The sequence below is a fragment of the Gordonia sp. PvP123 genome (assembly GCF_040547295.1).
Classification (GTDB): domain Bacteria; phylum Actinomycetota; class Actinomycetes; order Mycobacteriales; family Mycobacteriaceae; genus Gordonia; species Gordonia terrae.
Window position 1 is genome coordinate 1 of record NZ_JBEPPN010000019.1, and the last position, 43,644, is coordinate 43,644.

The 43,644-nt window shown below is 69.2% G+C and carries 27 protein-coding genes and 1 rRNA gene; 22 read left to right on the forward strand and 6 right to left on the reverse strand.

Features of this window, described 5'->3' with window-relative positions; genetic code table 11:
- Nucleotides 1–20 precede the first annotated feature (20 nt).
- Nucleotides 21–10,004 carry a non-ribosomal peptide synthetase gene (locus ABIC25_RS24160; RefSeq protein WP_354563503.1) on the forward strand — a complete coding sequence of 3,328 codons (9,984 nt, stop codon included), beginning with the start codon at nucleotides 21–23 and terminating at the stop codon, nucleotides 10,002–10,004.
- A 34-nt stretch (nucleotides 10,005–10,038) separates the two neighbouring features.
- Here the strand turns inward: ABIC25_RS24160 and ABIC25_RS24165 are convergent, their stop codons facing one another.
- From ABIC25_RS24165 to ABIC25_RS24180, 4 genes are all read right to left on the reverse strand, one after another.
- Nucleotides 10,039–12,387 (reverse strand): HelD family protein, encoded by a 2,349-nt coding sequence (locus ABIC25_RS24165; protein ID WP_354563504.1) that lies wholly within the window; start codon nucleotides 12,385–12,387, stop codon nucleotides 10,039–10,041.
- Nucleotides 12,384–13,079, reverse strand: a complete 696-nt coding sequence (locus tag ABIC25_RS24170) for a hypothetical protein (RefSeq protein WP_033206411.1) — start codon at nucleotides 13,077–13,079, stop codon at nucleotides 12,384–12,386. Before ABIC25_RS24170 ends, ABIC25_RS24165 begins: the two co-directional genes overlap by 4 nt.
- A gap of 106 nt (nucleotides 13,080–13,185) precedes the next feature.
- Nucleotides 13,186–14,280: a DoxX family protein gene (locus ABIC25_RS24175; protein ID WP_101821517.1), complete on the reverse strand. Its 1,095-nt coding sequence runs from the start codon at nucleotides 14,278–14,280 to the stop codon at nucleotides 13,186–13,188.
- Nucleotides 14,281–14,492: 212 nt separating this feature from the next.
- Nucleotides 14,493–15,191, reverse strand: coding sequence for an MBL fold metallo-hydrolase (locus tag ABIC25_RS24180; protein WP_354563505.1), 699 nt, complete (start codon nucleotides 15,189–15,191; stop codon nucleotides 14,493–14,495).
- Nucleotides 15,192–15,434: 243 nt separating this feature from the next.
- Here ABIC25_RS24180 and uvrA point away from each other — a divergent pair, with 243 nt between their 5' ends.
- Nucleotides 15,435–18,317 carry an excinuclease ABC subunit UvrA gene (uvrA, locus tag ABIC25_RS24185; RefSeq protein WP_064572033.1) on the forward strand — a complete coding sequence of 961 codons (2,883 nt, stop codon included), beginning with the start codon at nucleotides 15,435–15,437 and terminating at the stop codon, nucleotides 18,315–18,317.
- Nucleotides 18,318–18,362: 45 nt separating this feature from the next.
- Here uvrA and ABIC25_RS24190 read toward each other — a convergent pair whose 3' ends face one another.
- Complete coding sequence (locus ABIC25_RS24190) at nucleotides 18,363–18,650, reverse strand: hypothetical protein (protein ID WP_004018749.1); 288 nt, start codon at nucleotides 18,648–18,650, stop codon at nucleotides 18,363–18,365.
- A 134-nt stretch (nucleotides 18,651–18,784) separates the two neighbouring features.
- Nucleotides 18,785–19,210 carry a DUF1844 domain-containing protein gene (locus tag ABIC25_RS24195; RefSeq protein ID WP_064572034.1) on the reverse strand — a complete coding sequence of 142 codons (426 nt, stop codon included), beginning with the start codon at nucleotides 19,208–19,210 and terminating at the stop codon, nucleotides 18,785–18,787.
- Nucleotides 19,211–19,476: 266 nt separating this feature from the next.
- Here ABIC25_RS24195 and infC point away from each other — a divergent pair, with 266 nt between their 5' ends.
- The 20 genes from infC to ABIC25_RS24295 all read left to right on the forward strand — a co-directional run.
- Entirely contained in the window at nucleotides 19,477–20,118 is a 642-nt protein-coding gene (gene infC / locus ABIC25_RS24200) for a translation initiation factor IF-3 (RefSeq protein ID WP_081486955.1), read from the forward strand.
- A 131-nt stretch (nucleotides 20,119–20,249) separates the two neighbouring features.
- Nucleotides 20,250–20,444, forward strand: a complete 195-nt coding sequence (gene rpmI, locus ABIC25_RS24205) for a 50S ribosomal protein L35 (protein WP_004018754.1) — start codon at nucleotides 20,250–20,252, stop codon at nucleotides 20,442–20,444.
- 43 nt (nucleotides 20,445–20,487) lie between these two features.
- Nucleotides 20,488–20,868: a 50S ribosomal protein L20 gene (gene rplT / locus ABIC25_RS24210; RefSeq protein WP_004018755.1), complete on the forward strand. Its 381-nt coding sequence runs from the start codon at nucleotides 20,488–20,490 to the stop codon at nucleotides 20,866–20,868.
- Between the two features lie 47 nt (nucleotides 20,869–20,915).
- Nucleotides 20,916–21,725 (forward strand): TrmH family RNA methyltransferase, encoded by an 810-nt coding sequence (locus ABIC25_RS24215; RefSeq protein WP_354563506.1) that lies wholly within the window; start codon nucleotides 20,916–20,918, stop codon nucleotides 21,723–21,725.
- Nucleotides 21,726–21,771: 46 nt separating this feature from the next.
- Nucleotides 21,772–24,243 carry a Tex family protein gene (locus ABIC25_RS24220; protein ID WP_354563518.1) on the forward strand — a complete coding sequence of 824 codons (2,472 nt, stop codon included), beginning with the start codon at nucleotides 21,772–21,774 and terminating at the stop codon, nucleotides 24,241–24,243.
- A gap of 159 nt (nucleotides 24,244–24,402) precedes the next feature.
- Entirely contained in the window at nucleotides 24,403–25,812 is a 1,410-nt protein-coding gene (locus tag ABIC25_RS24225; RefSeq protein ID WP_354563507.1) for an acyltransferase family protein, read from the forward strand.
- Between the two features lie 125 nt (nucleotides 25,813–25,937).
- A complete protein-coding gene (pheS, locus tag ABIC25_RS24230) occupies nucleotides 25,938–26,990 on the forward strand; it encodes a phenylalanine--tRNA ligase subunit alpha (protein WP_354563508.1) in 1,053 nt (350 codons plus the stop codon).
- A gap of 63 nt (nucleotides 26,991–27,053) precedes the next feature.
- A complete protein-coding gene (gene pheT / locus ABIC25_RS24235; RefSeq protein WP_354563510.1) occupies nucleotides 27,054–29,531 on the forward strand; it encodes a phenylalanine--tRNA ligase subunit beta in 2,478 nt (825 codons plus the stop codon).
- A 161-nt stretch (nucleotides 29,532–29,692) separates the two neighbouring features.
- The gene (argC, locus tag ABIC25_RS24240) at nucleotides 29,693–30,718 is read left to right on the forward strand and encodes an N-acetyl-gamma-glutamyl-phosphate reductase (RefSeq protein ID WP_354563519.1); all 1,026 of its coding nucleotides are present in this window, start codon (nucleotides 29,693–29,695) and stop codon (nucleotides 30,716–30,718) included.
- Complete coding sequence (gene argJ / locus ABIC25_RS24245) at nucleotides 30,715–31,983, forward strand: bifunctional glutamate N-acetyltransferase/amino-acid acetyltransferase ArgJ (RefSeq protein ID WP_354563511.1); 1,269 nt, start codon at nucleotides 30,715–30,717, stop codon at nucleotides 31,981–31,983. The genes argC and argJ overlap by 4 nt, the downstream gene beginning before the upstream one ends.
- On the forward strand, nucleotides 31,980–32,897 hold the full coding sequence (gene argB, locus ABIC25_RS24250) for an acetylglutamate kinase (protein WP_354563513.1): 918 nt from the start codon (nucleotides 31,980–31,982) through the stop codon (nucleotides 32,895–32,897). The genes argJ and argB overlap by 4 nt, the downstream gene beginning before the upstream one ends.
- On the forward strand, nucleotides 32,894–34,087 hold the full coding sequence (locus tag ABIC25_RS24255; RefSeq protein WP_004018764.1) for an acetylornithine transaminase: 1,194 nt from the start codon (nucleotides 32,894–32,896) through the stop codon (nucleotides 34,085–34,087). Before argB ends, ABIC25_RS24255 begins: the two co-directional genes overlap by 4 nt.
- On the forward strand, nucleotides 34,084–35,007 hold the full coding sequence (argF, locus tag ABIC25_RS24260; protein ID WP_004018765.1) for an ornithine carbamoyltransferase: 924 nt from the start codon (nucleotides 34,084–34,086) through the stop codon (nucleotides 35,005–35,007). Before ABIC25_RS24255 ends, argF begins: the two co-directional genes overlap by 4 nt.
- Before the next feature lie 47 nt (nucleotides 35,008–35,054).
- The gene (locus tag ABIC25_RS24265) at nucleotides 35,055–35,561 is read left to right on the forward strand and encodes an arginine repressor (RefSeq protein ID WP_004018766.1); all 507 of its coding nucleotides are present in this window, start codon (nucleotides 35,055–35,057) and stop codon (nucleotides 35,559–35,561) included.
- 159 nt (nucleotides 35,562–35,720) lie between these two features.
- Nucleotides 35,721–36,920 (forward strand): argininosuccinate synthase, encoded by a 1,200-nt coding sequence (locus ABIC25_RS24270; protein ID WP_004018767.1) that lies wholly within the window; start codon nucleotides 35,721–35,723, stop codon nucleotides 36,918–36,920.
- Entirely contained in the window at nucleotides 36,917–38,389 is a 1,473-nt protein-coding gene (gene argH, locus ABIC25_RS24275; protein WP_354563515.1) for an argininosuccinate lyase, read from the forward strand. Before ABIC25_RS24270 ends, argH begins: the two co-directional genes overlap by 4 nt.
- Nucleotides 38,390–38,483: 94 nt before the next feature.
- Nucleotides 38,484–41,480, forward strand: coding sequence for an AMP-binding protein (locus tag ABIC25_RS24280; RefSeq protein ID WP_354563516.1), 2,997 nt, complete (start codon nucleotides 38,484–38,486; stop codon nucleotides 41,478–41,480).
- Between the two features lie 5 nt (nucleotides 41,481–41,485).
- Nucleotides 41,486–41,701, forward strand: coding sequence for a Trm112 family protein (locus ABIC25_RS24285; protein ID WP_033206417.1), 216 nt, complete (start codon nucleotides 41,486–41,488; stop codon nucleotides 41,699–41,701).
- Between the two features lie 87 nt (nucleotides 41,702–41,788).
- Nucleotides 41,789–43,105: a tyrosine--tRNA ligase gene (gene tyrS, locus ABIC25_RS24290; RefSeq protein ID WP_354563517.1), complete on the forward strand. Its 1,317-nt coding sequence runs from the start codon at nucleotides 41,789–41,791 to the stop codon at nucleotides 43,103–43,105.
- A gap of 448 nt (nucleotides 43,106–43,553) precedes the next feature.
- Nucleotides 43,554–43,644, forward strand: a 16S ribosomal RNA gene (locus tag ABIC25_RS24295); the annotation flags it as partial.

Here is a 43,644-nt window from a genome sequence, read left to right on the forward strand (position 1 = left end):
GTGTGGGTGAGTTGGAGTATGTGGGGCGTGTTGATTTTCAGGTGAAGTTGCGGGGGCAGCGGGTTGAGTTGGGGGAGATCGAAACCGTCCTCGCCACCACCCCGGGTGTCGCCCAGGTGGTCGTCTCGGTCATGGAACTCCCTGCGGGACAGCAACTCGTCGCTCACGTCACCGGAACGGGCGTCGAGGTCGAGGCGCTGCGCGCGACGGCCGAGCAACTACCTGCGTACATGCGTCCCACGTCGTGGGTCGTGCTGGATGCGTTGCCGCTGAACACGGCGGGCAAGGTCGACCGTAAGGCGCTGCCCGCACCGGACTTCGTCTCCGCAGCGCGGGTGGAACCCGACACCGACACCGAGGTCGCCATCGCCGGTGTCTTCGCCGACGTACTCGGATTGCCGGCCCCGGACTCGGTGTCGGTGACCGACACCTTCTTCGACCTCGGCGGCAACTCGCTGGCCGCCACCCGGCTCGCGGCCCGCGTCTCCCGGATGCTCGGCATGACGGTACGGGTCCGGGACGTCTTCGACGCGCCGACGGTCCGCGACCTGGCGCGCCTCGTCGACACTTCCCTCGCCGACACCGTCACACCGGCGGTCGGCCGTCCCGCCGTGGTGCCCCGACCTTCCGTGGTGCCCCGCCCTTCCGTAGTACCTCTGTCCAGTGCGCAGCAGCGTATGTGGTTCATCAACCAGTACGAGCCCGACGTCGCGTCGTACATCATCCCGTTCGCCTTCCGCATTCGCGGCGAGGTCGACGTCGAGCACGTTCGTCGCGCGATCGCCGACGTGGTCGCCCGCCACGAGATCCTGCGGACCACCTACCCGATCGGCCGCGACGGGCGACCGGAACAGCTGATCCGCGACGTCGACCCGGGGGATTCCGGCATCGACGGTTCCACGTTCGACTGGGCGACCGTGGAGTCTGATTCCGAGGCGCTGGCCGTGACCACGGAACCCTATGACCTGACCCGCGACCTGCCGCTCCGCGCTCGCGCCCATGTCGAACCCGGCGCGGGTGCGCTGCTGGTGATCAGCATTCACCACGTCGCGGCCGACGGTGAGTCGGGTCGAGCGCTGTCACGTGATCTGCTCACCGCGTATGCGGCGCGACGTGACGGTCGGAGGCCGGATTGGATGCCCCTGCCGATCCAGTACGCAGACCATGTCGTGCGGTCGGCCGGGCGTGCGGGCGAGCAGGACGAACGCCGTCGGTGGTGGGTGCGGCAACTCGACGGCGCGCCGGTTCTGCTCGATCTACCGACTGTGCATCCGCGTCCGGGCACACCGACCATGCGCGGCGCGACAGTCGATTTCGTCATCCCGGGGCGGGTCGCGCAGGGGGTGGGCGCAGTCGCACGGAACGGCGACGCGACCGCCTTCATGGTGTTGCACGCGGCGTTGGCCGCCGTGCTGGGCCGGTTGTCGGGGACGCGGGATGTCGTCATCGGTACCGCCGCGGCGGGCCGGGACGGCGACACCGACGACCTGATCGGCATGTTCGTCAACACGATTGCGCTGCGTACCCCGATCGTTCCCGGACGGTCATTCGCCGACCTCCTGCGGGTTGTGCGCGAGGTGGACCTCGATGCGCTCGATCACGCTGACGTGCCGTTCGACGACGTGGTCGACGAACTCGGTGTGACCCGCGCCGCATCCCACGCACCTCTGGTCCAGGTGCTGCTGACCACCTCCGAAGTCGCCGATCCCGTCGCAACCGACGGCGGCGTCGCCGATCTCGACATCGAACCCGTTGCCGTCGCGGAGAACTCGGCGAAGCTGGACCTCACCCTCGGTGTGCTCACCGACCCGGCTCCGGGGTCACCGTGGCGCGGTTCCCTCACCTTCGCGACGGACCTCTTCGACGAACCCGCCGCCCGCCGGCTCACCGAGCGATTCGTCCGCGTGCTGGCCGCCGCGGTCGAGGACAGCACGCGCCCGGTCGGTGACCTCGAGTTGCTGACCGGCGACGAGGAGATGGTGCCGGTCGTGTCGGGCGACCCCGATCCCGATCCGACCCTCCTCCCGGACCTGCTCGTCGGTGCGGCGCGGATGCGGCCGGGCCACCCGGCTGTCGTCGACCCGGCCGCCACCACCGGCGGGGAGACCTGGACCTACGCCGAACTCGATTCGGCGAGTTCGCATCTCGCGGTCGCGCTGATCGAGCGCGGCATCGGTGCGGAGGATGTGGTCGTGTGCGCCTTCCCGAGGTCGGCGACCGCGCAACTGGCGTTGTGGGCGGTGGCCAAGACCGGTGCCGTGTACTGCCCGATCGATCCCCGGTACCCGGCCGAGCGCATCGCCCGCGTCCTCGCGACCGCGGATGCCGCACTCATCCTCACCGATGGGACTGTCGACGGACTGGGCGCCGGCCCGGTCGCGTCCACGGCGCGACTGCTGCTCGATCCGGCGCGCGTCAGTGACCTGCGGTCGCGTCCCGCTATCGCCCTGCCTCGTCGCCGTCGTCCGGTGACGCCCGATTCCGGCGCCTACATGATCTTCACCTCGGGGTCGACCGGAACCCCCAAGGGAGTGCTGGTGACGCACCGCGGGCTGGCGGGCGTCACCGCGGTCCTGCGCGACCGGCACCGCTCCGGGCCGGAGTCGCGCTGGCTGGGGATCAGCTCGCCGGCCTTCGACGCCGCCATGCTCGAGGTGCTCGGCGCCCACGGCAGCGCCGGGACGCTCGTCGTCGCCCCCGCCGACGTCTACGGCGGCCGAGAGCTCGCGGACTTCATCACGACGAACACGACCACGCACGCCTTCCTGGTGACCTCGGTGGCGGCGTCGCTGCCGGACCCCGGGCGTCTGCCGATGACCGACGTACTCGTGGGCGGTGAGTCCGTCCCCGACACCGAGAAGAACCGGTGGGCCCCGCATGTGCGATTCCACAACGGCTACGGACCGACCGAGACCACCATCATCAGCGTCACCTCGGCCCCGATCGGCGTAGACGAGCCGGTCCATCTCGGCAGCCCGGTTCCCGGTGCGAGCGCCGTCGTCCTGGACGAGCGGTTGCATCCGGTACCTCCGGGTGTCGTCGGGGAGCTGTACCTCGCCGGACCCGAACTCGCGCGCGGATATCAGGGGCGGCCGGCCCTGACCGCCGAGCGCTTCGTCGCCGCCCCGGCCGGTGAGCCGGGGGCACGGATGTACCGGACCGGAGACCTCGTACGACGATCCCGCAGTGGCGAACTGACCTACGTGGGCCGGTCGGACTTCCAGGTCAAGCTGCGCGGCCAGCGCCTCGAACTCGGTGAGATCGAGGCCGTCCTGACCGCACACCCCGAGGTGCGGACGGCCGCGGTCATCGGCGTCGGGAACCCCGTGAGCTCGCTGGCCGGTTACGTGGAACCCGTCGATCCCGGTGCCGGCCGGGTCCAGGTGCGACAGTTGACATCCGCGCTGCGGGAGCATCTCGCCGTCCACCTGCCGCCGCACATGGTGCCGGGCGCCCTCACCGTCCTCGAGTCCATGCCGCGCAGCCCGATCGGCAAGATCGACCGCACTCGGCTCCCCGCGATCGAACCGTCGGCCACCGACGCCGAACGGGTGCCGCCGTCGACCCACACCGAGCGGGTACTCGCCACCGTCGTCGGCGACGTCCTCGGCCTCGACGGCATCTCGGTGACCGCCGACTTCTTCGCCATCGGCGGCAACTCGCTCTCGGCCACGCGCGTCAGTGCCCGCGCCGGGGACGCCTTAGGGGTGCGCGTGGGTGTCCGCGACGTCTTCGAGGCGCCCACGGTGCGCCGGCTGGCGCGTCGCATCGACGCCGCCCATGACGACGCGTCCCGACCGCCGCCGTTGCGTCGCGCCGATCCGCGGCCGGCGCACATCCCACTGTCGTATGCGCAGCAACGGATCTGGTTCCTCAACCGGCTCGACCCGGAGTCGGGTGCCTACACCATCCCGCTGGCCGTCCGCCTGCGCGGACAGTTGGATCGACGTGCCCTGCACGACGCCGTCGTCGACGTTCTCGCCCGCCATGAGGTCTTGCGGACCGTGTTCCCGGCGCAGGGCGGTGAACCCCGTCAGGACATCCTGTCGATCGACGAGGCACGGGCCCGACTGCGCTGGGAGACCGTCGCGGCGACCTCGGGGCCCATCGATCCGGCCGGGCTCGTGGGCGATGCGACGTTCGACGTCACCACCGAGCTCCCGCTGCGGGTCCGACTCGTCGAGGTCGAGAACACCGAGCACATCCTGGTCGTGGTCTTGCATCACATCGCCGCCGACGGCGAGTCGATGCGACCGCTCGTCGCCGACCTGTGGGGTGCGTATCTGGCACGTGCCGAGGGGCGGTCCACCGAGGTGGAGGCACCACTGATCCAGTTCGCCGATCACGCTCTGTGGCAGCGGGAGGCGCTCGGGGACATCGACTCGGCGGAGTCCGTCCTCGGTCGGCAGGTGGGCTACTGGACGAACCGGTTGTCGGGGATCCCCGACCTGCTCCCGTTGCCGACGGACCGCCCGCGACCGGCGGTGGCGTCGCAGCGTGGTGGTCGGGTGACGGCGAACCTCCCGGCCGATCTGCCGGCGCGGATCGCGGCCACCGCCCGCGCACACGGCGCCACCGAGTTCATGGTCGTCCACGCGGCTCTGTCGATCATGTTGGCGCGACTGTCGGCCACCCGCGACATCGTGATCACGACACCGGTCGCCGGACGCGGGCACGCAGACCTCGATGACCTCGTCGGCATGTTCGTCAACACCGTGGTCCTGCGCACGGACGTGGACCCGCGGACGCCGGTCGGCGAGTTCCTCGACCGAGTGCGCGTCGACGACGTCAACGCTCTCGCGCGGACCGACGTCCCCTTCGAATACCTGGTGGATCGCCTCGCCCCGGTCCGGTCGGAGGCGTTCGCCCCGATCAGCCAGGTGATGCTGTCGGTGCTGCACGATCGCGACGGTGACGACGCGACCGGAACCGTCGCATCGCCATCGCGGGCGCTGGCCCTCGAACCGGTGGAGGTGTCCACCGACACCACCCAGCTCGACCTGACCGTCGCGGTGACGATCCGGCCCGACCGTCCGTGGGCCGTCGAGATCGTCTATGCCACCGACCTGTTCGACGAGCACACCGCGTGGACGGCGATCATCCGGCTGACCCGGGTTCTGGAGGCGGTCGTCGCCGCTGACGACCTGGCGGTCGGTGCCATCGATCTGACCGACGACGACGAGCGCGCGCGGATCGCCGCACTCGTGTCCGGACCTGATCTGCCGGTGCCGTGGACGACCGTCACCGATGCGATCGTGGCCGCCGCGCGACGCTCGCCGGAGTCGATCGCCCTCGTGGCAGGCGATCGGACGCTGACCTATTGCGAGTTCCTCGACCGGACCACCCGGCTCGCGGAGACCCTGAGCGCCCACGGCGTGGGTCCGGATGTCGCAGTGGGCGTGTGCATCCCGCGTTCCGTCGAACTCGTACTCGCGATCCATGCCGTGGTCATGGCCGGCGGCGGCTACGTCAGCATCGACCCGACGACGCCGACCGATCGGGTCGCGGCCATGGTCGACTCGGCATCGATCGCGATGGTGCTGACGGCGGACGTCCGCCCGCCGGCGCTGTCCGGTCTGGCCACGCCGACACTCGTCGTCGACGGAAGTGGACCGCTCGACGGCATCTCGCGTCCGGGTACGGACCTGCGCCGTCCGTATCCGGGCAACGCCCTCTACACCTTGTTCACCTCCGGATCGACCGGAACGCCCAAGGGCGTCACCGTCAGTCACGGTGCTGTGCTCAACCGCCTGGCATGGATGTCGGTTCGTTCCCCGCTGCGTCCTGATGACGCGGTCATGCTCAAGACACCGGTCACCTTCGACGTGTCCGTCCCCGAACTGTTCGAACCGCTGATGGCCGGCGCGCGCCTGGTCATCGTCGAGGACGGCCGGCACGTGGACCCGGCCCACGTCCTCGCCGAGATCGAGCGGCATCGGGTCACCTCCGTCCACTTCGTGCCGTCGATGATGGCGGCGTTCGTCGAGTACATCGGTGGCCGCCCGCAACGGCGGGAGGCGCTGTCGTCGCTGCGGCGGATCAACGCCTCCGGTGAGGCCCTGCCCGCGGCGACCGCCGAGGCGATGGCCGCGTTGGCCCCGCAGGCCGACATCGACAATCTCTACGGCCCGACCGAGGCCGCCGTCGAGGTGACGGCGTATCGCTTCACTCCCGGTGACGCGGTCGTTCCGATCGGACGGCCCAACGCGAACACCACGACGTGGGTGCTCGACGACAGGATGCGCCCGGCGCCGGCCGGGGTGGTCGGCGAGCTCTACGTCGGCGGGGATCAGCTGGCGCGCGGCTACGCGGGCCGGCCCGATCTCACCGCCGAACGGTTCGTGGCCGATCCCACCGGGCCGACGGGCGGACGGCTCTACCGGACCGGCGACCTCGTGCGCTGGGATGCCGACGGCGCTCTCGAGTATCTCGGCCGAGCCGACTTCCAGGTGAAACTGCGCGGGCAGCGCATCGAACTCGGGGAGATCGAGACCGTTCTGGCCCGCGTCGACGGCGTCACCCATGCCGCCGTCACCGTCCGGAGCGGTCCGGCGGGCGATGCCCTGGTCGGGTATGTGGCCGGCAACGTCGACCTCGAAGTGATCCGCGAACACCTCCGACAATCGTTGCCGCAGTACATGCATCCCACTCGATGGGTGATCCTCGATGCGGTCCCGATCACCGCGACCGGCAAACTGGACCGCCGGGCCCTCCCCGCGCCGAGCGACGACGCGACCGAGATGGTGCCACCGGCCGACGCCGCCGAACGCGCGGTCGCGGTGGTCTTCGCCGAGGTTCTGGGACTCGCCGAGATCTCGGTGACAGCGCCGTTCTTCGACCTGGGTGGCAACTCGCTGGCCGCGATGCGCGTCGTCGCCCGGATCGGCGAGCAACTCGGCATCGACCTCGATGTCCGCGACCTCTTCCGCGCCCCGACGGTCCGCGACCTCGCGCGGACCCTGGCACGACGCCGAGTCGCCGAGCATCCCCTCGTCGCGCGTCCCCGACCCGCCCGTATCCCATTGTCGTATGCGCAGCAACGACTCTGGTTCATCAACCAGTTCGACGTGACATCCCCGATGTACAACATGCCCGTCGCCTTCGACATCCGCGGGTTCCTCGATGTCGAAGCGCTGCGTGCCGCGGTGGTCGCCGTGATGACCCGTCATGAGCCCCTGCGAACCGTCTACCCGCTCGGCGAGGACGGCGTGCCCGCGCAGCACATCCTCGATCCGGCGACGGCCGCGGACGAACTGCGCTGGGAGTCGGTCGGCACGCCCGCGGACGCGATGGCGTGGTGCACGGAGGGATTCGACGTGTCGACGCAACTGCCGCTGCGGGTGGTGATCTCGGCGGTATCGGCGGAGGGTACGACGCCGCCGGTGCATCGGGTCGTGCTGGGCCTGCACCACATCGCCGGCGATGCGGCGTCCCTGTCGATCCTGGCGGCGGAGGTTCTCGGCGGATACCGCAGTGGCGGAGGCCCTTCGGCCGGGTCGATCGACGTCCCGGACATCGCATACGCCGATCACGCGCTCTGGCAGCGCGACGTGCTCGGGGACGTCGACGACCCGATGTCGCCGATGGCCGCGCAGTACTCGTTCTGGGCCGAGACACTGGCCGGTGTTCCCGCCGCGCTGGAGCTGCCCGGCGACCGTCCGCGCCCGCCGGTCGCCGACCCGACCGGTGGCCGCCTACCCCTCGAACTGGGCGAGCCGCGCAGCGCGGCGGTCATGGCGACCGCACGCGCACACGGGATGACCCCGTTCATGGTCTGTCACGCCGCGTTCGTCCTCACCCTGGCGCGGGTGGCCGACGTGGACGACGTCAGCGTCGGCGCCGCCGTGTCGGGACGCGGTCACGCGGCCACGGCGGGACTCATCGGCATGTTCGTCAACACCGTCGTGCTCCGGACCCCGCTGCGGGCCGAGGACACGGTCGGGGATCTGCTCCGTCGGGTCCGCGACGTCGATCTCGCGGCGTTCGCACACGCCGACATCCCGTTCGAGATGCTCGTCGAGCACCTCACGCCGGTTCGTTCCACCGCCCACGCGCCGCTCGTCCAGGTCATGATCAACTACCTCGCCGAGTCCTCGGGTGACAGCCCGCTTCCGGGGCCGGGTTCCGGCATCGAGGCAGCGGGTTTCACCGTGGACGGTCTCGAGGTGGTGCCCGTCGAACCGGGGTCGCCGCCCGCCAAGGTCGATCTGACACTCGGTCTCGCGGAACGGCCGGTCGGCACCGGCGTCGAGCTGGTCGGCGAGATCGATTATGCCGCAGCACTGTTCGATGTCGAGACGGTTGCGACGATACGCGACGTCTTCCTCCGCATGCTCGACGCGGTCACCGGCGATCTCGACACCGTCGTGGATCGAGTCCCGCTGGTCGCGGCCGACGCGACCGTTGCCGAGGATGGAGGGCCGGTGATCCTCGACAGCGCGGGCCGGGCGGTGCCGCCACGGGTGCCGGGCGAGCTGTACGAGCGCGGCGACGACGGTGCGCCGGCGCCGACCGGCCTACGAGCACGGTGGGTCGACGCGTCCACGACACGGCCCGAGATCCTGGGGCCGGTCGCGCGGCATCCCCGAATCGACGGTCGGCGAATCGATCTCGATGCGGTGGAGCGAGCGTTGGCCGAGGTGACGGGCGTGGCCGCGGCCGCCGTCGTGAGTGCGCCGACAGCCGACGGCGTCGAGGTGGGTGCCTGGGTCGTTGCCGACGGCGACCTGGGCGTGCCCGAGCTCCGGCGTGCGCTGTCGCAGGTGCTGCCCGCGCATTGGGTTCCCACTGCGATCGGCGTCGTCGACGCGATCCCGGCCGGGGCGGACGGCCGACCGGGGCGCCGCGAGATCGCAGCACTTCTGGAAGGGGGCGGAACCGGGCATGACGATGCCGGATCCGCGGCGCCGACCGGACGATGGGAGGTGGCGGTCGCCGAGGCGATGGCGGAGATCACCGGGAACCCGGTGGTGGACGCGGACCAGGGCTTCTTCGATCTGGGCGGAACGTCGCTGTCCGCGGTGCGGCTGGTGTCGCTGTTGCGCAGGCGAACCGGTGTGCCCGTCGAGGTCGCATGGGTCTTCGCCGGACCGACGCCGCGCGATCTCGGCGCCCGGCTCGCCGCCCACGAGGACCCGGCCGCCACGGGCGCCCCGGGGGACCAGGTGGTCGTGCCGCTGCGAGCAGAAGGCGGTCGCGCCCCGGTCTTCTGTGTCCACCCGGCCGATGGTCTGGCGTGGCTGTTCGCCGGTCTCACACCGTATCTCGACGACCGGCCGGTCTTCGGTCTACAGGACCCCTTCGTCGTGGTCGGTGACACGGCCGACGCGTCGATCCGTGACCTCGCCAAGCGGTACGTGGCCGAGATCCGAAAGATCGTTCCGCAGGGCCCCTACCACCTCGTCGGCTGGTCCATCGGTGGCTTGATCGCCCAGGAGATGGCCGCCGAACTCCGTGCGCGGGGTGCGGAGGTCGGTTTCCTCGGGCTCCTCGACAGCTATCCCGCCGTCGGCGACGAACTCGAGATCGACGACGCGGCAGGGGTTTCGGAGGTGTCACCGGACGACACGCGGTCGACGGTCGCGGACCTGCTCGGTGGGTGGCAGGCCGTCATCGACGTCGACGCGGTGGCGACGTCGGACGATCCGGCTGCCGTGGCCGCCGCGATCCGCGAGCGGGTCACCGGACTCGGCCTGCTCGACGGCGATGCGTTCGACCGCATGCTGCAGCGGATGGCGACGTCGGCCCGGCGCACCGTCGACCACCGGCCCCGACCCTACGACGGTGACGCGATGCTCGTCGTCGCCGCGGCCGGAGACGCGGATCCGGACAGAACGTCCGGACGTTGGGCGCCATTCCTCGGTGGACGGATCACCCGGGTCGATGTCGACGCCGATCACCTCGGGATCGTCGGCAGTGACGCACTGGTCGAGATCGGACCGCGGATCGACGCCGCGATCACCGCGGCCGAGGCGCGAGCCGGCGACGGTCCCTCGGCTCCCTGATCCGAACAATCACGGACCCACCGGACCCCGCCGGTCAGCCGGCCGGCAGATCAGCGAGTGCGTCGGGGAGATCGTCGCGATGGACGACGACGAGTCGCTGCGTCGCCCGGGTGAGGGCCACGTACAGGTCGCTGAGTCCCCGTGGTGACTGACCGATGACGGCGGCGGGCTCGACGACGATCGTGGTGTCGAACTCCAGGCCCTTGCAGCTCCGTACGGTGTAGACCCGGGGCGGCTCGCGGTCCTCCAGGGCGAATCGGTCCGGGGACAATGCCGCATCGACGACCTCGCGCAGGTGGTCGGGGACCACAACGGCGGTGAGGCCGTCGGGTTCGGCGAGCTCGACGGCCCGGCGGACGGCGTCGACGATGTCCGCCGGTGCGTCACTGTCCGCCCGAATGGCTACCGGCTCGATCCCGTTGCTGCGCAACGAGGTCGGTGCTTTCTCGCCGTTGCCGATCTCATCGAGGACGCGGGCGGCGTACTCCATGATCTCGCTGGGGGTCCGGTAGTTGACCGAGAGTTCCTTGAACTGCCAGCGTTTGGCGACATAGGGTTCCAGGACCTCGCCCCATGAGCGGGTGCCCGCCTCATCGGATGTCTGTGCGGTGTCGCCGATGATCGTCATCCACCGATTCGGGATGCGCCGCATCACCATTCGCCATGCCATCGCGGAAAGCTCCTGGGCCTCGTCGACGATGACGTGGCCGAAGGTCCAGGTGCGGTCGCCGTAGGCACGTTCGGCTGTCGTGGCGCGCCGGGTCTCGGTCTGGCGGGAGGCGAGTTGTTCGGCGTCGATCAGGTCGTAGGCCATCAGGATCTCGGGGTCGAGTTCGTCCTCGAGGTCTTGCGGTGCCGAGCCGGTCAGGATGTCCAGGGCATCCTGGGCCTCGGCGAGCTGGCGGCGCCACCGTGCGCGCTCGGCCCGCTCGGCGTCCTCGGTGCCGTACCCGATCAGCTCGGCCAACTCATCCAGCAGTGGCACGTCCGCAGGGGAGAAGTCCTCACCTGATGTCGTCGCCGGCCGCGACGGCCGGTGCAGCGCTGCGCGGTCGGCGTCCGACCAGCCCGGGGTGGCCTTGCGGATCGCGCGTTCGTCGCCGAGGAGGTCGCGCAGCAGTGTCTGCGGGGTGAGGGTCGGCCAGTAGCGCAGCAGCGCGGCACGGATGTCGGGATCGCGACTCATGTCGTCGCGGATGTCGGCGATGTCCGCGGGGCTGAGCAACTGCGAACCGTCGAGCAGGCTCGATCCGATCGTCGCCGCATGCCGGGCGGCGAGTTCGGCGAGTCCGGCCTTGAGGAAGGCGTTCTGCGACAGGTTGTGTGCGCGTCGCGTCGCGCGGGCTTTGGCGCGCGCGGCCTTGATCAGCGCCGAGTCGATCTCGACCCGGTAGCTGTCGAAGTCCACTGCTTCGGGTCGGGACGGCAGTGACTGCTGGGCGCGCACCGCTCGCTTGAGGACGTCGACCATCCGTAGGCCGCCCTTGACCGCCGCGGTCGTCCGCGGATCGTCGGTGCCCGCCCGCACACCGGGGAACAAGTCGCCGATGGTCGAGAGAAGCACGCCGGACTCGCCCAGCGAGGGGAGCACCTGACCGATGTAGTTCAGGAAGTCGTCATTGGGCCCGATGATGAGAATGCCGCTGCGGGAGAGGTTCTCACGATGGGTGTAGAGCAGGTAGGCCGCGCGGTGGAGCGCGACCGCGGTCTTGCCGGTACCGGGCCCGCCCTGGATGACGGTGACCCCGCGGTGCGTCGAGCGAATGATCAGGTCCTGCTCGCGCTGGATGGTCTCGACGATGTCGGTCATCTCACCGGTCCGCGCCGCGTTGAGGGCGGCCACCAACGCCGATTCGTTGACGACGTCGCCGTGTCCGAAGTCGTCGAGCAGGGCGTCGCCGGCGGTCAGGGACTCGTCGCTGACGCCGCGGACCTTGCGGCTACGGGTACGGATGTGGCGTCGGCGTGCGACGTCCTCGGGGGCCGCAGGCGTCGCCAGGTAGAACGGCCGGGCCAGGGGAGCACGCCAATCGAGCAGGAGGGTGGCGTCGGTGGCGGTGGCGTCGAGCTCGCCGTCGTCGGCGAAACCGTCGTCGAGCACACCGATACGCCCGATGCGCCGGATCTCGCCGTCGTCGAGATCGAGGCGGCCGAAGTACAGATTGTGTTCGGCGGCATCGAATTTGGCGAGGTCTTCGTTGTACATCCGCTCGTACGACTCGCGTTCGGACAGTGCCTGTGGCGTGCCGCCGCGTTCGGACAGGGTCGACGACAACCGGCGCTGGGTGGTCCGCCGCATCCGATCGAGGCGGCCGTACACGCGGTCGAGGTGCCGCTGTTCCTCATCCACCCGGGGATCGGTGTCCGGCGAGAGGGCGGTCATCGATCGTGTCCGATCGACCGGGGTGAGCGGAGATCGTCGGACCGGGACAGGCCGGCGGCCCGCAATCGGGCGGTCACCGCCGGGGGATCGCCCGCCAGACGGGTACAGACGTCCGGCACCGGATCGGCGAGGGTCGCATCGTCGAGGCGTCGGGACAACCACGACAGAACGTCGGCCTGTGGGCCGAAGGGGATCGGGTCGCCGGTGACCGGGTCGGCGAGGACGCCGTGACGGGACACGTAGAGGTCGAACTCCGTGGGCAGGGGCGGCCGATCCTCGGGGAGGAAGGGGGTGGGCCGGCCATGGATCAGGGGGTGGTCGCGCGTATTCACTGTCTGTCGATGATAGTTCGGTTCGGTGGCGTCGAGCGCCTCGATGTGGTCGGGACCCAGCCATGCCGCGATGGTCGTGATCGACCGCTGACCTGCGAAGATCGGGGCGGCAGGTAGATAGCCGCGGGCCGCGACGTGTGCGGAGTGGCCGACTGTGATGTTCGTGACGTGGACCGGTTGCAGACAGACGATGTCCGACGACCGCACATGTGCCAGCTTGCGGCGCAGGACGTGGGGGGCGGCGTTCGACCCGACCGCGACCACCAACCGGGAATCGGGAGAGGGAACGGACCCGAAGGCCGGATCACCCAGGATCACGTCCCGTAGTGCGACGTCTCTCAGCGCCACGGACGCGGGCACCCAGGGATAGTCGCCTGGCGGGTGCACCGCGTCCGTGGTCGTGAGATCGGTTGTGTTCAGGGTCGTGCTCGTATCTTCTGCTCGTGCGCGAGAGGATCCCGAGGGATCAGCGACGTGCCTTGCGCAGACGCTTGCGGCTCTGTTCTGCCGAGTCCTCGGCGGACGCGGCGAGCTGCCGTGCGGTCTCGGCGAGTTCGGCCGATCGAGCGCGGGCGACGTCGGCCAGCTCGGCGGACCGATCGCGCGCGACGTCGGCGAACTCCGGGGCGCGCTTGCGTGCGGTGTCGGCGAGTTCGGACGCGCGGTCGCGTGCCGAGTCGGCGACCTTCGGAGCCTTCTTCTTCGCCTGCTTCTGTGCCTTCGCGGCCTGCTTCTGGGCTTTCTCGGCGCGCTTCTGCGCTTCCTTCACCAGCTTCGGGCCACGCTTGCGCGCGGTGTCGGCGAGATCGGACGAGCGCGCGAGAGCCGTGTCGGCGAGTTCCGACGAGCGGGTGAGAGCCGCATCGGCCAGAACCGGGGCCCGGTCACGGATGCGGTCGGCGACGTCGGAGGCGGTGTCGGCGGCCTTCTCGGCGAACTCCAGCGAGCGCTTCTGGGCGGCTTCGGCGATCTCCGGAGCGTGCTCGCGGAACTTCGCCGCGGCATCGGCCGACCGCTCGGAGACGATCTCGGCGCCGTCGTGGGTGCGCTCGACGAGGTGCTCCCACGTCGACGACCCGGCGGCCGCGCCGATCGGCAGGGCCGCCGCGACCGCGGAGGCCTTCTGGCGTCCACGCCACGCGAGCGAGGGCTTGCCCTCGGTGTCGACAGCCGCCAGCAGAACTCCGCCGAGGAGGCCGACGTTCTTGATGAAGGCGTTGCGCTGGGCCTCCTTCTTGACCGGGTCCGCCTCGTTCCAGAAGTCGGTGCCGGCGGCCGTCGTGGGGATCAGCGTCCCGGCCAGGACGACCGACGCGAAGCGCGGGAACTTGCCGGTCGCGAGGAGGATGCCGCCGCCGATCTGGGCGGCCGCGTTGATCTGTACGAGCGTCTCGGTGTTCTCCGGGATCCGGCCGGCCACCTCCGGTGGGAGCGACGACCGGGCCTTGTCCACGACCGGTTCCGCGGATTGCGCAATCGGCTTGGGGCTCCGGATGGCGTCCACGCCGCTGGCGACGAACGCCGAGGCGAGGAGCGGACGGGCTATACGGCGGAGAATCATCGGTCACAACCTTCTTCAGTCGGGTTTGGCTATCGAGATCCGTCGGGTGGAGCGCGTTTCTGGCCCGTTCAACGCTACCCTCTCGCGACGAATCTGCAGGTCGCTCGGCGTGCCGTGATCAGATTGCGCGTGTGCGGGCGTCTCGGGTCACGACTCGCCGAACGATCCGAGGAACAGGTAACCGTCTGCGGCGAAGACCAAACACGCCGTGCTCACCAGCGGCGCTCACGCCACTCGGGCAGCGAGTCGCGCTCAGCACCCAGGGTGGTGTCGGTGCCGTGGCCCGGGTAGACCACGGTCGAGTCGTCGAACCGGTCGAACAGCTTCGTCGAGACGTCCTCGAGAAGGGTGTCGAAATCTTCCGGCTTCCAGGTCTTCCCGATCCCGCCCGGGAAGAGACAGTCGCCGGTGAACAGGTGCACGGTGCGCTCGCCGTCGTCGCCCACGTCGGTGAGGGCCAGGGCGATCGAACCGGGGGTGTGACCGACCAGGTGGATGGCCTCGAACGAGAGGTCGCCGACCTCGATGACGTCACCGTCGTCGACGAGGCGGTCGGGGGTGACGGGCAGTTCGCCGGCGTCCAGGCGCCCGGCCGCGGTGGGCACCCCGGTGTGCTCGGCGACGGCGGCGAGGGCCTGCCAGTGGTCGAAGTGCTGATGGGTGGTGAAGATCAGCTTCGGCGTTCCCTCGACGGCCGACAGGACTCCGGTGATCGTGTCCGCGTCGTTGGCCGCGTCGATGATCAACTGATCGCCGGTGGCGCGCGAGGTCACCACGTAGACGTTGTTGTCCATCGGACCGACGGACAGCTTGACGATGGTGGCCGACGCCAGCGTGCGGCGCTGCGGGGTCTTCGACTCGGAGAGGTCGCCGGTGTAGGTGTCGCTGATCGGTGTCGCTGGGGAGGTCATGTCGACAGGCTATGACAGCAGGCCGTCGGAATGTGACGGTCGTGACCATGGGAGTTCGCGTGGCGCGCGTATCCTGGATCATCGGTTCGGGGAATGACACGCGGGCGGCGAGACCGATCGCCCGGTCACCGAACCCGCGAATCTTTCCGGGGCGAGCTCGTGATGACAATCTTGTCGGTGGCCGTCGGTACTGTGCCCGTGCGCCGGCCGTGCGCCCCGTGACTCGAGAATGTAAGGACTGCAGTGGTTGATCGCTTGATCGTCCGAGGTGCCCGCGAACACAACCTTCGCGGCATCGATGTCGACCTGCCCCGGGACAGCCTCATCGTGTTCACCGGGCTGTCCGGATCGGGCAAGTCGTCCCTCGCCTTCGACACGATCTTCGCGGAGGGACAGCGACGCTACGTCGAATCGCTGTCGGCCTACGCGAGGCAGTTCCTCGGGCAGATGGACAAGCCGGACGTGGACTTCATCGAGGGACTCTCGCCCGCGGTGTCCATCGATCAGAAGTCGACGAACCGCAACCCCCGGTCGACCGTCGGCACGATCACCGAGGTCTACGACTACCTCCGACTCCTGTACGCCCGCGCGGGCAAGGCGCACTGCCCGATCTGTGGCGAGCCCATCGCCAAGCAGACACCGCAGCAGATCGTCGATCAGGTCCTCGCGATGGAGGAGGGCACCCGCTTCCAGGTGCTCGCACCGGTCGTCCGCACTCGGAAGGGCGAGTTCGTCGACCTCTTCGCCGAACTCCAGACCCAGGGTTTTTCGCGCGCCCGCATCGACGGAGTCGTCCACCCGCTGACCGATCCGCCGAAGCTGAAGAAGCAGGAGAAGCACGACATCGAGGTGGTCGTCGACCGCCTGGTCGTCAAGACCAGCGCCAAGCAGCGTCTGACGGATTCGGTCGAGACCGGTCTGCGTCTGGCCGACGGCATCATCGTGCTCGATTTCGTCGACCTCGAGGAAGACGATCCGGAACGTGAGCGTCGGTTCTCGGAGCGGATGGCCTGCCCGAACGCACACCCGATCGCGATCGACGACCTCGAACCGCGCTCGTTCTCGTTCAACTCGCCCTACGGCGCGTGCCCCGAATGCGACGGCCTCGGCGTCCGCAAGGAGGTCGACGAGGAACTCGTCGTGCCCGACCCGGAGATGTCGCTCGCCGAGGGGGCCATCGCACCATGGTCCACCGGGCACAACGCCGACTACTTCCTTCGCCTGATGTCGGGGCTGGCCGACCAGATGAAGTTCGACATCAACACGCCATGGAAGAAGCTGCCCATCAAGGCTCGGCGGGCACTGCTCAACGGCAGCGATCACCAGGTGCACGTCAAGTTCCGCAACCGGTACGGCCGCACCCGCTCGTACTACACCGAGTTCGAGGGTGTGCTCTCGTTCCTGGCGCGCCGCATGGACCAGACCGAGTCCGAGCAGATGAAGGAGCGCTACGAGGGCTACATGCGCGATGTGCCGTGTCCTGCCTGCCAGGGTGCGCGGTTGCGTCCGGAGATCCTCGCGGTGACCCTCGACCACCCGGAGTACGGACCCAAGTCGATCGCCGAGGTGTGTGCACTGTCGGTCGCCGACTGCGCCGACTTCCTCGACCAGCTGCGGCTCGACTCACGGCAGGCAGCTATCGCGGGCCGGGTCCTCAAAGAGGTCCAGGCCCGCATCCGCTTCCTGCTCGACGTCGGGCTCGAGTACCTGTCCCTGGAGCGCGCAGCGGGATCGTTGTCGGGCGGTGAGGCGCAGCGCATCCGTCTGGCCACCCAGATCGGGTCGGGTCTCGCGGGCGTCCTCTACGTCCTCGACGAGCCGTCGATCGGTCTGCATCAACGCGACAACCGCCGGCTCATCGACACGCTGACCCGCCTTCGGGACCTGGGCAACACGCTCATCGTCGTCGAACACGACGAGGACACCATCCGCGCCGCCGACTGGATCGTCGACATCGGTCCCCGCGCGGGTGAGCACGGTGGTCACGTCGTGCACAGCGGTAGCTACAAGGACCTGCTGAAGAACCGCAAGTCGTTGACCGGTGCGTACCTCGCCGGACGCGACACCCTGCCGGTGCCGGAGATCCGCCGGCCGATCGACCGCAAGCGGCAGCTGACCGTCGTCGGCGCACGGGAGCACAACCTGCGCGGCATCGACGTGTCGTTCCCGCTCGGTGTGATGACCGCGGTCACCGGCGTCTCGGGATCGGGCAAGTCGACGCTGGTCAACGACATCCTCGCGACGGTGCTCGCCAACAAGCTCAACGGCGCGCGCCAGGTGCCCGGACGCCACACGCGCATCAAGGGCCTGGACAACCTGGACAAGCTCGTCCAGGTCGACCAGTCGCCGATCGGCCGCACCCCGCGGTCCAACCCGGCCACCTACACCGGCGTCTTCGACAAGATCCGCACCCTGTTTGCGGCGACCACCGAGGCCAAGGTGCGCGGCTACCAGCCGGGTCGCTTCTCGTTCAACGTCAAGGGCGGCCGCTGCGAGGCATGTACCGGCGAGGGCACGATCAAGATCGAGATGAACTTCCTGCCGGACGTCTACGTGCCGTGCGAGGTCTGCCACGGTGCGCGCTACAACCGGGAGACCCTCGAGGTCCACTACAAGGGCAAGACCATCTCCGAGGTCCTCGACATGCCGATCGAGGAGGCGGCCGATTTCTTCGAGCCCGTCAGCTCGATCCACCGCTACCTCAAGACCCTCGTCGACGTCGGCCTCGGTTACGTCCGGCTCGGGCAGCCGGCCCCGACCCTGTCCGGTGGTGAGGCGCAGCGCGTGAAGCTGGCGGCCGAGTTGCAGAAGCGGTCGATGGGCCGGACGGTCTACATCCTCGACGAGCCCACCACCGGCTTGCACTTCGAGGACATCAAGAAGCTGCTCACGGTGATCAACGGCCTGGTCGACAAGGGCAACACGGTCATCGTGATCGAGCACAACCTCGACGTCATCAAGACCGCCGACTGGGTCATCGACATGGGACCCGAGGGCGGCGCAGGCGGCGGGACCGTCGTCGGCGAGGGCACCCCGGAAGACATCGCCGCGACCCCGGGCAGCCACACCGGCAAGTTCCTGGCCGAGATCGTCGACATCGACCAGGCGGTGGCGTCGGTCGGCTGACCGCAGACCGGTGGTGCGGAACGCGATTCGGGGGAGTGAGGTCGGTCAGGACCCCATCGACTTGCGGATCTCCTCGAGTCGTTTCTTCGCGGCTTCGTCGCGCTTGCGCATCATCTCGTCGACGCTCTGTCCCTCAGGGCCGGCCTCCGCGAGCTCCTGGGAGCCGATCGCGGTCGTGATGCGGTTCTCGATCTTGTCGCGGACGAAGTCGAAGGTCGGGACCCCGCTGTCGGAGTAATTCGGATCTGGGAACGCTCCCGGCACCGGGCCGGTCGGCACGATCTCCGCATCGACGATCTCGTCGGACCGCCCGGGCTCATCGGCATTCGTCATGGGTCCAGGGTAGTGGTTTCGACACGGCTCGTCGCTGCGCTCCTCGCCTGCTCAACCAGCGGGGGTGCGGGCTCTGTCGCTACGCTCCTCGCCTGCTCAACCAGCGGGGCTCGGTCGCCGCGTGTCGAGGCCACCTACTTCCGGGGCGCTCGAACCGGACCGGTGTACTTCTCGCCCGGGCCCTCGCCGGGCTCGTCCGGATAGGCACTGGCCTCGCGGAACGCCAGCTGCAGACTCTTCAGGCCGTCACGGATCGGTGCCGCATGGATGCCGAGATCCGCTTTCGACGCGTCGACGATGCCGGCCAGGGCGGTGATCAGGGTGCGCGCCTCGGGCAGGTCGATGCGTTCCGCGGGGGTGCCCTCGGCAAGCCCGAGCTTCTCGGCCGCCGCACTCATCAGCATGACGATGGACCGGGTGATGACCTCGATCGCCGGAATATCGCCCAGGTCACGGACGTTGTCGAGATCGGTGTCCGCCGGAGCTCCCGTTCCGGCGCCGCCGTCCGTCGCACCCTCCGGGGGTAACGGTGCAGGTGACGAATAGGAGTTCTCGGCCATGGCTGTTAGACTCCCATAGCACGACCGCCCTGGTATGCGCCGGGGTCGTAAGTGGAGTTCCGCTCCCACCGTTCGACGCGAGGTTCTCGCAGTTGCACGGTCCGGTTCACGCCGATCGTCGCAGATCGCATCCTACGATGCTGAGCTGCATGTCGACGGCGACGTGTGCCAGCTCTGGCATGCGGAGAACGAACCGGTCGGTATCGGAGCCCCGCGGACATCAGTCCCGGGGCTTCCTTGCTGAGGTGTCCCGCAGGTTCTCTTGCATACGTCCCTCGCCACGACGCGACGGTTACCACTGCAGGATTGAACAAGGAGGCCCCATCAGCACTGAGACCCGCATCAACGAGCGCATCCGCGTCCCTGAGGTCCGACTCGTCGGACCCAACTCGGAGCAGGTGGGCATCGTGCGTGTTGAAGATGCGCTTCGCTTGGCCTACGAGGCCGACCTCGACCTGGTCGAGGTGGCTCCGGACGCCCGTCCGCCGGTCTGCAAGATCATGGACTACGGCAAGTTCAAGTACGAGGCAGCCCAGAAGCAGCGCGAATCGCGTCGTAATCAGCAGATGACCGTCATCAAGGAGCAGAAGCTCCGGCCCAAGATCGACGACCACGATTACGAGACCAAGAAGGGTCACGTCATCCGGTTCCTCGAGGCGGGTTCCAAGGTGAAGGTCACCATCATGTTCCGCGGCCGCGAACAGTCCCGTCCCGAGCTCGGCTACCGCCTGTTGCAGCGGCTGGGCAACGACGTCGCCGACTACGGCTTCGTCGAGACGTCGGCCAAGCAGGACGGTCGCAACATGACCATGGTCCTCGCCCCGCACAAGGGTGCGAAGACCCGCCAGAAGGCGCAAGAGAGCCGCGAACGTTCCGGTGGCCCGAAGGCCGCCCCAGAAGAGAACTGAGCGGACGAGAACTGAGTCGATCGGCCGGACGAGAGTCCGATCCGTTCCGGCCGAGATCAGACACGCGAACCCGGACACACACCGGACCTCGCCAGGTCCGGTGCCCGAGTTCGCCCGAGAGAAGGAAGAACATGCCGAAGAGCAAGACCCACAAGGGCACCGCGAAGCGCTTCAAGGTGACCGGCAGCGGGAAGATCGTGCGCCAGAAGGCCAACCGTCGCCACCTGCTCGAGCACAAGTCGTCCAAGCGCACTCGCCGTCTCGACGGCACCACCGTCGTCAGCGAGAACGACGCCCCGCGCATCAAGCGACTGCTCAACCGCTGACGCCAGCGACCCCAGACATCTGACAAGCAAAAGGATCTAACACATGGCACGCGTGAAAAGGGCCGTCAACGCCCAGAAGAAGCGTCGGTCCACCCTCGAGGCCTCCAAGGGCTACCGCGGACAGCGGTCGCGCCTGTACCGCAAGGCGAAGGAGCAGCAGCTCCACTCGCTGACCTACGCCTACCGCGACCGTCGCGCGCGCAAGGGTGAATTCCGCAAGCTGTGGATCTCGCGTATCAACGCCGCGGCCCGCGCCAACGACATCACCTACAACCGACTCATCCAGGGCCTCAAGGCCGCTGGTGTCGAGGTCGACCGCAAGGTGCTCGCCGACATCGCCGTCACCGATCCCGAGGCCTTCACCGGTCTCGTCGAGGTCGCCCGCAAGGCTCTGCCGGCCGACGTCAACGCCCCGGCTGCCTGATTGCATCCCAGCACCCACGACCCGCGAGTCGCGCGGACGAGTCTCCGATGACGGAGATACTGTCCGAGCGATCCTCGCGGGTCGTGTCGTATGCAAAGCTGCATCGCGCCGCCGAGCGGCGCGATCAGGGCCGATTCCTCGCCGAAGGGGCGAATGCCGTCGCGTCGGCGCTCGCCGTCGGACGGATCGAGGTGCTCCTGGTCGCCGAAGACGAGCAGCCACGCCACCGCGAACTGGTCGACGCCGCGACGGCGGCGGGCGTCCCGGTGTCGGTGATCACGGCCCGCGCCGCGTCGAAGCTCGGTGAGACCTCCACGCCCGCAGGAATCTTCGCGATCTGCCCGCTCCTCGACGTGTCTCTCGAGGCAGTCCTCACCGAGGCGCCGCGGCTTCTCGCCATCGCCGTCGAGGCGCGTGAACCCGGGAACGCGGGCACGCTGATCCGGTGTGCGGATGCGATGGGCGCGGACGCCGTCGTCCTGCTCGGCGACGCCGTCGACCCGCACAACGGCAAGTGTGTCCGGGCGAGCGCGGGGAGCGTGTTCACGGTGCCCGTGGTGCGCGAGCGTTCCGTCGACGACGCGCTCGACGCCATCCAGGCCACCGGCATCACGCTGCTGGCGACGGCGGCCGACGGCGAGGTCGACCTGGACTCCGCGGCCGATGTGCTCTCCGGCCGGGTCGCCTGGCTGTTCGGCAACGAGGCACATGGGTTGCCGGCCGACGTGCAGCGTTCGGCCGACCACCGTGTGTCCATTCCGATCCGCGGACGCGCGGAGAGCCTGAATGTCGCTGCCGCGGCAGCCATCTGTCTGTACGAGAGCGCGCGTGTCCACGGCGCGGCGGGTCGAGTCTGACCGCTGTCCGAGTCGGCCGGTAGGGTCGGCGATCGTGTCAGAAACTGTGTCACCCGACTCCGCGCCCGAACCCGCACCCGCGACTCCCGGCTCGCCGGCCGCGGCACCGCAGACGGTGCCCGCGCCCGATCCCGCGGTCGTGAACTCCCGCATCGCCTCGGCGATCGCCGCCGAACTCGGGGTGGGGGTCGGTCAGGTGCGTTCGGCCATCGAACTGCTCGACGGCGGGTCGACGGTCCCGTTCGTCGCCCGGTACCGCAAAGAGGCCACCGGCGGCCTCGACGACGCGCAACTCCGCACGCTCGACGAGCGTCTCGGCTACCTCCGCGACCTCGAGGCCCGTCGCCAGGCGGTCCGCGAATCGATCGCCGCGCAGGGCAAGCTCGACACCGCCCTCGACGCACGCATCCTCGAAGCCGACACCAAGGCCCGCCTCGAGGACATCTACCTCCCGTACAAGCCCAAGCGCCGCACCAAGGCCCAGATCGCGCGCGAGGCGGGGCACGAGCCCGTGGCCGATGCGCTGCTCTCGGACCCGACGACGGATCCGTCGACGTTCACCGCCGAACAACTCGACGGTGCCCGCGCGATCGCCGTGGAGCGGTTCGCCGAAGACGCCGACCTGGTCGGCGAACTCCGCGAGCTGATGTGGCAGACGGGCGTGCTGCGCACTGCGGTTCGCGAGGGCAAGGAGTCGGCCGGCGCCAAGTTCGCCGACTACTTCGAGTTCTCCGAGCCGTTCACCTCGTTGCCGTCGCACCGGGTCCTGGCCGTGCTGCGCGGTGAGCGCGAGGAGATCCTCTCGGTCACCCTCGACGCCGACCCGGAAGCGGCTGAGCGACCTGCCGGCCCCGGCCCGTACGAACAGCGGATCGCCGCCCGGTTCGGCATCGCCGATCAGGGCCGCCCCGCCGACCGCTGGCTCACCGACACGGTGCGCTGGGCGTGGCGCACCAAGCTCTTCGTCGGGCTGTCGCTCGACGTCCGGATGCGGCTGCGTCAGGCCGCGGAGGCCGATGCGGTCGCGGTGTTCGCCACGAACCTCAAGGACCTCCTGCTGGCGGCGCCCGCCGGCTCCCGAACGACGATGGGCCTCGATCCCGGTCTGCGCACCGGCGTGAAGGTCGCAGTGGTGAACGCGACCGGCAGGGTCGTCGACCACGCGACGATCTATCCGCACGAGCCGCGACGCGACAAGTCCGGCGCGTTGGCCGTGCTGGGCGCACTCGTCGAGAAGCACGGTGTCGAACTCATCGCGATCGGCAACGGCACCGCCTCGCGGGAGACCGACGCGCTCGCCGGTGAACTCCTGTCCGCGATCAAGGAAGCCGGCAAGAAGCCGCCGACGAGCGTCGTCGTGTCCGAGGCGGGTGCCTCGGTGTACTCCGCATCGGCCTACGCGTCGAAGGAGCTGCCCGACCTCGACGTCTCCATCCGCGGCGCGGTCTCGATCGCCCGCCGTCTGCAGGACCCGCTCGCGGAACTCGTGAAGATCGACCCGAAGTCCATCGGGGTCGGCCAGTACCAGCACGACATCTCCGAGACCCTGCTCGCGCGGTCGCTCGGCGCAGTCGTCGAAGACGCGGTGAACGCGGTCGGTGTGGACGTGAACACGGCCTCGGTGCCCCTGCTGTCCCGGGTGTCCGGCATCACCGCGGGACTCGCGGAATCGATTGTCGCGCATCGTGACACCAATGGTGCGTTCCGGGACCGCAAGCAGATCACCGCGGTGCCCCGGCTCGGACCCAAGGCGTTCGAACAGTGCGCAGGCTTCCTGCGCATCGCCGACGGCGACAACCCGCTGGATGCGTCGAGCGTGCACCCCGAGGCGTATCCGGTCGTCACCCGCATCATCGAGAAGGTGGGCACGGATGTCCGGTCGCTGATCGGTGACACCCCGACCCTCACCAAGCTGCGTCCCGAGGAGTTCGTCGACGAGACCTTCGGTCGTCCGACCGTCGTCGACATCATCGCCGAACTCGACAAGCCAGGACGTGACCCGCGTCCTGAGTTCAAGACCGCGACGTTCGCCACCGGCATCGAGAAGGTCTCCGACCTGACGCCGGGCATGGTCCTCGAGGGTCAGGTCACCAATGTGGCCGCCTTCGGTGCGTTCGTCGACGTGGGTGTGCACCAGGACGGGCTCGTCCATGTCTCGGCGATGGCGCATCGGTTCGTCTCCGATCCCCACGAGGTCGTCAAGTCCGGTGACATCGTGAAGGTGAAGGTCATGGACGTGGATGTGGAGCGCAAGCGCATCGGGCTCTCGTTGCGGCTCGACGATGAGCCGGGCTCCGACGGCAAGCCTGCTCGCGCACCCCGTGGGCAGGGACGTGACGACAGTCCGCGTGGTGGTCAGCCGCGCCGGAACGACCAGCGCGGCGGTACTCGCGGCGCCCCGCAGGGCCAGGGCGCTCGGGGGAGCCAGGGCAACCGGGGCGGGAACCGCAACGATCGCCGGCCGGCGCCCAGCGGGGCGATGGCCGACGCGCTCAAGCGGGCCGGTTTCGGCAAGTAGGGTCCTGGCCCGGCGGTCCGGTCAGCACGGACCGGGCCGCCGCGGTCGACGCTGCCGGGCTCCGAGCGTCCCGGAGCGGTTGGTCGGCACGGGGATTGCTGACCCCGGCCGAGTAGTTTTGCTCAGGCCCGCCCGGCGACGGCGGCCGAGACTGACGCCATGCTCAGCACCGAATCAGGCCGACCGGCCGGAATACGCTCGGTTCCGACGGGTCTGCCCACTCCCCGCGAACTCGACGCCCTCACCGGACACCGGGACCGCGTCATCGACATCATCCGCATCGTGTCCCTCGTCGTTGTCGTCGCCGGTCACTCGATCATGCTCACCGTCGAGGTCGCCGACGGCTCGATCGAGCTGGGCAACACACTCGGCGAGGTACCCGCGCTGCAACCGGCGACCTGGCTGCTGCAGGTGCTGCCGCTGTTCTTCTTCGCCGGCGCAGCCGCGGCGACCCGCGGCTGGACCTCGCGCGGCGAGGGCGACACCCCGACGGCGGGGCAGTGGCTCCTCGCGCGGACTCAGCGGCTGCTGCGTCCGGTCTTCTGGTACCTCGGTGCGGTCGTGGCCGTCTACGCCGTCCTGTCCCGTATCGATGCCGTGGCCACGGCCGATGTCGTCGCGCGCCTCGGGGTGCAGCTCCTGTGGTTCCTGGGCGCCTACCTGCTGGTCCTGGCCGTGGTCCCGTTCCTGCAGCGGCTCTCCTCCGCCGGTGGTGTGGCGGTCGCGCTGGGCGTGTGCTGGGGGAGTACCGCACTGGTCGACGCCGTCCGGCTCGCGGACGGACCCGCTGCGCTGGGCTATCTGAACTTCCTCACCGTGTGGACGATCCCCGCTGTTCTCGGGATCGCCTACGCCAAGAGGATCCTGCGGCCCGGGATCGCCCTCATGGTGGCCGTCGGCGGGCTCGCCGTCGACGCCGCCCTCGTCTCGTGGGGACCCTATGAGGTCTCGCTCGTCACCGTGCCGGGTCAGCAGCTGTCGAACATGAGCCCGCCGAGCCTGCTGCTCGCCGGCCACGCGATCGTGCTGTGCGCGGGCGCGATCGCCGTGCGCCGGTTCCTCGCGGTCCTCGCCGACCGTCCGATGGTCTGGTGGTGGGTGGTGCTGGGCAACCGCGGCGCGATGACCCTCTACCTCTGGCATCTGCCGGTGCTCGCCGCGATCGTCGGAACGTGCGCCGCGCTGGGTGTCGACCGCGCCGACGTCCACTCGGCGTCGTTCCCGGTGATCGTCGGGGCGCAGACCGTGCTGCTGCTCGCGGTCATGGTCCCGGTGGTCGCAGTGCTGTCTCCGCTCGAGAACCGGTCCCTCCCGTGGTGGGACGAACCGATCGCCCGGCGCAGCGGGCCGGTGCGGAGCGCGGCCCTGCTGACGGTGCTGGCCGGCCTCGGCGTGGCGATCCTGATGCTCGCGCGTGGCGGTCTGACCGGGGACGGCGTGTGGTGGCTGGTCCTGGGCCTCGCGTGTGCCATCGGCGCCCGTCGGCTGGCGGTTCCCGCCGGTCGCCGGACCGCGGCGGGACCGCCTCCTGGAGACGACGCCTCCCTGCAGGTCAGCGCCCCGCGGTAGTCGACTACCCTCGACGGGAGTCATCGTCGGCACCCGAGGCGCCCGTCGGCCCCGCTGGGTCGGCGTGCACAGCGCGACGACGATGCCGACCATCCACCGATCGACGCATGAGGAGCACGCCCACCGTGGCCACTTCCGCCGACGCAACGGCATTCCCGGGACCCGACGACCTCGAGACGGCCGCCTCGGCGGCGATCGCGGCGTTCGAGGCGGCGGCCGACCTCGATCAGCTCGCGGCGGCCAAGTCGGCGCACCTCGGCGATCGTTCGCCGATCGCGCTCGCCCGACGCGCGCTGGGCTCCATCCCCAAGGATCAGCGCTCCGAGGCGGGCAAGCTGGTGAATCAGGTCCGCGGCCGGGTGTCGGCGGCATTGGAGGCGCGGACCGCCGTCCTCGACGCCGAGCGCGACGCGGCGGTGCTCGTCGCCGAATCCATCGACGTGACGTTGCCGAGCGGCCGACGTCCGGTGGGTGCACGCCATCCCATCACCGTGATCGCCGAGCAGGTGGCCGACGTGTTCGTCGGCATGGGCTGGGAGATCGCGGAGGGCCCGGAGGTCGAGACCGAGCATCACAACTTCGACGCGCTGAACTTCCTCCCCGATCACCCCGCACGGTCCATGCAGGACACCTTCTACATCGCACCCGAGGGGTCCCGGCAGGTCCTGCGGACGCACACCTCACCGGTGCAGGTCCGCTCCATGCTGAGCCGCGACCTGCCCATCTACGTCGCGTGCCCCGGCCGTACGTTCCGTACCGACGAACTCGACGCGACCCACACCCCGGTGTTCCATCAAATCGAGGGCCTCGCCGTCGACAAGGGACTCACGCTCGCCAACCTGCGCGGCACCCTCGAGACCTTCGCCCGTGCGCTCTTCGGGCCGGAGACGACGACCCGCATGCGGGCGAGCTACTTCCCGTTCACCGAACCCTCCGCCGAGGTCGACGTGTGGTTCCCCGCCAAGAAGGGCGGGCCGGGCTGGGTGGAGTGGGGCGGTTGCGGCATGGTCAACCCGAATGTGTTGCGCGCCAGCGGAATCGACCCGGACGTCTACTCGGGATTTGCGTTCGGCATGGGTCTGGAACGGACCCTGCAGTTCCGCAACGACATCTCCGACATGCGCGACATGGTCGAGGGTGACATCCGCTTCACCCTCCCGTTCGGTCCGGCCGCCTGACCTCGTCCGGCCCGGACCGACCCCGCCGACTTCTCACGACGCGACGAAAGTAGTTGATACACAGTGCGTGCACCACAGTCCTGGTACACCGAGGTCCTCCGCGCCGGCGACCCGCAGTGGTCGGCCACGACCGAGGAGATCGACGCCGGTTTCGTCCGCGTGGGTTTCGAGATCGAGGACATCGAGCAGTTCCCGGAGATCACCGGCCCGCTCGTGATCGGTCGCGTCGAGACCATCGAGGAACTCACCGAGTTCAAGAAGCCGATCCGGTTCTGCACGGTCGCGGTCGGTGAGGCCGAGCCACGCGGAATCGTCTGCGGTGCACGCAACTTCGCCGAGGGTGATCTGATCGTCGCGGCCCTGCCCGGCGTCGTGCTCCCCGGTCCGTTCGAGATCGCCTCGCGCAAGACCTATGGACGCGTTTCCGACGGCATGATCTGTTCGGTCTCCGAGCTGGGAATCGGTACCGATCACAGCGGCATCCTCGTCCTCGCGCCCGGAACCGCCGAGCCCGGTGCCGACGCCCGCGAGGTGCTCGGACTCGACGACGCGGCCATCGACGTGAACGTGACGCCGGACCGCGGTTACGCGTTCTCGGTGCGCGGACTCGGGCGCGAACTCGCCGGCAGCTTCGGGGTTCCGTTCGTCGATCCGGGACTGCGATCGGCGGACCTGCCGGACGACGGTTCGGTCCCGGCGTGGCCCGTCGCCATCGACGAGAACTCCGGCGCCACGCGCTACACCGCGCGGGTGATCACCGGCGTCGACCCCACGGCCATCTCGCCGTGGTGGATGCAGAAGCGGCTCATGGTCGCGGGGATCCGCCCGATCTCGGCGATCGTCGACATCACCAACTACGTGATGATCGAGCTCGGGCAGCCACTGCACGCCTTCGACGCCGACCGGATCACGGGCACCGTCTCCGTCCGTTCGGCACAACCGGGGGAGAAGCTCACCACCCTCGACGACACCGTGCGCGTCCTCGACCCCGAGGATGTGCTGATCACCGACGACACCGGGCCGATCGCCCTGGCCGGCGTCATGGGCGGCGCGAGCACCGAGGTGGGGCCGGAGACCACCACAGTGCTGCTGGAGTCGGCGACGTTCGACCCGGTTCGGGTCTTCCGCACCGCGAAGCGCCACAAGCTGACATCGGAGGCCAGCAAGAGATTCGAGCGGGTCGTCGACCCGGAGATCACCGCGGTGGCCTCCGACCGTGCGGCCCGGCTGATCGTCGAGATCGCCGGCGGGCGGGTCGCCTCACCGCTGTCGGAGACGCACGTCCAGACCCCGATCCGGTCGACGATCTCGATCCCGGCCGACGAACCCGATCGCGTCGCGGGTATCGGGTATCCGCCCGGCACCACCCTGACCAGGCTGACCGAGGTCGGCTGCGTGGTGACCGGAACCGACGAGCTCGACGTGTTCCCGCCCTCGTGGCGACCCGACCTCCGGCAGCGCGCCGACCTCGTGGAGGAGGTCCTCCGGCTCGAAGGCCTCGAGGACATCCCCGCAGTGGTGCCCCGGGCGCCGGGCGGCACCGGGCTCACCCCGGTTCAACGTCGTCGACGCAGCGTCGGCCGCACCCTGGCGCTCGACGGCTACGTCGAGGTCTTGCCGTACCCGTTCATGCCGTCCGGCGTCTTCGACCTGTGGGACCTCCCGGCCGACGACGAACGCCGACGCACCGTCAAGGTCCTCAATCCGCTCGAGTCCGACCGTCCGGAACTGAACACCACTCTGCTTCCGGGCCTCCTGGAGATGGCGGCGCGCAACATCGCCCGCGGACAGCGTGACCTGTCGCTGTTCACGATCGGACAGGTCGTCATCGCCGGTGATCACGTGGCCGCTGTCGACGCGCTCGATGTGACGCGTCGCCCGACCGACGAGGAGATCGCCGCACTCGACGCCTCACTGCCGCATCAGCCGCTGCACGTCGGCGTCGTGCTCACCGGATTGCGCGATCCCGCCGGGCCCTGGGGGCCGGGACGCGCTGCCGATCACCTCGACGCCTTCGAGGCGGCCCGCACGATCGGCCGGGCGGCGGGGGTGACCGTCGAGCTCACCGCCGACGATCACCGGCCGTGGCATCCGGGCCGCTGTGCGCGGCTCACGGTCGACGGCCGCACGGTCGGTTACGCGGGCGAGCTGCATCCGGCTGTGCTGGAGCGGGCGCACCTGCCCAAGCGGACCTGCGCCGTGGAGATCGACATCGATGCGCTTCCCCTGGACCAGCGACTCCCGGCGCCGTCGGTGTCGGTGTTCCCGGCTGTCCTGCAGGACGTCAACGTCGTGGTCGGCGGTGAGGTCCCGGCCGCGGACGTCCAGGCCGCACTCCGCGAAGGTGCCGGCGACCTGCTCGAGGACATCGCATTGTTCGACGTCTTCACCGGGGAGCAGGTCGGCGCGGGCAACAAGTCGCTGACGTTCTCGCTGCGATTCCGCGCGGCCGATCGGACTCTCACCGAGGACGAGGCCAACGAGGCCAAACTGGCCGCCGTCGACGCCGCGGCCTCGCGGGTGGGTGCCCGTCTGCGCTGACCCGGTCCCAGCGCGGGAACCACCCCGCCGTGAATTGATTTGCATCCTGCTGCATAATGATCAACATGGCTTCGACAAGCTCAACCAGCAGCGAACTGCGCTCAACCAGCGGGGAACTGCGCTCGACCGACGACGAACTGCGGTCGACCAGCGGTGTGAAGGTGGCGGTGGCCGGTGCGAGCGGCTATGCGGGTGGCGAGATCCTCCGGCTGTTGTGCGGGCACCCCCGCCTGCGATCGGGTGACCTCGAGATCGGTGCACTCACCGCGGGCGGCAATGCCGGCACGCCCCTGGGGACCCATCACCCGCACCTGTTGCCGTTGGCCGATCGGGTGCTGGAGGACACGACCCCGGAGGTCCTCGCCGGACACGACGTCGTCTTCCTGGGCTTGCCGCACGGCGCGTCGGCGGTGATCGCCGACACACTGCCGCCGACCACACTTATCATCGACTGCGGTGCGGACTTCCGGTTGCGGGACGCAGGCGAGTGGACCGCCTACTACGGCGGCGATCATGCCGGGACGTGGCCCTATGGTCTGCCCGAGCTGCCCGGCAATCGGGAGGTCCTCAAGGATGCGAGCCGGGTCGCGGTACCCGGCTGCTATCCGACGGTGTCGATCCTGTCGTTGCTGCCGGCCATCGCGGCCGGGATCGCGGACCCGCATGTCACGGTGGTCGCCGTGAGCGGCGCCTCGGGTGCCGGCCGGTCTCCGAAGGTCGATCTGCTGGCCTCGGAGGTCATCGGGTCCGCGCGCGCGTACGGAGTCGGCGGCGTCCATCGGCACACGCCGGAGATCTCCCAGGCCCTCTCGGCTGCGGCCGAGCAGCCGGTGACGGTCTCGTTCACGCCGATCCTGGCGCCGATGGCGCGGGGCATCCTCGCCACGTGCACCGCGCGGACCGGTGCATCGGCCGCCGAGGCACGCGCGGTGTATGAGAAGGCTTATGCCGACGAGGAATTCGTGCACGTGCTGCCGGAGGGCAGACTGCCCGCGACCGGATCGGTCATCGGGTCGAACGCCGTGCAGCTCGGCGTCACCGTCGACGAACGCGCCGGGACCCTCGTGGTCGTCGGTGCGGTGGACAACCTCACCAAGGGGACCGGCGGCGCCGCGGTCCAATCGATGAACCTGGCGCTGGGCTGGACCGAGAACGAGGGACTGAGCACCGTGGGAGTGGCACCGTGACCGGAACCGGACAGACCGACAGCGCGGGAACAGAGCAGGATCGGATCGAAGGTGGTGCGCCCGGCGATCACCCGCGGCTCGTGCGGGGCCAGGGTGTCACGGCGCCCCTCGGCTTCCGAGCTGCCGGCATAGCCGCCGGGATCAAGGTCTCCGGCGCCCCCGATCTCGCTCTGGTCTTCAACGAGGGGCCCGACTACGCCGCTGCCGGCGTCTTCACCCGCAACCAGGTGAAGGCCGCGCCCGTGCTGTGGTCGCAGCAGGTCCTCACCACCGGCCGGCTGCGCACTGTCGTCCTGAATTCCGGTGGTGCGAATGCCTGTACGGGCCCGGGCGGGTTCCAGGACACCCACCGGACCGCGGAGGCGGTGGCCGACGCGCTCAGCAACTGGGGGACGAGTACCGGCGCGGTCGAGGTCGCGGTCTGCTCGACCGGCCTGATCGGCGATCGACTGCCGATGGACAAGGTCCTGGCGGGGGTCACCGAGATCGTCCAGGACATGGGTGGCGGTCTGTCCGGCGGGACGGATGCCGCGCACGCGATCATGACCACCGACACCGTCCCCAAACAGGCTGCGCTGCATCACCCGCAGGGGTGGAACGTCGGCGGCATGGGTAAGGGCGCGGGGATGCTCGCGCCGTCGCTGGCCACCATGCTGGTGGTCCTCACGACCGACGCCAGTGCGACCGCCGAACAACTCGACACCGCCTTGCGCAGGGCGACGGCACGCACGTTCGACCGGTTGGACATCGACGGCTCGTGTTCGACGAACGACACGGTGCTGCTGCTGAGTTCGGGCGCCAGCCAGATCCCAGTCGACCAGACCGACCTGGACGACGCGGTCTTCGCCGTCTGCGACGATCTCGCCGCGCAGATGATGGCCGACGCGGAGGGCGTCACGAAGCGGGTCGTCATCACGGTCTCCGGTGCACACACCGAGGACGATGCGCTGACGGTCGCCCGGGCCGTCGCACGCGACTCGCTCGTCAAGACCGCCCTGTTCGGTTCGGATCCGAACTGGGGTCGGGTACTGGCCGCGGTCGGCGCGACGCCGGTCACCATCGACCCTGATCGCATCGCGGTGTCGTTCAACGGCAGTCCGGTGTGCGAGAACGGGTTCGGCGTCGAAGGCGCACGGGACGTGGACTTGTCGGGCACCGACATCGCCGTCGTCGTCGACCTGAAGCTGGGAGAGTCCGCGGCGAGCGTCCGGACCACCGACCTCTCGCACGCGTACGTCGAAGAGAACTCGGCGTACTCGTCATGAGCGAGACGACATCGGGAGTCCACCCGATCGACCCCGCCGCCGGTCTCGCGAAGGCGACGGTCCTCGCCGAGGCGCTGCCCGCGCTGCAACGACTCGCGGGCGCGACCGTCGTCGTCAAGTACGGCGGCAATGCCATGGTCGACGACGAGCTGAAGAAGGCGTTCGCCGCGGACATGGTGTTCCTGCGCGCATGTGGGATGCACCCCGTGGTGGTTCACGGTGGCGGCCCGCAGATCTCGGCGATGCTGAAGCGGCTGGGGCTCGCCGGAGAGTTCAAGGGCGGGTTCCGGGTCACGACCCCCGAAGTGATGGACGTGGCCCGGATGGTGCTGTTCGGACAGGTCGGGCGCGAACTCGTCGGGTTGATCAACTCGCACGGCCCGTACGCCGTCGGCATCACCGGCGAGGACGCACACCTGTTCACCGCGGCGCGGCGGACGGTGCTCGTCGAGGGGGTTCCGACCGACATCGGCCTCGTCGGCGACATCGCGTCGGTCAACACCTCGGCGGTTCTGGATCTGGTCGCCGCCGGCCGTATCCCGGTCGTCTCCACGATCGCCCCGGACCGCGACGGCGTGGTCCACAACATCAACGCCGACACCGCCGCCGGGGCGCTGGCCGAGGCGCTCGGTGCGTCCCGACTGGTGATGCTCACCGACGTCGAGGGTCTGTACACGAACTGGCCCGATCGCGGATCCCTGGTGTCCCGGATCGACACCGACACACTGACCGGACTGTTGCCGTCACTCGACTCGGGCATGGTCCCCAAGATGGAGGCCTGTCTGCGCGCGGTCACCGGTGGCGTCGACCGTGCCCACGTGATCGACGGCCGCGTGGCACATTCCGTGCTCGCCGAACTGCTGACCGAGAGCTCGACGGGCACCACCGTCGTCGTACCGGAGGAGGAATCATGACCGCGCCACTGCAACAGCGCTGGGCACAGTCGCTGATGAACAACTACGGCACACCGGCGATCGCCCTCGTCGGCGGATCGGGCGCCCATGTGACCGACGCCGACGGCAAGCGCTACCTCGACCTCCTCGGCGGGATCGCGGTCAACGCACTCGGCCATGCGCACCCGGCGATCGTCGAGGCGGTGACCACCCAGCTCCAGACGCTCGGGCACGTGTCGAACCTGTACATCGCCCCGCCGGTCGTCGAACTCGCCGAGAAGTTGCTCGACCGTTTCGGCCACCCGGGCCGCGCCTTCTTCTGCAACTCCGGGACCGAGGCCAACGAGGCGGCCTTCAAGCTCGCCCGGCGGACCGGGCGGCCGGAGATCGTCGCGGCGGAGAAGGCCTTCCACGGCCGCACGATGGGTGCGCTCGCCATGACCGGTCAGCCGGCGAAACGGGAGCCGTTCGAGCCGATGCCCGCCGGCGTCCGCTTCGTCCCCTACGGGGACATCGACGCTCTCGACGCGGTGGTCTCCGACCGCACAGCGGCGGTCATCCTCGAACCGATCCTCGGTGAGGCGGGCGTCATCGTCCCGCCCGCGGATTATCTGGCCGCGGCTCGCCGGATCACCGAAGAGCGTGGCGCGCTGTTGATCCTGGACGAGGTCCAGACGGGGGTGGCCCGGACCGGCACCTTCTTCGCCCACCAGCAGGTCGGCATCGTCCCCGACGTGATGACCCTGGCCAAGGGACTGGGCGGGGGACTGCCGATCGGGGCGTGCATCGCCACCGGCCGCGCGGCCGACCTGTTCGAACCGGGCCAGCACGGCACCACCTTCGGCGGCAATCCCGTCAGTGCCGCAGCCGCGCTCGCCGTACTGCGCGTCATCGACTCCGAGGGTCTCGTCGACTCCGTTGCGGCGGTGGGCAAGTCGATCGCCGCCGGCATCGAGGACCTGCAGCACCCGCTGGTCTCCCATGTCCGGGGCGCCGGTCTGTTGCTCGGCGTGGTGCTGACCCAGCCGTTGTCGCAGCGCGTCGAGGCCGCGGCCCGGGATGCGGGGTTCCTCATCAACGCGCCCGCACCCGACGTCCTACGGCTGGCGCCGCCGCTGATCCTCACCGAAGAGGAGGGCCAGAGCTTCGTGGCTGCTTTGCCGGGACTGCTCGACACCGCCGCCACATCGACCGAGGGAGACAAGGCGTGACCCGACATTTCCTGCGTGACGACGACCTGTCCCCGGCCGAACAGGCCGAGGTGCTCGCCCTCGCCGCCGAGGTCAAGGCGAAGCCGTTCGACTTCCGACCGCTGGAGGGACCTCGCGGAGTCGGCGTCATCTTCGACAAGAACTCGACCCGCACCCGCTTCTCCTTCGAGGTCGGCATCGCCCAACTCGGCGGGCACGCCGTCGTGGTCGACGGCCGCACCACGCAGCTCGGGCGCGAGGAGACGCTGGAGGACACCGGCCTCGTGCTGTCCCGGTTCGTCGACGCGATCGTGTGGCGCACCTTCGGCCAGGATCGACTCGATGCGCTGTCGTCGGCCGCCACGGTCCCGGTCGTCAACGCCCTCTCCGATGAGTTCCACCCGTGCCAGGTGCTCGCCGACCTGCAGACGATCATCGAGCACAAGGGTTCTCCCGCCGGCCTCACGATGACCTACCTGGGTGACGGCGCCAACAACATGGCGCACTCGCTCGCCCTGGGCGGTGTCACCGCCGGGATGCACGTTCGGATCAGTGCACCGGACGGCTTCCAGCCGGATCCCGGCGTCATCGCCGACACCGAGCGCCGCGCGGCGCAGACGGGTGGTTCGGTGGAGCTCGTCGGCGATCCCGTCGCCGCGTCCACCGGTGCCGATGTCCTGGTGACCGACACCTGGGTCTCGATGGGGCACGAGGACGACGGCAAGGACCGCACCGCGCCGTTCCGTCCGTACCAGATCAACGACGCGCTGCTCGCGCACGCCGCCGACGACGCGATCGTGCTGCACTGCCTGCCGGCACATCGCGGCGACGAGATCACCGCATCGGTCATCGACGGGCCGCGCAGCGTCGTGTTCGACGAGGCGGAGAACCGCCTGCACGCGCAGAAGGCCCTGCTGATCTGGCTGCTGGAGCACCAGTGACTCGCGAATCGCAGTGAGCAGGAGCTCGTCATGACCGGGAATCCACGATGACCGCCGGGGCCGAACCCTCGGAGAGCCGGCTGGCCGCCACCCGGGCGGGACGCCATGCGCGGATCATCGAGATCCTGTCCACGCATCAGGTCCGCAGCCAGTCCGAACTGCAGCGGCTGCTCGCCGAGGAGGGCGTCGACGCCACGCAGGCCACCCTGTCGCGCGACCTCGACGAGCTCGGCGCGGTGAAGCTGCGCGCGGCAGACGGCGGGGCTGGCGTGTACGTCGTTCCCGAGGACGGTTCGCCCGTCCGCGGCGTGTCCGGCGGTACCGACCGACTCGGCAGGCTGGTCTCCGACCTCCTGGTGTCGACCGACAGCAGCGGCAACCTCGCGGTGCTGCGCACGCCTCCGGGCGCCGCGCACTACCTCGCGGCCGCCCTCGACCGGGCACGCCTGCCCGACGTCGTCGGGACGATCGCCGGGGACGACACGATCTTCGTGGTGGCTCGCGAACCGCTCGACGGCGCCGGGCTCGCGCGGCGGATCGAGGGACTCGTGTAGCGGCGCCCGGACCTGAACCGAACCAGCCGACCAGCACAGAACAGACAGACCACACCAAACGAACAGCCGCGACACCGCCAATCGGTACCCGGACGGTGTCGCCGGAACACCGGGGCCGATGATGGACTCGGTCAACGCGCAGAACAGGAGCTTCACCTCATGGCAGAACGTGTCGTACTCGCATACTCGGGCGGCCTGGACACCTCGGTCGCGATCAGCTGGATCCAGAAGGAGACCGGCAAAGAGGTCGTCGCCGTGGCCCTGGACCTCGGTCAGGGCGGCGAGGACATGGAGGTCATCCGGCAGCGCGCACTGGACTGCGGCGCGGTCGAGGCCGTTGTGGTGGACGCCCGCGACGAGTTCGCCGACGAGTACTGCCTCGGCGCGATCACCTCGAACGCGCTCTACATGGACCGGTACCCGCTCGTCTCGGCACTGTCCCGGCCGCTGATCGCCAAGCACCTCGTCACCGCGGCCCGCGATCACGGCGGCACCGTCGTGGCCCACGGATGCACCGGCAAGGGCAACGACCAGGTACGCTTCGAGGTCGGGTTCGCCACTCTCGCACCGGATCTGCAGGTACTCGCCCCGGTCCGCGACTACGCGTGGACCCGCGAGAAGGCCATCGCCTTCGCCGGCGAGAACGACATCCCGATCAACGTGACCAAGAAGTCGCCCTTCTCCATCGACCAGAACGTGTGGGGTCGTGCGGTGGAGACCGGCTTCCTCGAGGATCTGTGGAACGCTCCCACCAAGGACGTCTACGACTACACCGAGGATCCGACCGTCAACTGGAATTCCCCCGACGAGGTCATCATCGGCTTCGACAAGGGCCGCCCGGTCAGCATCGACGGACGTCCGGTGAGCGTGCTCGAGGCCATCCAGGAACTCAACCGACGCGCGGGTGCGCAGGGCGTCGGACGACTCGACGTCGTCGAGGATCGGCTCGTGGGCATCAAGAGCCGTGAGGTGTACGAGGCTCCCGGCGCCATGGTCCTCATCCGCGCGCACGAGGAGCTCGAACACGTGACCCTCGAGCGCGAGCTGGGGCGCTACAAGCGCGGCACCGACCAGAAGTGGGCCGAGCTGGTGTACGACGGTCTGTGGTTCTCGCCGCTGAAGCGGTCGCTGGACTCCTTCGTCGCCTCGACGCAGGAGCACGTGACGGGCGAGATCCGGCTGACCCTGCACGGCGGCACCATCGCCGCCACCGGTCGCCGCAGCTCCGAGTCGCTCTACGACTTCAACCTCGCCACCTACGACGAGGGCGACACCTTCGATCAGTCCGCCGCGCGCGGCTTCGTCGAGCTGCACGGCCTGTCGTCGAAGATCGCCGCGAAGCGGGACCTGAATCTGTGAGTGCGGGCACCGGCGGCGGTAGCGGCCCGGAGACGGGTGGGACGACCAACCAGGGTTCGCTCTGGGGTGGTCGTTTCGCCGGTGGCCCGGCCGAGGCGATGGCCGCGCTCAGCAAGTCGACCCACTTCGACTGGGCGTTGGCCTCGTTCGACATCGAGGCGTCGAAGGCGCACGCCCGCGTCCTGAACAAGGCCGGGCTGCTCACGGCTGACGACCTCACCGGGATGATCGACGGTCTCGATCGTCTCGCCGCCGATGTCGCGGACGGCAGTTTCGGACCGGCCGAGTCCGACGAGGACGTCCACGGCGCCCTCGAACGCGGGCTGATCGAGCGGGTCGGCCCCGAACTCGGTGGCCGGCTACGCGCGGGACGGTCGCGCAACGATCAGGTCGCGACCCTGTTCCGGATGTGGCTGCGCGCCGCGATGCGTCGGGTGGCGCTCGGGGTGCTCGACGTCGTCGAGGCGCTGACCGCGCAGGCGGCCGCCCATCCGGACGCGATCATGCCGGGCAAGACCCATCTGCAGGCGGCGCAACCGGTCCTGCTGGGGCATCATCTGCTGGCACATGCACAGCCGTTGCTGCGCGACATCGATCGGCTCGCCGACGCCGATCGTCGGACAGCGGTGTCGCCGTACGGTTCCGGTGCACTCGCCGGCTCGTCGCTCGGGCTGGATCCGGCGGCGATCGCGGCCGACCTCGGTTTCGACGCGCCCGCCGAGAACTCGATCGACGCCACCTCGGCGCGTGACTTCGCCGCCGAGGCCGCGTTCGTGTTCGCGATGATCGCGGTGGACCTCTCCCGGTTGTCCGAAGAGGTGATCATCTGGAGCACACCGGAGTTCGGCTATGTGACGCTCGCCGATGCGTGGTCCACCGGCAGCTCGATCATGCCGCAGAAGAAGAACCCGGACGTCGCCGAGCTGATGCGCGGCAAGGCCGGGCGGCTCATCGGTGACCTGACCGGGTTGCTCGCGACACTCAAGGCACAACCGCTGGCCTACAACCGCGACCTCCAAGAGGACAAGGAACCGGTCTTCGACGCGGTCGCCCAGCTGGAGCTGTTGCTGCCGGCGGTGACCGGACTGGTCTCGACGCTGGAGTTCCACACCGACCGCATGGCCGAACTCGCTCCGGCGGGCTTCACCCTGGCCACCGACATCGCCGAGTGGATGGTCCGGCAGGGCGTGCCGTTCCGCGTCGCGCACGAGGCCGCGGGCGCCTGTGTCCGCGAGGCGGAATCACGCGGCGTCGGCCTGGACGAGCTCGACGACGCGACGCTGGCCGGTGTGCATCCCGCGCTGACGGCGGCCGTGCGCGAGGTCCTGACGGTGCGCGGTTCGGTCGAATCGCGCAGCGCGCACGGCGGTACCGCGCCCGAGCAGGTGCAGCGACAGATCAAGGTGGTGACGGCTGCGACCAACGATCTGCGGACTCGTTGGACTGCTGGGCCCGGCGGGCGACGCTGATCCGGTACGACTGAGTACAGTGACCTGTGTCACCGACGCGGTGTGTTCGACACGCGGGTGAGACCGGGACACCGACGACTGGAGGATCGACACGATGGCGGTGTGGGACGGGGGCCCCGATATCGCGGGGGTGGTCGGCAGAGTGTTGGCCACCGCGCAGAACGGCCTCGAGGTGTTGCGGTTCGGCGGACTGGAGACAGGTACCGAGCCGGCACCGTTCGCGGTGGTCGAGACGCACAAGATGTTCCGGCTGCGCCGGTATTTCCCGAACGATCCGTCGACCGGCCCCAACATCGTTCTGGTGCCGCCGATGATGGTGTCGGCCAACGTCTATGACGTGACCGGACACAATGGTGCGGTTTCCATCCTGCACCGCAACGGCATCACGCCGTGGGTCGTCGATTTCGGATCGCCGGACTCCGAAGAAGGGGGGATGGAACGGAACCTCGCCGACCACGTGGTCGCCATCAGCCGGGCGATCGACCTGATCGTCGAGGCCACCGGGCGCGACATCCACCTGGCCGGTTACTCCCAGGGCGGCATGTTCGCGTACCAGACCGCGGCGTATCGCCGATCCAAGGGGATCGCGAGTCTGATCACCTTCGGCAGCCCGGTGGACGTGCTCGCCGCGCTGCCCCTGGGGCTGCCCGCCGGCCTGGTGGCGCCGGCGGCCGAATTCCTGGCGGACAAGGCTTTCTCACGCAATCTCTGGGTGCGGGATTGGATGGCGCGCACCGGCTTTCAGCTACTCGACCCGGTGAAGACGGTGCGCAGCCGGATCGACTTCCTCCGTCGACTACACGACCGCGAGGCACTCCTGCCACGTGAGGACCAGCGCCGCTTCCTCGAAGCCGACGGCTGGGTCGCCTGGTCGGGCCCGGCGATCGCCGAGCTGCTGCGGCAGTTCGTGGCGCACAACCGGATGGTGTCCGGGGGCTTCGTGATCAACGGCGACCTCGTCTCGCTCGCCGAGATCACCTGCCCGGTCCTCGCGTTCGTCGGCGATGCCGACGACATCGGCCAACCCGCGGCGGTGCGCGGGATAGTCAGGGCCGCGCCCGACGCCGAGGTCTACGAATCCGCGCTCCCGGTCGGACATTTCGGACTCGTGGTCGGCAGCGCGGCCGGCGAGCACACCTGGCCGACGACCTCCGACTGGGTGAACTGGCTCTCCGACAACGGTCCGCGCCCCGAACTCATCACCGAGATGTCGCTCGTCGAACCGGGTCACGGCGGCGGGGTCAGTCTGTCCTCGCGCATCACGCACGGAGTGGGCTCGGTGGCCGACGCCGGCACCGCTGCGTCGCGCGAACTGCTCGGTCTGGCCAACTCCCTGCAACGGACCTCGCGGGCGGTGGCGTCGGAATCGGTGCGGACAGTGCCACGACTGTTCCGCCTCGGACAGATCCAGAGCGGGACGCGCATCTCCCTCTCGAAACTGATGGCCGAGAACACCAAACGCGGCGGCGACAGTGAGCTGTTCCTCTTCGAGAACCGCGTGCTCACCCACGCCCAGGTGAACGCACGCATCGACAACGTGGTCGCCGGCCTCGTCGACTGCTGCATCCGTCCGGGCCAGCACATCGGTGTGCTGATGGACACCCGGCCCAGCGCCCTGGTAGTCATCGCCGCGCTCTCCCGCCTGGGGGCGGTGGCGGTGCTGCTCGCCGCGGATGCCGACGTCCGCGAGATGATGCGGCTCGCCGACAGTTCGGTGATCGTCACCGATCCCACCAACCTCGACCTCGCGACCGCCGCCTCGGACCGGGTGCTGGTGCTCGGCGGCGGGAGTGGCGATTCCCGTGCGATCGACGGTGCCGACGGGACATCTATCGTCGACATGGAGCGCATCGACCCCGACAAGGTCGTCATGCCGACCTGGTACCGACCCGATCCCGGGCTCGCGGGAGATCTCGCATTCATCCTGTTCAGCCGTGCGTACGGCAAACTCGTCCCCTGGCCGGTGACCAACCACCGGTTCGCGATGTCGGCCTTCGGCGCGGCGTCGGCGGCGGCGCTCACCGACCGCGACACCGTGTACTGCCTGCCTCCGCTGCACCATGCGTCGGGACTGCTCACGACGCTGGGCGCGACGGTCGTCGGGCGCTCACGCATTGCGCTGTCCAACGGCATCGATCCCGCGAACTTCGCGGTGGAGGTGCAGCGGTACGGGATCACCGTCGTGTCCTACACGTGGTCGATGCTCAGCGGCATCGTGCGCGACCCCGACTTCCACATCAACCAGCACAACCCGATCCGGTTGTTCATGGGCTCCGGCATGTCGGCGGGACTGTGGGAGGACGTGTGCGCCAGCTTCCCTCGCGCGCGCATCCTCGAGTTCTTCGCCACCGCCGACGGTTCGGCGATCCTCGCGAACGTGTCCGGGGACAAACTCTCCTCCGTCGGCCGGCCGCTGCCGGAGACCAATCCCGTCGAGGTCGCGGCCTACGACATCGTCGGCGACCGGTTGCTCATCGACGACTCCGGCTTCGTCCGGCGAGCCGAGACGGGGGAGCCCGGTCTGCTCCTGGCCAAGGCGAAGCACAAGTTCGACACCAACGGGACGGTCCTTCGCGACGTCTTCACGACGCGGGACCGGTGGGAGGTGTCGGGACACCTGTTCGTCCGGGACGCCGACGGCGACCTGTACTTCCTCGGGGCGACCGACCGCGTGCTGCGAACCGCCGACGGGCCGGTGTTCATCCCGCCCCTCACGCACGCGCTCTCGCGGCTCAAGAGTGTCGACCAGGTCGTCGTGTACGGCGTCGGCGAACCCGGACACCAGGTCGTCGTCGCCGCGATGACCCTTCGGCCCGGAGTCAAACCGGACTCGCTCACGGTCAGCCAACTGCGGATCGCGCTGGGGGAGTACCGAGCCGACGCCCGACCTCACCTGATCCACGTCGTCGAGGAGATCCCGAAGTCGGCGTCCTTCCGTCCGCTGAGCACCGGCTTGGTGGAGGAGGGACTGCCGAAACCCGGCGCGCGCGTCTGGTACCGGGACGATGACGGCCGCTACCGCAGGTACACCCGGACCGTGGCGGAGAAGCTGGACTGGACCGGCTCCCGGACGAGCGATGCCCTAGGGTGATCGGGGTGACGACACGCGCTGAGGCCATCGACCCGATCGTGCGCGAACGCCTGGCCTGCCCGCAGGACCACGGTCCGCTGATCGACGCCGGCGACGAGCTCTACAACCCGCGGCTGCATGTCGCGTACCGCATCGACTCCGACGGCATCCCGGTGATGTTGGTCGACGAGGCGCGGGCGGTCGACGACGCCGAGCACGAGCGCATCGTCTCCTCGAAGTAGTCCGATCGTCGGTCGGGTCCGGGTGCCGGGCTCCGGCGCGCCTCACCTCACCCGCGACCCGATCTCGTCGGATGACAAGATCGAGGGGTGAGTGCTGACAACGTCGAGACCCCCGAGCCGACCGCCGTTCCCGCAACCGTCGACATCCTCGACGAGCTGCACTGGCGTGGGCTGATCGCTCAGTCCACCGATCTGGCTGCCCTGGGTGATGCCCTCTCGAACGGGCCGGTCACCCTGTACGCGGGGTTCGATCCGACAGCGGCGAGTCTGCACGCCGGACACCTCGTACCGCTGTTGACCCTCAAGCGGTTCCAGCTCGCCGGCCATCGTCCGATCGTCCTCGCCGGCGGAGCCACCGGTCTGATCGGTGACCCCCGTGACGTGGGGGAGCGGACGATGAACTCGGCCGACACCGTCGCCGAGTGGGCCGGACGCATCGACGCGCAGCTCCGACGATTCGTCGACATCGCCGACTCCCCGACAGGTGCGGTGGTGGTCAACAACCTCGACTGGACCGGTCAGCTGTCGGCGATCGAGTTCCTGCGCGATCTGGGCAAGCACTTCTCGGTGAACGTGATGCTCGCCCGAGACACGGTGAAGCGTCGTCTCGACGCCGACGGCATGAGCTACGCCGAGTTCAGTTACCTGCTCCTGCAGTCGAACGACTTCGTCGAGCTCCATCGCCGGTACGGATGCACGCTCCAGATCGGTGGCTCCGATCAGTGGGGGAACATCGTCGGCGGGGTCGACCTGGCCCGACGCCTCGACGGCTCGGCGCTGCACGCGTTGACCGTTCCCCTCGTCACGTCCGCGGACGGCAAGAAGTTCGGCAAGTCCACCGGCGGCGGCAGTCTGTGGCTCGACCCGGAGCTGACGAGCCCCTACTCCTGGTACCAGTACTTCGTGAACACCGCAGACGCCGATGTCGTCCGCTACCTGCGGTGGTTCACATTCCTCGGGCGGGACGAGATCGAGGAACTCGAGCGCGCGACCGTCGAGACCCCGCACCTGCGCCTGGCGCAGCGCCGCCTCGCCGCCGAGATGACGACCCTCATCCACGGCAAGGCCAACACCGACGCGGTCGAGTTGGCCAGCCAGGCACTGTTCGGCCGGGCGGAACTCGACGAACTCGACGAGGCGACCCTCGCGGCCGCACTCGGCGAGACCTCGGTCGCCGACTACCCCGATCGCCGGCCGACCATCATCGAACTGCTCGTCGACACAAAGCTGTCTGAGAGCAACAAGGCCGCTCGTCGTGCCGTGTCGGAGGGTGGCGCGTACGTGAACAACACCAAGATCTCCGACCCGGAGTGGCAGCCGGCCGATGCCGACCTGCTCCATGGCCGGTGGTTGGTGGTCCGTCGCGGCAAGAAGAGTTTCGCCGGCGCCAAACTAGGCCGCTGACCAGGCGATTTGACGCGTTGTTCGCGCCTGTGTAACTTAATCGACGCACCGCAGAGAGCAACTCCCCCGGAGCCGCAAGCCCCGGGGAAGTAAAAGTGCCCGAGCCATTCGCTCGGGCCGCCTGTGCGGGGCCACTCCCGAGAACAAGAGCGTGTGTATTCATCACGCTCTGGGAAGCTCGTCGGAGCCGGCTTCACATCGAAGACGTCCGACGGGTGTGTGTTCTTTGAGAACTCGATAGTGTGTTGGTGGATTGTTTGATGCCATATTTTTGGTGTCAGATGGTTTGCTTGGATGATGTGTCCGCGACCTCGAAGTCGCGAGACGCTGATGAGTTTATTTTTTGATGCCAGTTTTTTTTGAGGATTATTTGGTCAGGTTTTGCTTTCCTGGTTGAAACATTTGTGTTGAAACGTCGGCTTTCGGGTCGGTTTGGTTTCTACATTTTTTCATGGAGAGTTTGATCCTGGCTCAGGACGAACGCTGGCGGCGTGCTTAACACATGCAAGTCGAACGGAAAGGCCCAGCTTGCTGGGTAC

Coding starts and splice junctions, on each gene's coding strand:
- ABIC25_RS24270 (WP_004018767.1), top strand. CDS start 35,721: ATGGCAGAACGTGTCGTACTCGCATACTCGGGCGGCCTGGACACCTCG.
- ABIC25_RS24180 (WP_354563505.1), bottom strand. CDS start 15,191: ATGACCTCCCCAGCGACACCGATCAGCGACACCTACACCGGCGACCTC.
- ABIC25_RS24165 (WP_354563504.1), bottom strand. CDS start 12,387: ATGACCGCCCTCTCGCCGGACACCGATCCCCGGGTGGATGAGGAACAG.
- argB (WP_354563513.1), top strand. CDS start 31,980: ATGAGCGAGACGACATCGGGAGTCCACCCGATCGACCCCGCCGCCGGT.
- ABIC25_RS24255 (WP_004018764.1), top strand. CDS start 32,894: ATGACCGCGCCACTGCAACAGCGCTGGGCACAGTCGCTGATGAACAAC.
- ABIC25_RS24225 (WP_354563507.1), top strand. CDS start 24,403: ATGCTCAGCACCGAATCAGGCCGACCGGCCGGAATACGCTCGGTTCCG.
- ABIC25_RS24190 (WP_004018749.1), bottom strand. CDS start 18,650: ATGACGAATGCCGATGAGCCCGGGCGGTCCGACGAGATCGTCGATGCG.
- ABIC25_RS24215 (WP_354563506.1), top strand. CDS start 20,916: ATGACGGAGATACTGTCCGAGCGATCCTCGCGGGTCGTGTCGTATGCA.
- ABIC25_RS24265 (WP_004018766.1), top strand. CDS start 35,055: ATGACCGCCGGGGCCGAACCCTCGGAGAGCCGGCTGGCCGCCACCCGG.
- ABIC25_RS24280 (WP_354563516.1), top strand. CDS start 38,484: ATGGCGGTGTGGGACGGGGGCCCCGATATCGCGGGGGTGGTCGGCAGA.
- ABIC25_RS24195 (WP_064572034.1), bottom strand. CDS start 19,210: ATGGCCGAGAACTCCTATTCGTCACCTGCACCGTTACCCCCGGAGGGT.
- ABIC25_RS24175 (WP_101821517.1), bottom strand. CDS start 14,280: ATGATTCTCCGCCGTATAGCCCGTCCGCTCCTCGCCTCGGCGTTCGTC.
- rplT (WP_004018755.1), top strand. CDS start 20,488: ATGGCACGCGTGAAAAGGGCCGTCAACGCCCAGAAGAAGCGTCGGTCC.
- rpmI (WP_004018754.1), top strand. CDS start 20,250: ATGCCGAAGAGCAAGACCCACAAGGGCACCGCGAAGCGCTTCAAGGTG.